Origin of the sequence: Hoeflea prorocentri, from assembly GCF_027944115.1 — a bacterium.
GTDB classification, from domain to species: domain Bacteria; phylum Pseudomonadota; class Alphaproteobacteria; order Rhizobiales; family Rhizobiaceae; genus Hoeflea_A; species Hoeflea_A prorocentri.
Genome location: NZ_JAPJZI010000001.1, coordinates 2748445 through 2804845 on the forward strand (window position 1 = coordinate 2748445; position 56401 = coordinate 2804845).

Here is a 56401-nt window from a genome sequence, read left to right on the forward strand (position 1 = left end):
TGTGATGCTGCACGAAGCGGTCGGTCACGGGCTTGAAGGCGATTTTAACCGGAAGAAGACCTCCGCTTTTGCCGGCTTGATGGGCGAACAGGTCGCGGCCAAGGGTGTGACCGTTGTCGATGACGGCACGATCGCCGAACGGCGCGGCTCGTTGACGATCGACGATGAAGGCACGCCATCTGGCTATAACGTCCTGATCGAGGACGGCAAACTCGTCGGCTACATGCAGGACCGGCAAAACGCACGCCTTATGGGCATGAAACCGACCGGCAATGGACGGCGTCAATCGCACGCTCATCAGCCGATGCCGCGCATGACCAACACCTATATGCTCGGCGGCGACAAGACGCCCGACGAAATCATCGCTTCGGTCGACAAGGGTGTTTACGCGGTCTCCTTCGGCGGCGGTCAGGTAGACATCACATCCGGCAAGTTCGTTTTCGGATGCACAGAGGCCTATCTGATCGAGGACGGCAAGGTCGGTGCGCCGATCAAGGGCGCCATGCTGATCGGCAATGGACCGGATGCGATGCACAGGGTTTCGATGGTCGGCAATGATTCAAAGCTCGATGACGGCATCGGCATGTGCGGCAAGGCCGGCCAGGGTGTTCCCGTCGGCGTCGGCCAGCCACATCTGCGCATGGATCAGATGACCGTCGGCGGCACGCAGGCCTGACTGAACACGCCGCATTTGCCGCTTAAGGATAAAGCCTTACTTTGTCCCAGCTTCCATCGGCCTGCCGATTGAATGTCATACGGTCGTGCAGACGAAACTTGCGGTCATGCCAGAATTCGATGGCTACCGGCACAAGACGGAATCCGGACCAGTATTGCGGGCGCGGAATCGCCCCGACCGGGTATTTCGCGGTGTATTCGGCAACGGACTTTTCAAGGGCAAAACGGCTTTCCAGCGGGCGAGACTGTTTCGATGCCCAGGCACCGATGCGGCTGCCGCGTGGCCGTGTTTCGAAATAGGCGTCGGCTTCTTCATCGCTCACGACGCTCACAGGGCCGCGCAATCGCACCTGCCTGCGCAAGGATTTCCAATGGAAACACATTGCCGCCTTTTTTGACGCCAAAAGTTCCTGTCCCTTCTGACTTTCGAAATTGGTGTAGATTGTGAAGCCGTTCTCGTCAAAGCCCTTGAGGAGCACCATACGCACGTTCGGCATGCCGTCCGCATCCACCGTTGCAAGCGACAGGGCTGTCGGGTCGTTCAGCTCGCTTTCTTTCGCGTCGGCCAGCCATTCGGAGAACAGCTTGAGCGGTTCATCGCGAAGGGTAAAATCATCATTCGTTAACCCCGAATTGGTACTCATCTTGTTTCAACCTGTCCGACTATGTGTGAGTGGTTCGTTCGTGTGACGCAGCATGTTTCAAACATAAATGTCAACGCCCTGTTGCGTCGCGGCACGTTGAATATCACCTGGCGTCTGGCCCTTTTTGCGTTGGTGCTCATCCCGGTTTCAGGTTGCGTGAGTTCAGGGTTCGATCTGGGACTGAGCGACGAGCCCGATACGACAATCCAGTCCGGCTCGGTCGATCCCGCACTCGGAAGCGCCACCGATGACGCCGTTATCGCAGATGCCGTCGCAACGGCGAAAATTGAGCCGGGGCTTGTGCAGGATGTGCCATGGAGCAACATTGCGACCGGAAATTTCGGATCAGTCAGCTTCATTCGCGAAAACAAATCGGTCGGCAAGGTCTGCCGCGACTTCATCGTGTCCAAGCACAGCTATGACGGCATCAGCCAGTACACCGGCGAAATCTGCCGTACGCGCCTGACCAAATCCTGGACCCTGAATTCGCTGAGCGAGCAAGGCTGACATTGACGCCCGGCCCCATTTCGCCGGGCGGAATCAAGGCTTTCTTCATAAGTTCAAAATAAAATTGCAACGTTGGCGCAAGGCGGTTTTGCCTGCGCCGTGTGCGATGCGTGTCGATTGGGTGTTCCTATGCGTAATCCCTATATGGTTCTCGGCGTTCCCAGATCCGCCACGGGGGAGGAAATCAAGGCCGCTTTCCGCCGGAAGGCCAAGGCCAGTCACCCGGACAGAAACCACGACAACCCGGATGCCGCTGCCCGGTTCAACGCGATCAACAGCGCCTATGAGATAATCGGCAACAGCGAGAAGCGCCGACTTTTCGACAATGGCCATATCGATGCACAGGGCCGCCCCCTCACCCGCAAATCCGTCTTCTCCGGCTTTACCGGTATGAATTCCTGGGCCGGGTTCAATTTCAAACGCGCCAAGCCGCAAGGCTTCGAAGAGACCGGGTCCACAACCACGGAAGAAAAGCCCGAAACGCGCGAACAGGAATCGCATGAAGAGATCATGGAGCGTATCTTCGGCGAGTCCTTTGTCCGTAGCAAAGCGGAAGATGCGCCCGGACTGGATGAACATCCCGAACCCGACAAAGCCGATCTTGACCTTCATGCTGAAATCGAGGTGTCACTGGAGGAGGTTCTGTCCGCGTCCTGCCAGGACGCGGAACTTCCGGACGGGCGGATCGTAAAGGTCAATGTGCCTGCCGCGGTTGAAGATGGCCGGGTGCTGCGCCTGCATGGAAAAGGCGTGCAGGCATCCGACGGTCAGTGCGGTGATGCCGTCATCACAATACGTTACAAGGCGCATAAGTATTTGCGCACCGATGGCGCCGATCTCATCACGGACCTTGCCGTGCCCTTGAAGGGCGGTATTCTCGGCGCGAAGCTGCCGGTCGACGGTCTGGATGGGCGTTTTCTGGTCAAAGTGCCGTCATGGTCCGGTTCCGACCGTGTGCTGCGTGTGCGCGGCAAGGGGCTGCCAAACGGCGGCAAAGGCCGCGGTGACCTTTATGTCCATGTGCGACTGATGCTTCCCGATGCCAAAGACGACGATCTGACCGCCTTTGCCAAATCTTCATTGTAGGCAGCCGATAACGGCCATTGGCCGGACCGGCTGAAATCGGCACAACGGCAGCGTGCGTGCGACGACTGAGGCCGCTTGCGTCTTGAACGCGTCTGTCGGCTGTGCCATAGCCATTTTAGCAAATAGCATGGAGTGGGATATGGTTCTGGCTGCAGGTCTGATGAAAGGCAAACGCGGGGTGATCTTGGGTGTCGCCAACAACAGGTCGATAGCCTGGGGCATCGCCAAGGCCTGCGCGGATGCAGGAGCCGAGCTTGCCTTGACCTATCAGGGCGAGGCCCTGAAAAAGCGGGTGGAACCGCTCGCCTCGGAGCTTGGCGCGTTTGTCGCCGGTCATTGCGACGTGACCGACCCGGACAGCATGGATGCCGTCTTTGCGGCGATCGAGCAAAAGTGGGGAAAAATCGATTTCCTCGTCCATGCCATCGCCTTCTCGGACAAGGAAGAGCTGACGGGCCGATTCGTCGACACGACGCGGGACAATTTCTCCAGAACCATGGAGATCTCGGTATTTTCGCTTGCCGCACTCGCAAGACGGGCCGAAGCCATTATGGTCGAAGGCGGGTCCATCCTGACACTGACCTATTACGGCGCAGAAAAGGTTATGCCCCACTACAACGTCATGGGCGTGGCAAAGGCGGCGCTGGAGGCCAGCGTGCGTTATCTCGCCGTGGACCTTGGCGGCCGCGGAATACGCGTCAACGCCATTTCGGCCGGGCCTATCAAGACCCTTGCCGCTTCCGGTATCGGGGATTTCCGCTATATTCTGAAGTGGAACGAATACAACGCCCCGTTGAAACGCACGGTGACAACCGACGAAGTCGGCGCCTCAGCGCTCTATCTGTTGTCGGACCTGTCGCTTGCCGTCACGGGTGAGGTGCACCATGTTGATTCGGGCTATCACACGGTTGGCATGAAGGCGGTGGATGCGCCGGATATTTCTGTCATCAAAGACTGATAGCGTTGCGAGAAATCGACGGGAGTTATGGCCATGGCGCCAACGGCACCGGTGGTCTACGTCGTTCGTCACGGCATCACCGACTGGAATATGGCGATGCGCTTTCAGGGCGCTCAAGACATACCCATTAACGCGCAGGGACGGGCGCAGGCCGACAGCAACGGTTTGCTGCTGAGGCAGGAGCTGGGCGCTTCGGCCAGCACTTTCGATTTTGTTGCAAGCCCCCTCAGCCGAACGCGCGAGACCATGGAACGGGTACGCGCCGCGATGGGGCTTGAAGCAAAGGAATACCGCACGGACGACCGGCTCATCGAGGTTTGTTTCGGCGACTGGGAAGGTTCGACAATTGAGGAACTAAGCCGGAGCGAACCGGACCGCTTCAGGGAACGGTCCGAGGACAAGTGGAACTTTCAGCCTCCAGGCGCCAGTTCCGAGAGCTACGAGATTTTGAGCTGGCGCGTTGCCGCCTGGTTCAAGGAAATCCAACGTCCGACAGTGTGCGTCAGCCATGGCGGCGTCATCCGCTCCCTGTTTCGCAGGATTGCGGGCATGAGCGGTGAGGATGCCGCCGAATTGATTATTCCGCAGGACCGGGTTCTCAAAATTGAAGGCCGTCATATGCACTGGCTGCCCGCGGACCAGTAAAATCAGCGCAAATCTGAGGTTCTGCCGACATTTCAATGGGCTGATCGCTTTCGTAAAGAAACTGATTCATTTGACCCGCTGGTGAAAACTGCCTAGACGAAACGGGTAATCCCGGTTGTCTTTTTATTCGTGACGACCTGAACCAACCGCAGGCACATTGCATGTCACACAATACGTTCGGTCACCTGTTTCGCGTCACGACCTGGGGCGAGAGCCACGGCCCTGCCCTCGGCTGTGTGATCGACGGCTGCCCGCCGGGGATAGAATTCACGGTTGCCGAACTGCAGCAATGGCTGGACAAGCGCAAACCGGGTCAGTCACGTTTTGTCACCCAACGGCGCGAAGCCGATGCGGTGCAGGTCCTTTCCGGCTTTATGCCACAGGAAGACGGCGAAACGCTGATCACAACCGGCACTCCGGTTTCGATGATGATCGAGAATACCGATCAACGCTCGAAGGATTACTCGGAGATCGCCCGCAGATACCGGCCGGGCCATGCCGATTTCTCCTATGACGTGAAATACGGCATTCGCGATTACCGCGGCGGTGGACGCTCCTCAGCCCGCGAGACTGCCGCGCGGGTTGCTGCCGGAGGGCTGGCACGCAAGGTCATCCCTCAGGCAACGATACGCGGCGCTCTGGTTCAGATCGGCAATATCCCCATCAATCGTGACAATTGGAACTGGGACTCCACCGACGACAATGCCTTCTTCTGCCCTGATGCCGAAACCGTGCCGAAATGGGAGGCCTATCTCGACGAGGTTAGAAAAGCCGGCTCATCCGTCGGCGCGGTCGTTGAAGTTGTCGCTGAGGGCGTGCCGGCCGGTCTTGGCGCACCGGTCTATGCCAAGCTCGATCAGGATATCGCCTCCAACCTGATGTCGATCAACGCAGTAAAGGGCGTGGAAATCGGCAATGGTTTCGGTGCGGCGGAAATCACCGGCGAAGAAAATGCCGACGAGATGCGCATCGGCAATGACGGACAGCCGATGTTCCTGTCCAACAATGCCGGCGGCGTGCTCGGCGGCATTTCCAGCGGCCAGCCCATCGTTGCGCGTTTTGCCGTCAAGCCCACCTCCTCGATCCTGACCGAGCGCCGCAGTATCGATGCGGATGGCAACGAGGTCGATGTACGCACCAAGGGCCGCCACGACCCCTGCGTTGGCATAAGGGCGGTGCCGATTGGCGAAGCCATGCTTGCCTGCACCCTTGCCGACCATTATCTGCGGCACAGGGGCCAGACCGGCCGGATCTGAAATTCATGATGACGGAACGCCCAATGTCCTATGATCAAGCTCGAGTCGTGGAAGCGCTGCGCGCATTCGAGGCGGGTGAAATCGTCGTTGTCACGGATGATGACGGCCGCGAGAACGAGGGCGACCTGATCGTCGCCGCCGTCCACTGCTCTCCTGAGAATATGGCTTTTATTGTGCGCCACACATCGGGCATTGTTTGCGCGCCGATGCCGCGCAGCGAGGCAAAGCGGCTCAATCTGACTGCTATGGTCGCAGAAAACGATGCCCCCCACGCGACGGCCTTTACGGTTTCGGTGGATTACAAACACGGCACAACAACCGGCATCTCGGCAGATGACCGCACCCTGACCGTCCGCAATCTGGCAAATCCCAATGCGGGATCCGATGATTTCGTCCGGCCTGGCCATATCTTTCCGCTGGTTGCGCGCGAAGGCGGCGTGCTGATGCGTTCCGGCCATACGGAAGCGGCGGTCGATCTGTGCAAGCTTGCCGGCCTCCCGCCGGTCGGCGTGATCTGCGAACTGGTCAATGATGACGGCACCGTGACGCGCGGCCCCGAGGTTGTGGCCTTCGCCGAAAAGCATGGTCTCAAACAGGTATCCGTTGCCGATCTTATCGCCTACCGGCAGCGCCAGGAGACGCTGATTGAAAAGGGCGACGTTTTCAACGTCGAGACACCGTTCGGTCCGGCAACCGCCCATACCTACGCCCTGCCCTGGGATCCGATGCAGCATGTGGCGGTGGTTTTCGGCGACATTCGCGACGGTGTCGATATTCCGGTGCGCCTTCACCTTGAATCCGTCGTTGACGACGTCTTCGGCAAAGTTCCGCCCATCAATCAGTATATGAACCATATTGCCGAACACGGCCGCGGCGTGATCGTCTATCTGCGTGAAGGCTCGGTCGGTGTCGGAAATTTCGGTAATGGCCGCACGGCCGCCGGCGAACGTGAAGAGCATGAAGAAGCCATGGCGCGCGAAAACGAGTGGCTGGAAATCGGACTTGGTGCGCAGATTCTGAAAGATCTGGGGATCTCGTCCATCGAACTCTTCGCGTCCCGCGAGCGCCACTATGTCGGGCTGGAAGGTTTCGGCATCGCCATCACCAGGACGACGGTCATCGATGGGTGATGCGGTAATTCCATTGCTGGCCATAACGCATTGAAACGAAACAGAAGCTGACCCTCAGGGCACCATGACAACGCGGTTTTACACCCATCCGATCTACCTGGAACATCTGATGCCCGCCGGGCATCCTGAACGGCCCGACCGGCTTCGTGCAATTGAAAAGATTCTTGAGGCATCGGACTTCGATGGTCTTGAGCGGATTGAGCCGGACGCCGCGGATGAAGCCATGGTGTTGCTTGTTCATCCCGAAGATCATCTGATCGGCGTCAAAGCAGCGATACCCGAGGAAGGCCTTGCCCCGATAGACGCGGACACCACTGTCAGCCCGAAGAGCCTTGAAGCGGCACTGACGGCGGTGGGTGGGGCGGTCTTGGCCGTCGACGATGTCTTTCATGGCGCATCGGACAATGGATTTCTTGCAGCCCGCCCGCCCGGACACCATGCCGAAAAAGACCGGGCGATGGGATTTTGCCTGTTCAACCAGGCCGCCATCGCCGCCCGGCATGCACAGCGTGCACACGGGGCCGAGCGCGTGGCAATCGTCGACTGGGATGTCCACCACGGCAACGGCACGCAGGATGTGTTCTGGGACGACCCGAGCGTCGTTTACTGCTCAACCCATCAAATGCCGCTTTTTCCCGGATCGGGCGCAAAGGATGAAGCCGGCGCCGGCAATATTTTCAATGCACCGCTTTCGCCGCAAACCGGTAGCGGACGGTTTCGGGAGGCCTTTGGAACCCGGGTCTTGCCGGCACTGGAAAACATGCGCCCGGACCTCATCATCATCTCGGCGGGATTTGACGCGCACCATCGCGATCCACTTGCAGAGATTAATCTCACCGAAGAGGATTTCGACTGGGCGACAGGCAAGCTGATGGATATGGCCGGTCGTTTTTGTGACAATCGTCTCGTCAGCATACTGGAAGGCGGCTATGATCTCGTCGGTCTGGCCGAGTCGACAGCGGCGCATGTGCGGCGTCTGATGAGAGGATAAAAATGAGCGACAATCAGAAGGGCAATGACGACATTGCGGCAATGAGCTTCGAGCAGGCGCTCGATCAACTCGAAAAGATCGTTGCCAGCCTGGAGACCGGCGATGTACCGCTCAACCGCTCCATCGAGATTTATGAGCGCGGCGAGGCTTTGAAGACCCATTGCGAGAAGCTCTTGAAGGCCGCGGAAGACCGCATTGAAAAGATCCGGCTCGACCGCAACGGAGGCGTGGCCGGTACTGAGCCCCTGGATGCCGAATAAACATAATAAGGGCGAAATTCGGTGAATTAGTCGCTCAAGCAGGGCCAATCTTTCAACGTCCGGGCTGGACCGTTCGCGAGCTTTGTGCACTTGCTGTAGCCTGACGGGTTAACAAACTGCCGGAACGCTCTAGTTAACCGACAAAACACACGGGATGACACCAGTGAACCACAAGCCTGAAACTCCCCTCCTCGATCGCGTCAGGCTTCCGGCGGATCTGAAAGACATTGAAGACCGGGACATGCCGCGGCTCGCCAGCGAGTTGCGCGACGAAATGATCGACGCGGTATCGGTGACCGGCGGTCACCTCGGGGCTGGTCTCGGCGTGGTTGAACTGACCCTTGCTATTCATAAGGTCTTCGATACACCGAAAGACAGGCTGATCTTCGATGTCGGCCATCAATGCTATCCGCACAAGATTCTCACCGGACGGCGCGACCGCATCCGTACCTTGCGCCAGGAGGACGGGCTGTCGGGCTTCACACGGCGCGCGGAAAGCGAATATGACCCGTTCGGCGCGGCCCATTCCTCCACATCGATTTCCGCCGGTCTCGGCATGGCTGTCGCCAATGCTTTGGAAGACGGCGACCGCAATGTGATCTCGGTCATCGGCGATGGCGCAATGTCCGCGGGTATGGCCTATGAGGCGCTGAACAATGCAGGGGCGCTGGATGCCCGCCTGATCGTCATCCTCAACGATAACGACATGTCCATTGCGCCGCCGACCGGTGCAATGAGCGCCTATCTGGCGCGGCTGGCCTCTGGGCGGACCTATATGGGCATGCGTGAATTCGGCAAGAAGCTGACCGCCTATCTCGGCAAAGCCGTTGACCGTGCCATTACCCGCGCAGTCGAACATGCGCGCGGCTACGTGACGGGCGGCACACTGTTCGAGGAGATGGGCTTTTATCATATCGGCCCCATCGACGGTCACAGTTTCGACCACCTGCTGCCGGTGCTGCGCAATGTGCGCGACAATGCGCAAGGCCCTGTGCTGATCCACGTGGTCACGCAAAAGGGTAAGGGTTACGCGCCGGCCGAAGCGGCTGCGGACAAGTATCACGGCGTTTCCAAGTTCGATGTCATCACCGGCGCGCAGGCCAAGGCGCCGCCGAACGCACCGAGCTACACGAAGGTCTTTGCCGACGCGCTGATTACGGAAGCCGCACATGACGACAAGATTGTCGGCATAACAGCCGCCATGCCTTCCGGAACTGGCCTCGACAAATTCCTCGAGGTTTATCCGGATCGCTGCTTCGATGTCGGCATCGCCGAGCAGCATGCCGTCACCTTTGCCGCGGGCATGGCCTCAGAGGGTTACAAACCCTTTGCCGCCATTTATTCGACCTTCCTGCAGCGTGCCTACGATCAGGTCGTCCATGATGTCGCCATTCAGGGACTGCCAGTCCGCTTCCCGATTGACCGGGCCGGCTATGTGGGTGCCGACGGTCCGACGCATGCCGGTTCATTCGATACGACCTATCTTGCCACCCTGCCCGGTTTCGTTGTCATGGCCGCAGCCGACGAGGCGGAGCTCAAACACATGGTCTGCACCGCCGCCGCCTATGGCGAAGGACCCATATCGTTCCGCTATCCGCGCGGCGAAGGCGTCGGGGTGGACCTGCCCGAGCGCGGCACCGTGCTTGAGATCGGCAAGGGCCGGATGATCAAGGAAGGCGGCAAGATTGCGATCCTGTCGTTTGGAACACGCCTTGCGGAGTGCATGCTGGCCGCTGAGGATCTCGATGCGGCCGGGCTGCCTGCCACCGTGGCGGATGCGCGGTTTGCAAAGCCGCTTGATCACGACCTCATCCGGCAGCTGGCCCGGCACCACGAGGTGCTGATCACCGTGGAGGAAGGATCTGTCGGCGGCTTCGGATCGCATGTGATGCAGTTTCTGTCGCATGAAGGTCTGCTTGACGCCGGTCTGAAGTTCAGGCCGCTGATCCTGCCCGATTATTTCATGGAGCAGGCCAAGCCCGAGGCCATGTACGCCCATGCGGGGCTCGACCGGCGCGGCATTGTCGAAACAGCCTTCAGAGCGCTTGGCGCCGAAGACCTCATCGCCACCATTCGCGCATAGGCAAGCTGCGTCGAAATTGCAGGGGCAGAATGCCCCTGTCAGTTGAAGACGGGATTTGCCCGCAGCCTTTCGGCAGCGAAATCAATGAATGTGCGCACCTTGGCAACCGCCCGGCGGCCTTCGATGTGAACCAGGTGGATCGGCAGTTCCTCAGGTTCAAATTCCGTCAAAACGGTTTTTAGTTCACCAGAGGCAAGGTCAGGACTGACCTGATAGGACAGCGCCCGCGTCAGTCCCCAGCCGTTGCGCGCAACGGCAAGAGCGGCGGCAATGCTGTTGACCGTCAGACGCGACCGGATCTTGACCGGCTTGTCCATCCGTCTGCCGAAACGCCATTCATTGACGGGCGCGTCGGCAGAAACGGAGACGAGCCGGTGGTTCTGCAGGTCCGCCGGGCTGCGCGGCATGCCGTAGGTCTCGAAATAGGCCGGTGCGCCGCACAGAACGCGGCGGACATGGCCGACCCGCACAGCCGAAAGGCCTGATGAGGGCAGCGAGCCGATCCTGACCGCCACATCAAACCCCTCCTCGACCAGATTGACGATGCGGTCGACGGTCAGGACATGCGCCGTCATGTCCGGGTAGGCGTCCAGAAACGCGGTCAACACCGGCATCACATGCATGCGGCCGAATTCATTGGGGCATGTGAGCCTGATTTCGCCAACCGGGCTTGCCGCCGCGCCCATGGCCGCATCCTCGGCCATTTTCAGATCTGCCAGGACACGCCTTGCATCCTCCAGATAGGCCTGGCCGATATCAGTCAGGCGCACACGTCGGGTCGTTCGCGTAAAGAGCCGCGCTCCGAGCCGCGCCTCAAGGGCGTTGATGCCCCTTGTCGCCGAGGGCGCGCTCAGACCGACAGCGCGTGCGCCGCCAATGAAACTCTCAGCCTCGGCGACAGCAACGAAGACTTCGAGGGTCTGCAGGCGATCCATTCTAACTCCGGATTATTATCGAAATTCAAAACAATGATTTTTGATAACAGAATATTATTTTATCATTCAAGCCCCATTAGGTTCCTCGCATAGGCAACAGCCTTTCGGCGTCCCGGAGCGGATCAACGAGCCGCTTAACAATGCCGACCCCATTGCCAATCAGGAGACTTGAACCGTGAACCCGAAATTTCCGCCCGATGCTGCGCCCATCAAACTCTTCAGAAATCCCAAATCCGGACATTGCCACCGTGTTGAACTGATGATGTCGCTCTTGGACGTACCCTATGAGCCCGTCGATCTCGACATGATGAACGGCGCGCACAAGGCGCCCGACTATCTGAAAATCAACCCTCTCGGTCAGGTCCCCGCGATTGACGATAACGGCACGACGCTTTCGGATTCCAACGGGATCGTCGCCTATCTGGTCGAAGCCTATGGGGATGATCACCCATGGACGGCGCAATCGCCGGTCGAGGCGGCCGAAATCCAGCGTTGGCTTTCCATCGCTGCGAGCGAGATCGCCTCGGGGCCCTGCGCCGCGCGGCTGGTTACGCTGTTTGGCGCGCCGATCGACCACGAGGCTGCAAAAGCCAAGTCAAACGCGCTTTTTGAAGTCATGAACGAAGCGCTGGGCAACCGGACCTATCTTGTCGGTGAACGACTGACTATCGCCGATGTGGCCGGGTACAGCTACATCGCCCACGCGCCGGAAGGCGGCGTCAGCCTTGAGCCCTACCCCGCCATCCGCGCGTGGCTCGCCCGCATCGAAGCGCATCCGCGTTTCGTCGGTATGGAAAAATCTCCGTTGCCGGAAGCCGTCTGAGGATCGATGCGATGTCACATGACGGTACAGCCTTTCACCGGGGGGAATCTGCTGTTCAGGCACGTGCAGGCGTGACGAAGGAATGGGCGGAACACGCCACCCCGTTTGTCCGTAAGGCCATGCCGGACCAGCATCGCGAATTTTTCGAAAACCTGGCGGTCCTGTTTCTTGGTCTGCTCGACGAACAAGGCAGGCCGTGGGCCATTCCCGCTTTCGGCGAACCCGGCTTTGCCCGCTCGCCCGACCCACGGCATCTGGTCCTTGATCATATACCGGCGATTGCCGGTTCCGGTTCCATCGGCCTTCAAACGGAACCGGGGTCTAAGGTCGGCCTTGTCGGTGTGGAGCTGCACACGAGGCGGCGCAACCGCATGAACGGGACGATAGCCTCGGCCGACGCGGCAGGCATGACAATCGCCGTCGATCAGAGCTACGGCAATTGCCCGCAGTGGATCCAGTCGCGCCAGCTTGATTGGGATTTGAGCAAGGCTTCCACACCAAATCCGATTTCCAATGGCGAGGCTTTCACGGACGAGGCAAAGGCGCTGATCGGGCGCGCCGATACGTTTTTTATCGCGTCCCGATCATCGCGCCTGTCGAACGATCCGCGCGACGGGGTTGATGCTTCACATAGGGGCGGGCGGCCCGGCTTTGTCCGAATCAATGCCGACGACTCCCTCTCCTTTCCTGATTTTTCGGGCAACCGGTTCTTCAACACACTCGGCAATATCGAGGACGATGGCCGGGTTGGATTGTTCTTGCCTGATTTTGCCTCAGGCGAAGCGGTCTTCCTGACCGGACGCGCCGAGTTGGACTGGTCCTCGACGCGGGTTGCGAGCTTCCGTGGGGCCGAGCGCATCATCGATGTCAGGCCTGACAGGATCGTGCATGTCGAAAATGCCATTCCCTCCGGCGCCATGCTGATCCAGCAATGGCCCGTCCTTGCGGAAACGGGAATATGGGAACAACAACAGACCCGCGAACAAAGCGACGGGTTCCGCTCCTACCGGCTCGCCGGCATAAATCGTGAAAGCCAGACCATAACCTCTTTTGAGCTGGAGCCGACGGACGGCAGGCCGATCGCGCCCCACACGGCCGGTCAGTTCCTTCCCATGCGTTATGACGATCCGGAAACGGGTAGCCTAATTTCCCGTTCCTACACGATCTCAAAGGCTCCCGGTTCAAAGACCTACCGGATCTCCGTAAAACGTGAGGAGTATGGTTTTTTCTCACGGCTCCTGCACGATGCCACGAAGCCGGGCGATACGCTTGAGGTTGGCGCGCCATCGGGCGATTTCGTTCTTGACGACAGCGAAGATGCCATCGTCATGCTGTCTGCCGGTGTCGGGATCACGCCGATGATCGCCATGCTGGACGGACAGATCCGCGCCGTTGAGGCCGGAGCGCGCCCCAGAGACATCTGGTTCATCCACAATACGCAGAATTCAGCAACGCACGCCTTCGCGGACTATCTGAGAGATGTCAGCGCAAAACACTCTTGGCTGCGCGTTATAACCTTGTACTCGCGTCCGCTGGACGTTGACCGGACAGGAAGCGCCTGTCAGGCCGAAGGTCGCTTCGACCCTGACATGCTGACTCAATGGCTGCCCTTTGGACGTTATCAGTTCTACCTGTGCGGACCGGACGGGTTCATGCGGGGGGTCCATAAGGGGCTTATAGAGTTCGGATTGAACCCGGACAGTATTCACTACGAGTTTTTCGGCTCGGGGACCTTGGATGACGCCGTCGACAATAGCGACCAAGCCCTTCCTGCGCGCTCGACGGTCACATTTGCCGCCTCGGATAAAAGCGTCACGTGGGCACCACAGGACGGGACTCTACTGGAAACGGCTGAAATGGCCGGCCTCCAGCCGAGCTATAACTGCCGATCCGGCAGATGCGGAACCTGTTCGACACGCCTTGTGTCCGGTGACGTGGTCTATACGCAGACACCGGCCGTCGAGCCAGCGGATGGTTCGGTGCTGATTTGCTGTTCCAAACCGGCTTCGGAGGAACCGGTTCTGCTGGATATGTAAGACTTAGAAAATCCGTAATAAGCTTTGCCGTAGCGGAAACGTTTCTGTATTCAGTCGATCCTCCGATTGACTGATCAAGGATGTTGTCGTGATCAACTGGGCAATATTGGGAACCGGCTTCATCTCGAACACGGTTGCCGAAGCTATCCGCCAAAGCAGCGGTTCCAACCTAGCCGCAGTTGCCGGGCGCTCGCGGGAAAGAGTCGAGGCCTTTGCCGCCGAGCAAGGCATTCCGAAGGCCTATTTCAACTATGACGACGCGCTTGCGGATAATGATATTGACGCCGTTTACATCGGCCTGCCGAACCATGCACATCTGCCGATGGTCAAACTGGCGGCAGCCGCCGGCAAGGCGATCCTGTCGGAAAAATCACTGACCACGACCTATGAGGACGCCGAGGAGCTTATCGCCTGCGTTAAGGCCCACGATACGTTCTTCGTCGAGGGTCTGATGTATCTCAGCCATCCGCTCTATCCGCAGGTCGAGCGGCTCTTGGGAGACGAGCGTCTTGGTGCAATCCGCTCCGTCAACGGCTTTTATGCGGCCAATATCAAGGATGTCGCCAACCCGGCAGGTGGTGGAACGCTCTACAATCTCGGCTGTTATCCCGCTTCCCTGCTGCAATTCGTGGTCCAGCGAGCCTTTGGAGAAGAGGCTTTTTCAAGGCGGCGGATCACCGCGGTCGGAAACCGTGACACAGACGGCAATATTTGTGATGCCGCGGTGTCGGCGCGGTTCGAGAACGGGGTTCACGCAACGCTCCAGTCAACCGACAGCTACGGTATGCATCATGGTTTCGAGGTGATCGGTGAGAACGGGACGCTCACATTCAGGACGAACCCTTGGCTGCCGGTTGCGGGCGATAATATCCTGGAGATCAAGGAACACGGTGCATCGCCCGAGCGCATTGAACTGCCCGCTGAACACGATGCTTTTTACTACCAAATCATGATGGTTGAAGACTGCCTCAAGCGCGGCGCAAAGCAGGCGGACCGCCCCTCACCCCGCTGGACGGATTCGCTGGAGATCATGCGTTTCCTGACCGATTGGGAACAGGCTGCAAAATCTACTGTATCCTGACATCCGTGCGGATGTGAAAACGCTGCGGATCGAAGATCGCGGACGATACTTCCAGCAAGTTGTCGTCGGCGTCATAAAGACCCGCGCGAATGTGGATTGCCGGATCGCCTGCCTTGAGACCCATCGCCTTGGCTGGCTCTTCCGGACAGCCGATGGCGAAGACGCGCTGGTCGACCCGGGCCACCTTGATATCGAAGGTCTCCTCAATAACGCTGAACACTGAACCGACCTCAGTACCGAGGGCCGGCTCGATCCCGGCATATTGTCCCGTCACGTAGATCTGCGACCAGTTAAACGGCAGGTCCTTTTCGTCCAGATGCCGGGTTCCGGTGATCTCCAGCCAGAAACCGGTAACACTTTCCTGGCCTTCAAGCAGCGCCACATCCCTTGTCTTCACGTTCCGGGTCCCGCTGATACGCAGCTTGGTATCGCGCCCGAGGCTGAGGACATCGTTAAGGCCACCGGTGACCATGCGGAAGCGGTTTGCGGGCTTGTCGGCGATAACGCGGGTGCCGGAACGTTTCTTGCGCTCAAGGATGCCCTTTTCATGCAGGCTGGCATAGGCAAGCCGCAAGGTCGACCGGCTTATGCCAAGCTGGCTTGCCATTTCATCCTCCTTGGGCAGTTGCGTACCGACCGGCCAGATACCCGTCTGGATGCGCTGGAGGATGTCGTGCTCGACACGCACATAAAGCGAATTGCTCATTGCATGGTTCCCGGGAGCCACAAAGCGATCTGAGGAACAAGCGCCAGAAGCAACGCAAATGCAAGAAGAATGAAGAAAAACGGTATGGCGGCGCGGGCGATTGCGCCAATGCTTTCGCCCGTCTGGGACTGGATGACAAAGAGGTTGAAGCCGATCGGCGGCGTGATCTGCGATATCTCGACCGCGACCACAACAAAAACGCCAAACCAAATGGGATCGTAACCCGCTGCCGTAACCAAAGGCAGGGTGATCGGCAGCGTCATGACGATGATCGAGGTTCCATCAAGGAACATGCCGATGATCACGTAAAAAACGAGCAGGACGGCAATAAGCGCCATGGGCGACAGGCCGAAAGCGGCGATCTGCTCCGCAATCGCCTTGGGGATTCCCAGAAAGCCAAAGGCGGCGTTGAGCAGCGCGGCGCCCATAATAATCAAGCCGATCATCGCACTGGTGCGGACCGCGCGGCGCCCCGCGCTGATCATTGCGGACAAGGAAAACCGCCGCATCAATATTGCAATGATGAGCGCGCCGAGAACACCGACGGCAGCGAGCTCCGTCGGGCTGGCAAGGCCGAGATAGAGTGAGCCCATGATTCCGGCAATCAGCCCGACCAGCGGGCCGATCTGCTTGAGCGCCATGAGCCGGTCCGACCAGGTCGGCCGATCGATCTGCGGCTGGGAACGGGTGATTGTCTGATGTGCGGCGATATAGGCCATGTAGAGCACTGCGAGGCAGAAGCCCGGAACAACCCCGGCCACAAAGAGTTCGAGAATGGATTGCTCGGCGACAACCCCGTAGATGATCATGATGATCGAGGGCGGAATAAGGAATCCGAGCGTGCCGGCGCCCGCGAGCGATCCCATCGCCAGGCGGCGATCATATCCATGCGCTGCAAGCTCGGGCAACGTCACGCGCCCGACAATGGCCGTGGTGGCGGCAGAAGACCCGGAAACGGCTGCAAAGAGCGTTGAACCGGCGACATTGACATGCAGCAGGCCACCCGGCAGACGGCCCACCCAGGGCGCGAGGCCTGAAAAGAGGGAGCGGCCGAGGCGGGCGGACACCAATATCTCGCTCATCAGGATGAAGAGAGGCAGGGACAGAAGTTCGAGCGCCGTGACCGAACCCCAGATCACCTTGCCGGCAAAGATGTCCATCGGGATGTTGGGTTTGAACACCGACAGCAGGATGTATCCGGTGGCAAACAGAGACAGGCCGATCCAGACCGACGATCCGAGAAGGCCGACAAACAGCAGTGCTGCGACAAGTCCGATCTCAAGCATCAGCTGTCTCCTGCGCAAGGGCGTCCGCGTCACGGTCCTCATAGTCGCGCCCGGTCCATCGGCGGATCAGACGCGCCAGCAGATCAAACCAGAGTTGAATAGCACCGATAAGAAGAATGACCTGCGGCACCGCCAGCGGCGTTCTGACGACGGTGGCCGAGACAAGACCGCGTGAATAGGAAGACCAGAATGCGTCAGCTAGGGAGACGCCGATGGCCGCAACGACGATCAAGGCGATCACATTGGCAAAGGCGTCAATCATGCGTGCTGCCTTTGGGGAAACGGCTTCCAGAACCAGAGAGACGCGCACATGGGTCGCGGTCCTGATCGCCCTGCCGGAGGCCAGCATGAAGACGGAGGCCATGGCAAAGGTGCTGTATTCCCACGAATAGGGAAGGCTTTGCGCAAGAAAGCCGCGGGCAAACACCTCCGCCAGCATCAAGGCGCCGAAGCCGTAAATGAGAAAGACGGCGCACCCTTCAAGCAGGCGGGAACTGGCGTCTACTGTTTTTAGGAAACGGTCCATGGCGAGCCTTCCGGGGCCGGACAGATTGCCGGCCCCGGCAGTGTCGGCTATTTGCCGAGTTTGGCGGAATAGGAGTCGATGATGGCCTGCGCATCCGGGTTCTTGGCGATGTAGTCGGCCCACATGGCCTTGCCTGCCTCGGCCATCTTGGCCTTCAACGACGCATCGGCCTCATTCACCGTCATGCCATTTTCCTCAAGGATCGCGATTTTGCCACTGTCTTCAGCGGCAGAGACAGCCCAGAACTCGGCTTCCATCTTGTCGGCCAGTCCCTCGATGATTTCCCGTTCCTGATCGCTCAACGCGTTCCAGGCGTCAAGGTTCACGGTCACCGCATCCGATGACGTGCTCCAGTTCAGCGGATTGAAGTGGCTGGTAAACTGCCAGAGCTTTCCGTCCACACCTGAAGAGGATGAGGTCGCCGCGCCGTCAATCGTGCCGGCCGCCGCAGCAGCGGCGACATCGCCCCAGGGCATTTCGAGCGGCGCAGCACCGAGTTTATCAAGGAATTCGAAGCTTGCCGCATTGAACGCACGAATGCGCTGGCCGGACATGTCATCGGCACTGACGACCGCCTGCTTGGTGTAGACGCCCGGGCTTGGCCAGGGAACGTAGTAGAGGATCTTCTGATTGTGCTTGGCGGCAATCTCGTCAAAGGTCGGGCCGGCCACCTCCAGAAACGCTTTCATCTCATCCTGTCCCTGAATGAGATAGGGTAAGGTATCCATAGACAGAAGCGGCTCGCCGCTCGCACCGGCCTGCAGGAAAAGCAGCATATCGGCCATCTGGACAATACCGTTCTCAACGGCCGACATCTTCTCGGTAATCTTGACGCCGATTTCACCGCCCACATGGACCGTAATGTCCACTGACCCGTCGGTTGCTTCACGCACCGCGTCGGCAAAGGCCATGGCATTCTTGGCATGGAAGTTCGACGCCGGCCATGCCGTCGACAGGTCCCATTTGGTTTCTGCAAAGGCCATTGATGTGCTCAGGGCCAGACCGAGGCCGGCCGCAGCAAGTTTTGTCATGGTTTTCATGGTTCAGTTCCTCCAGTTGGATTCTTGAATTGATAGAGTTTTTGGGCCATCTCCTCGCTGACCAAATCGTGGGCGAGATCGCGTTTGAGCGCCTCTCTGTCCCGGTTTTCCGGGTTGCCAAACCCGCCACCGCCGGGGGTGTGCAGGATCAGCCGCGCACCCGGCGGGATCTGATAAAGACCCTTGTCGACGACCACCGTGCCGTCGCTGATTTCAACGCGCCCCTTTGCCCCGCCGAGACCGCCCGATCGACCTGAGGGTGACGTGGTGAGACGCTCAAATGCCGCGGCAGAAAGGGTCAGAGCCTCGCGATGCCGCGCCGATATCTCCATGGTTTGCCCGAGGCCGCCGCGATATTGCCCGGCTCCGCCGCTGTCTGTGGTCAGTTCCTTGCGATGATAGACGAGCGGTGCCGACGTCTCGGCAATCTCGACGGGAACGGAGCCGACTCCGGAGGGAAATGCCGTCGTCGACAGGCCGTCGCATCCCGGCCGCGCGCCCATGCCGCCAAGTGCAACGTTGAGCGAAGAAAACGGTTGCTCATTGTTTCCCGAGATCGACATGGTCCACAGCGCACCGGAACTTTCGGCCAGAACGTTCTGCGGCAAGGCTTCTGCCAGACAGCCGAGCACAAGATCGGGCAAAGCCTGGCCAATTACGTGCCGTGCGGTTACCGGCGCCGGCCTTTCGGCGCTGACCACGAGCCCTGGCGGGGCAGTCACCGTCACCGGTTTGAGCGAGGCCGCATTGTTCGGGATATCGCCGGCAAGCAAAGCACGGATGCCAAAAGACGCATAGGCAATCGAATAGTTCAGCGGACAGTTGATGCCGCGTTCGACGGCTGGCGACGACCCGCCAAGGTCCACGGAAATCCGGTCTCCGTCGACCTGCAAGGAGGCGCGCAGCACAATCGGGCTGTCGTAGCCATCCAGCGTCAGGACATTTTCATAGTGCCCATCGGGAACCCGCGCTATGGCTTCGCGCATGCCGCGACTTGATTTGTCGAAGATGAAATCCGTGATGGTTTCCAGCGACCGGTAGCCGAACTCCTGCATCAGCTCGCACAGCCTTGCCGCGCCGGTGTCGTTGCAACTCAGGAGCGACAGGATATCGCCCCGCGCCTCCTTCGGCACACGGGAGTTCGCCGTGACGATGCCAAGGATATCTTCATTAAGCTCGGTTCCCCGGCGCAGTTTCGACACCGGGACAACGACGCCTTCTTCGAAGACCGACCGTGCTTCCGCAGACCATCCGAGGCCGCCCACATCGACCACATGGCTGGTGGAGGCCAGAAACCCGACAAGGTTTCCTTCAAAGAACGCCGGCGTGACAACGACGAAGTCAAAGACATGGCCAGCGCCCAGCCAAGGGTCGTTGGTCATCAGAACATCGCCCGGCTGCAGGGAGGCAGCAGGTATTCTGTCCAGCATGAGACGAACGGATTCGGCCATTGTGTTGACATGACCGGGTGTTCCCGTCACGGCCTGCGCCAGCATCTCGCCATCAGCGTTGAACACACCGGCAGACAAGTCCCCCGCCTCGCGCACAATCGGCCCGAAGGCGAGACGCATAAGGACACTTGCCTGCTCCTCGCAAACCGAGATCAACCGGTTCCAGACCACGTTGAGTGCGATGATCTCGCTGTCAGAAAAGCGCCTGCGGTGATGGGCTGCATTCATGCCGCATCCCTCTCGACCAGCAGATGGCCGCTTTCAAGTTTGGTTCCGGTCCAGCCCTTGCCGATGACGGTTGTCGTTTGGGCCTCGGTAACGACGGCCGGACCGCTGAATTTTTCGCCGACATGCAGCGCGTCGCGCGGCACACTCCGAAAGGCCACGAACTCCTCTGCGTCGCGATCGTAGATCATGCGCCCGGCGCAGACACCCTCGCCGACCGGTGTTTTCGGTGTTGTATCAGTCTCCTGCGGCGAGGCTTCCAGCGATGCCGTCACCGAGAAGCTTACGAGTTCCAGTTCCACCTCGGGCATGGAGAAGCCGTACAGGCGCTTGAATTCGACGTGAAAGGCCTTTTCAAGCCGCTCGATTTCTTCGCCCAACGGTGCAGATGTATCCATCGACAGGCGGATTTCCTGGCCCTGGCCGAGATAACGAAATTCAGCATAGGCACTGACCTGATAACTGCCGCCCGGTGCACAAGAGGACACCACTTCGACCGCACTTTGCCTGACATCAGCGATCGACTGCGAGAGCGCCGACACGTCAATGTCGGAGGTCAGGCGCATAACCGAGCGTGCGGATTCAAACGCCACGGGTGCATGTAGAAATCCGACGGCTGATCCGACACCGGCATTTTCGGGAACAAAGATACGCTGGATTGAGAGTTTTTCGGCCAAGCGCGTGGCATGAAGCGGGCCACCCCCGCCTGAAACGACGAGATCAAAATCCGCCACAACCAGACCAAGTTCGAGACCATGGATCCTGGCGGCGTTGGCCATGACCTCATCAGCGACCTCGACCACCCCCATTGCCGCGGCCTGCGGGGAGGATAAGCCCAGCGGGCGGGCCAGTTGGCCGTCAATCGCCGTCCTTGCCAGTTCGGGATCAATTTGGATCGTGCCGCCGGCAAACCCCTCCGGCGCAATCCTCCCCAATGTAACATTGGCATCGGTAAGCGTTGCATCCTCCCCGCCCAGCCCGTAAGCGCGAGGCCCGGGAGAAGCTCCCGCGCTTTCGGGGCCGACCGAGATGCGTTTAAGATTGTCCAGCCGTGCAATCGAGCCGCCGCCGGCACCGATCTCAACCAGTTCGATGGTCGGGACACGCACTGGCAGACCGCTGCCCTTTCGATCCCGCCAGGCACGAGCCACCTCGAACCTGCGTGTGGTCTGTGGTGCGCAATCCTTCAAAAAACAGATCTTTGCTGTGGTCCCACCAAGATCGAAGGCAAGCGTGCGCCTGGAATTGACCTGTGCGGCAATATGGGCGGCAAGGGACACGCCGCCTGCCGGTCCCGATTCAACAAGACGTATGGGCGTCCGGCAAGCCTGCTCAAGAGTGGTCAGGCCACCTCCGGACAGCATCAGCATGAAGGATCCGCCAAAACCATGATCACGCAAGGCCGCATTGAAGCGTTGCAGATAGCTCGACATCAGAGGCCGGACATAGGCGTTGGCACAAACTGTGGAAAACCTGTCATACTCGCGCGCCTCTGCGGAGACGTCAGAGCTGGTGCAGATCGTGACATCGGGCGGCAATCGCTTCGCGAGTTCTTCAGCGACCAGCTTCTCATGCGATGCATTGGCGTAGGCGTGAAGGAAACCCACGGCGACGGCCCCGACCCCGGCTTCGATCAGCTTGCCAGCCAGTTTTTTGATGTCGGAAACGTCGAGCGCCTTGAGAACCGAACCGTCCGCAAGCACCCGCTCGCCAAGCGTAAATCTGAGATCACGCGGCACCAGAGGCTCGGGCATACGCAGGTTCAGATCGTATTGGTCAAAGCGTTTTTCGTAACGCATTTCAAGGACATCACGAAAGCCCTCGGTCGTGACCAAGGCCGTTTTCGCGCCCTTGCGTTCAATCAGCGCATTGGTGGCCAGTGTTGTTCCATGAATGATCGTTCCAACCTCGGAAAGCTCCCTGCCTTCGCGTGACAAGAGGTGGAGGATGCCCTCCATAGACGCCATTTCGGGCCGCTCCGGCGTGGTCAGCAATTTATAGGTGGAAAACGCGCCATCGGTTTCAAGAACGATGTCCGTAAAGGTCCCGCCAATGTCCACCGCAAGTCTGATCATTCGAATAAAGTACGTACTTATTTTCTTATGTCAAACTTGTTGACCATAAAGGACGTCACGCTACGGCCCGTTTGTTCGAACACGGGCTGATTGTCATTGTGTAAGGCGGCAGCTTGCGGATAAGGGTGTGCGGCGCACAACGCAGCCAGCATTATCAAGAAAGCCCGAAGGAATACCCCAATGATCGTTATGGAACAGCCATCCGCATTGCGATTGTTTGTCGTCATGCAGGGATCGGTCGTGCCGCGCATCATCGGCAAGATCATTGGTGTGGCGCTGTTGTCGGCCCTGATACTGCTTATCGATCTGCATCTTGTATCCCTGCCGCATGTTTCGATTTCCGCCATGGGTGTCTTCGGCATTGCGCTTTCGTTGTTTTTGGGGTTTCGCAACAATGCCGCCTATGACCGCTGGTGGGAGGCCCGCCTGCTGTGGGGCGCGATTGTCGGGGATGTACGCAATCTCGCCAGGCACACGAAGATATTTGGCCTGCCGGATGCGGCGCGTGAAAACATCCTTTCCGAAACAGCAGCGTTTGCCCATCTGCTTCGCGGCAGCCTTCGCGGCGATGATGTCAGCCGTGACGTCAGGGATTGGGTCGGTCATGAACCGGCGGCTGAATTTGCATCAAAAAGGAACCCGCCCGATGCCGCCCTGAGGTCGATTTCGGCTCGAATTGGTGAAACCGAAAAAGACGGCGCGGCAGCCGGTTTCGGCCAGATGACAATCGCGCAGACACTGGCGGCTCTCGGCAACGCTCAGGCCGGCTGCGAGCGTATTGCGACGACGCCCCTGCCCTTTGTCTATTCGTTGCTGGTGCGACGGACGACCTATCTCTATTGCTTCCTTTTGCCCTTCGCGCTGATTGAATCGACCGGCTGGTTCACACCGGTTTTTGCTGCGGTTGTGGCCTATGTGTTCTTTGGACTTCAGGCGGTTACCAACGAACTTGAGCGACCTTTCGCCAATGTGCAAAACGGCCTTGCGCTCAATGCGCTGTGCCGAGTCATCGACATTTCCGTCGCAGAAGCGCTGGGCCGTGAACCGCCTGAACCGCTCGCGACAACCAACAGTATCCTGTCGTAATCGCCGGCCCATCTTGGCGAGATCCGGTTAACCCTATCGGCACCATTACGCCCATCCTATTGCAAAATTTGCTAAATTCCCCGCCACCCACTTTTACAGGGAGTGCGGAAGATGTGGCTAAAAACAATAAAGTGCAGCGCAATTGCGCTGGGCGTCGGCCTTTGCATGGGCAGCAATGCTTATGCCGACCAGGAATATGACTCCACCATAGAGCAGGCAGCGATCAAGATCGTGATGCGCAAGCTTGGACCGATACGCGGCACCCATGAGATCAACGAGCCCTTCAGTCTCTATCCGCCGGCCAAGGCGCGCAGCGTCCAGGACGGGACGCTGATACAGGAGCGCCGGGTGCGGGTGATCCTTCAGTAGTTCACTTCGGCCATTCCTGACGCCGAGCATTACAAATGGCTTGCCTCGCGCCGGTTCAGCCTTCATGACAGGCCATGGCCACCGCAGAAGACACCATCCCGCAAAAGGTCCGGCTCGACGTCCTCTTATGTGAGAGTGGACGGTTCGAGACGCGGGCACGCGCACGCGATGCCGTGGTGCGCGGGACAGTTGAGGTGGATGGGACAGTCTGCAAGAAACCCGGCATACGGCTCAGCCGCGACGCCGCGATCCGCATCACAGACCCGGCCGATGGTTACGTCTCGCGCGCGGCCCTAAAGCTGATCACCGGCCTTGAACATTTCGGATTTGACCCAGCCGGGCGTAACGCGCTTGATATCGGCGCATCGACCGGCGGCTTTTCGCAGGTCCTGCTTGAACGTGGCGCGGCCCATGTCACGGCCATCGATGTGGGGCACGGCCAACTTCACCCATCCCTTGCCTCCGATGAGCGCGTTTCCAACCTTGAAGGTATCAACGCACGCCACCTGACCCGCGAGACGGTGGGAGACAGACCCGCGGAGGCAGTGGTCAGCGATGTCAGCTTCATCTCGCTGAAACTGGCGCTGCCGCCAGCCCTTGCCATGGCTGAACCCGGAAGTTTCTGCGTGCTTCTGGTCAAGCCGCAATTCGAGGCGGGAAAAGGCGCGCTTGGCAAAGGCGGGATACTCAGGGACCCCGAATTGGCAAATCATATTGCAGAAGACCTGTCGGCCTGGCTTGACGCACAGCCAGGCTGGAAAAGCCTCGGCACCTGCCCTTCGCCCATTTCCGGCGGCGATGGCAACCGGGAGTTCTTGTTGGGAGGCCTGCGGGCATGACGGCGCGGACGGTGACGATCGAGAGCATCGGCGCTCAGGGCGACGGAGTTGCGACTGTTGATGGCAATCCCGTCTATGTGGGTTATGGCCTGCCGGGAGAAACCGCAAAAATCGAGCAGGATGGCTCCAAGTCGCGGCTCGTCGCCATAGACACACCATCGCCAGACCGCGCGAAACCACCCTGTCCCCATTTCGGTCCGGATGGCAACCGTTGCGGCGGCTGCGCATTGCAGCATTTGGAGATCGGAGCCTATCACAGCTGGAAGGCCGGGCTTGTCGCAAACGCTCTGGCGGCTCGTGGCATCGAGACTGCAATTGCCGACATGATACCCTGTGCGCCGGGACAGCGGAGGCGCGCCGTTTTCACGGCGCGAGCCATCAAGGACCGTACTCTCTTCGGCTTCCATGAGTCCGGAACACATCGCATTGTCGATATCGGCTCATGCACCGTGTTGAGCGACGGAATTGTCAGTGAACTGGCTAAGCTCAGAGCCATTGCCGGACTTTTCGCCCGTGGCGGCAAGCCAGTTCGCATGACCGTGCTTGAAAGCCTGACAGGTCTGGACATTTCAGTCGACGGCATCTCGAAACTGCCTGAAAAACGCCAACGGCAGGCCGTTGATCTGACGCTGAATCACGGCTTCGCGCGCCTTTGCCTTGGAAGCGAAACCCTGGTCGAGGCACGCAGGCCGGTGCTGCAGTTTGCGGGCACAAACGTCGAGCCGCCGCCCGGCAGCTTCGTTCAGGCAAGCGCCCATGCGCAGGAGCGGATGATCGCCATTGTCACTGGCTATCTGCAAGGGTCAAAATCGGCCGCGGACCTCTTTTGCGGTTGCGGCACATTCGCCTTGGCACTGGCGCGGCAATCGGCAGTCCTTGCGGTGGAAAGCAGCGCTCCGGCTCTCGCCGCGCTCGACCATGCGGCGCGTCACACCCAGGGCCTGAAACCCCTGCGGACCGAGCGCCGCGACCTTTTTCGCCGTCCGATGATGGCAAATGAGTTGAAGAAGACCGATGCTGTCGTTTTCGATCCGCCGAGGGCGGGAGCGCAGGCGCAGGCGACGGAACTCGCCGCTTCAAATGTTCAGAAAATTGCCGCTGTCTCCTGCAATCCGGCAACGCTGGCGCGCGATCTGCGCATCCTCATAGATGGCGGCTTCCGGCTGACATCGGTCACGCCGATAGACCAGTTCTTATGGTCGCCGCATGTCGAGGCGATCGCGCTGCTGGAGCGTTAGCGCCTCAAGCGCTTTTCTTGCGTGCGAGGAAGGCCTCGAAGGCCGCCTTCGCCTCCGGCGATGCCAAACGTTCGCCGAAGAGCGCCGATTCCTCTTCTATACGCGCGACGATATCCGCGCGGTCGCCCCGGCGCAGAAGATCACGGGCGATCTGCATGGCCTGTGGGGGCTTGGATGCGATTTCGGCCGCGGCGGCCAGCGTCGCGCTCTCAAGCTCCGCCTCTGGAACCACCTTGTAGATCAGGCCGGCGTCGCGGGCTTCCTCTGCGGAAAAACCGACACCGGCAGCCAGCATCGCAAAGGCGCGCTGATGACCCATGGTCATGGGGCCGAGCAGGCTTGAGCCAGCCTCCGGAAGCAGGGCGAGATCAACGAAGGGCGTGCGGAACTCGGAGCGGGGCGAAGCAAAGGTCAGGTCACAATGGAAATGCACAGTCGTGCCGATTCCGATGGCAAGGCCGTCGACACCCGAGATCATGGGCTTCTTTACCGTGGCAAGCGCCTTCAGGAACTGGCCGACATGTCCCTCTCCGATCCGGCCATTGACGGCGTAGGAGAGAAAATCCTGCATGTCGTTTCCGGCGGTGAAACAACCTTCCGTTCCAAGGAATACATGGGCGCGAACCGCATCGTCCTCATCACCGGCGCGCATGGCCTCGACCATCAGCCGGTACATATCCTGCGTGATGGCGTTCTTCTTGTCCGGGCGGTTGAAACGGATGACCTGAACTGCGGCCAGGTTCTCCGGCCGCTCGACGATAATATGTTCGCTCAAAGCACTCTCCTGTTCTCTGGCCGGCTGATGCGTCAGTCGGATTCGCTGTGTGGCTCAACCAAGGGCGCTGCGCGCCTGCTCAAGGCTATAAGCGCCTTCGGTTACGGCCTCCTTAAGCGCCGAGGTTTCGGCAAGCAGGTTTTCCGCGCAGAAACGACACAGCGCAATGCGGGCGGCATTGCCTTCCACTGTTTCAACCAGCGCGCCCTTGGCAAGATAGACAGTGCCCGAAGCAAGCCCGAAGAGGCGCAGATAGGGTGTCGCGCCTGCAAGTGCTGCCTTTACCCGCCCATCCTGCAGCGCTTGCAGCAGCCAGTTGGTGGCCGCTTCAAGGTCTTCGAGCGCGGCGTCCAGCCGATCGGCCGTCATGCCGAAATCGGGATTGTTCTTGCCGCTAACTTCCGCGGCGACTTCCTTGAGCTCGGCGATGTAGCCCTTGACGTGTTCGCCTCCGGACTGCGGCAGCTTGCGCGTGACCAGATCAATGGCCTGGATGCCGTTGGTCCCCTCATAGATCGGAGCGATGCGCGCATCGCGCAAAAGGCGCGCGGCTCCCGTCTCCTCGATGAAGCCCATGCCGCCATGAATCTGAACGCCCATCGATGCGGCCTCGACACCGATATCGGTGGAAAAGGCCTTGGCAATCGGTGTGAGGAGATTGGCGCGCTCTCGCCAGAAGACCGTTTCCTCTTCCGCGCCGCGCTGCTGTGCACTGTTGGCCATATCGATGGCATGGGCGCAGCAATAGGAGATGGCCCGGCTCGCCTGGGTCAGCGACTTCATAGTCACAAGGCTGCGCTGGATATCGGGATGCTCGATAATCGGGCTCATGCCCTTGCCCTGCCAGCCGGGAGCCTTGCCCTGTGTGCGTTCATTCGCGTAGTCCAGCGCCTTTTGATAGGCAGCATCGGCCACCGCAACGCCCTGAATGCCGACATTGAGACGCGCATTGTTCATCATCGTGAACATGCAGGCCAGACCGCGGTTTTCCTCTCCGACAAGCCAGCCGACGGCGCCCGGCGTGTCGCCAAAACGTCCGTCACCATAGATCATGGTGCAAGTGGGCGAGCCGTGAATGCCGAGCTTGTGTTCAACGCTATGGCAGAAGAGGTCGTTGCGAACCCCGGGATTGCCGTCTTCATCCGGAATGAATTTCGGCACCAGAAAGAGGGATATGCCGCGGGTTCCGGGCGGTGCATCCGGCAGGCGGGCCAGCACGAGATGGACAATATTGTCCGAAAAATCATGTTCGCCATAGGTAATATAGATCTTCTGTCCGAAGATCCGGTAGCTCCCGTCACCGGCCCGTTCGGCGCGCGTCTTGAGGACACCGAGGTCAGAGCCGGCGTGCGGCTCCGTCAGGTTCATTGTGCCGGTCCATTCTCCGGAGATCAGTTTTGCCAGATACATGTCCTTGAGGGCCTCGTCGGCATGCGCCTCAATGGCTTCAACAGCGCCCATGGTCAAAAGCGAACACAGACTGAACGCCATGCAACTGGCGTTCCACATTTCGTTGGCTGCGACCGAGAGCATGGTCGGAAGGCCCTGGCCGCCATAATCCGGCGCGCCGGTCAGGCTGTTCCAGCCGCCCGCAATCCAGTTTCGGTAAAGACCGGCCCATCCAGCAGGTGTTGTCACCACAGCGTCGGCAAGCGGCGTGCCCTTTTCACCCTCCCCGGAAAGCGGCGCGATTTCTTCTGAGGCAAACCGACCGGCCTCGGTCAGTATCGCATCCACCAGGTCGCCGGAGAGATCTCCGAGCTGTTCGGCATCGAGAGCCTCCTGAAGGCCGGCAACATGTTTAAGCGTGAATGCGATCTCGTCGACAGGTGCGCGATACATGCCGATCAATCCTCCCTTTTCGTCGAAGCTGGTCATCGAAGCTGGCGCCGCTGCTACAACAGCAGGATCAGCCTGTCATGTCCATGCGGTCGAGTGAAATCGCCTAGGTTATTTTTACGTAAACGTCAATTTAATTCGTCAAGGTTGAACAATCAGAACGCGGCATCTGACGCCGCCGTTGAGCTATTGCGCCGGGCCTGCTATCTGCGGTGCATATCCGGTGGATGAGATGACGATCCTCGACATATCACATGATGAAAATGCGGCATTGCGACGGGCCAGCGCGGTTCTTGCCACGGGCGGACTTGTCGCCCTGCCGACCGAAACGGTCTACGGGCTTGCGGCCGATGCAACGCAGGGCGAAGCCGTCGCGCGCATCTTCGAAGCCAAGGGCCGTCCCCGCTTCAATCCGCTCATCTGCCATATGGCCGATATCGACATGGCCCGACGCTATGTCTCGTTCGATGGTGAAGCCTTCCGTCTCGCCGACGCGTTCTGGCCCGGCCCCCTCACCCTGGTCCTGCCGCTGAAACCGGACGCCGGCATCCATCCGCTGACAACAGCCGGGCTCGATACACTCGCCGTGCGGGTTCCGACCGGCTTTGCAAACCGGCTGATTGCCAGCTACGGCCACCCGCTTGCGGCACCGAGCGCCAACATGTCAGGCCGGATCAGTTCTACATCGGCGGCCCATGTCGAGGCGGATCTCGGGGACAAGGTCGGGCTGATCCTTGATGCGGGTCCGGCACAGATCGGACTGGAATCGACGATCCTCAAGCCCACCAACAAGGGCATCGAGTTGCTGCGCCCCGGGGGCCTTGCCGCCAATGATATCGAAAGCGCCATCGGCGCGCCTCTGCTGCGCAAGGCCAAGGCGGATGCTGCCGTCGAGGCGCCTGGCATGCTGCGCTCGCATTATGCGCCCGGCAACAATTTGCGCATCAATGCGCAAAGTGCCCGACAAGGCGATGCGGTGATCACGTTTGCCGGTCAGACCTTAGAAGGCGCGCAATCGGCCAGCCTGGTGCTCGATCTCAGCCCGTCCGGCGACCTGAATGAAGCCGCCACTAACCTTTTCGACTATATGAAGCGCGCCGATCAGGCGACACACCGTGACATCGTGGTGGCCTCCGTGCCCCGGTCGGGCCTGGGGGAAGCCATCAACGACCGGTTGGAGCGAGCGGCGGCGCCAAAAGACCAAAGCCGATAGACCGTGGACGGGCGCGCCGTTACTATTGCCCCATGACCGAAGATATTCTTGACCAGTTCGCCGCGATCGTCGGCGCCCAGTACACCATCCGCGATGAAAATGATCTTGCTCCCTATCTCAAGGAGCCGCGCGGTCTCTACAATGAAAACTCGCCCATGGTTCTGAAACCCGGTTCTACCGAAGAGGTGTCAGAGATCCTTTCGCTGGCCACGAAGACCGGCACGCCCATTGTGCCGCAAGCCGGCAATACCGGGCATGTGGGCGGTCAGGTTCCGCTGGTCGACGGTCCGCATGGACAGATCATCCTTTCCATGTCGCGGCTCAATCGCGTTCGGGAGACAGACGCTGCGGGCAATACCATGACGGTGGAAGCCGGATGTGTGCTTGAGACAATCCACCAGGCTGCCGCTGATATCAATCGCATGTTTCCACTCACCCTCGGTTCGCAGGGCAGTTGCGAGATTGGCGGGAACCTGTCGACCAATGCCGGCGGCACGGCGGTGCTTGCCTATGGCAACACACGGCAATTGTGTCTGGGTCTTGAAGTGGTTTTGCCGACCGGCGAGATATGGAACGGGCTGCGCCGGTTAAAGAAGGACAATACGGGCTATGATCTGCGCGATCTCTTTATCGGCGCAGAAGGAACGCTTGGCGTCATCACCGCCGCCGTTATCAAGCTGCACCCGATTCCGGCCGGCAATCAGGTCGCCATTGCCGGCCTTGAAAGTGTCAACGACGCCCTTTCGGTTTTCAGAATGGCGCAGGAGGCGTGCGGCGGCGCGCTGACCGGCTTTGAGTTGATGCAGGGCATCGCCATGGAGTTTTCGACACGCAACATACCGGGAAACCGCAAGCCGCTTGCGAATGACTACGATTGGTACATCCTGATCGACATCTCCTCCAGTCAGTCGGAAGACGATGCCGACAGAATGATGCAGACCATCATGGAGGGTGCCTTCGAAAAGGGACTGATCAAGGATGCCGTCCTTGCTCAGTCCGAGGCCCAGCGCACAGCATTCTGGCAATTGCGTGAAACGATGTCCGCAGCACAGAAACCCGAAGGCGCGTCGATCAAGCAAGATGTCTCCGTACCCATTGCGGCAATTCCGGAATTCATGGCGCAAGCCGACCGCGCTGTGCTCAATGCCATGCCCGACGCCCGCATTTGTGCATTCGGACATATGGGCGACGGCAATATTCACTACAACATCTCGCAGCCGGTGGGCGGCGAGAGCGATGCCCACATGGCGCGTCGGCATGAAATCAGTGATCTGGTCTACGCCGTCGCTACACAGATGGGGGGATCGATCTCGGCAGAACACGGGATAGGCCAGATGAAACGGGACCGCCTCGCCGCCATCCGGCAACCGATCGAAATCGATCTCATGCGCCGGATCAAGACTGCGTTCGATCCTGCAAACATCATGAATCCCGGCAAGGTCATCGATCTCCAAGGTTAAGCGGCGCCCTGTTTCTTAAAAATGGATTGCGGCCTGTTTGATTTCGCTAACCATTTGCCAAAACAGGATTTTCTTAACCCTAGATATTAAGCCCGCTCGAAGGCATTTGGCGTAGTTTGCCTGTTGCAAGAGGACAAAAGTCCCGCACCGGATCATCCGGCTCTCAGAAGAGACAGAGGCAAACATGACGAATTCATTGCGCAAGCCGGCCTGGGCCGGTGACGAACTGCGACTGGACCCGGGACGATTTCCCCAGCAGGTCACCTATGCATCGCGCTCAGACAGCGACTGCATGACGTTTACGCTGGACCGGCGCGGCGCCGTCCTGCGCAAGACCCTTCCTCAAAGCGGACTGCCGCTTTCCATTGCCCTGCCTGCCCGTGCCTTCAAGGGCATCGCGGCCCGCGCCATGGAGCATGAGGACGGAACGGTAACCGTGACGCTTGAGCTGCATCACGAAGACAATGAACTATGCGTTCCGCTTCTTGTCGCCCACGATCTCCAGGACATCGCCGCGGACTGGAATGCCTGGTCCGAGATTTACAATCTGCCAATGCTGATGATCGAAGGTGACGGAGAGGCCAAACCGCTGGATGACAGGCTTGGGCCGATCGCGACCAAATCCGTCAAGCCGCGCAGGCGGCACGCTTCCCTGACCTCACGCAGACCGCGTTTCCTGGTCCGCCGTAGAACCGGAAAGCTTGGTGTGCGCATGACGATCAAGGGCGAAGAGATTATTGCCCGCCGCTAAGACAGATGTAGCCTTTCACCTGTTCGCCGGTTTTCCAGACGGAAGGCCGGCGAATTTGTTTGCTGGCGGCTAAAGCCTGTTCATCTCATACTCTTCGCAACTGTGACCGAGTTGCGAGAGACCTTCCTCAAGATAATCAGGCAGCAATGGGATACCCAGAAGGTATTGCGCCGTCCGTTCATTGCTGGCATCCGATGCCTGGGATCTGAGATCGGACCAGTCGGAGCGGTCATAATCGTCCCGGCCTAGCCAGGTGAGCGTCACGAGATCAATCTGCTCATCAACGGTCAGCGACGAAATGAACGAGGTGAGTTCTTCTTCCACCGGGTCGTTGCCGTGCCCTTCCAGCACCGCAAGCATGGCATCGTCGGACGCATTTGAAGCCGGATCAGGGTCGGTGACAGCGTCTTTGACGTCGAACTCCCGCGCCTTGACGATTACGAAGCAGACTTTCTCCAACGAAATGTCCATGGCAACCGTCTCCTTTCCGTTAGATCAAACATGCGCGCCGTCTTCCTGTAGCGGCGGATATCAGACTTGCATGGCGCGAGTGGCGGCGATTTGAGCTGAGTCAAACGATTGAGCGGAATCCCCCAGGCTTTGTCGGGCGGCGATCTTGACCCAAATCAAAGCGGCAAAGCGGGCAATTGAGCAGGATCGTTTTTGTGAGCATTGATATGCGGAGTTAAAAGAATGCAAGTTACCCCGAAAATCGTTTTCCATGGCATGGACCCTTCCCCGGCTGTTGAGGCCAAAATCATGGAGCGTATTGAAAAGCTTGAGGAATTCCACAGCAGGATTGTCTCTTGCCGGGTTACGGTTTCGGCCCCTCACAGGCACAGCCGGAAGGGCAAGATTTTTGAGGTCCGCATCGATATCAGCGTACCGGGACGCGAGATCATCGTGAACCGGGAACCGGGCCGCGATCACGCTCATGAGGATGTGTACATCGCCCTTCGCGACGCATTCAATGCGGCCATGAGACAATTGGAGGACCATTCCGACAAGCGTGGCGGCATTCGCATAAAGGAGCATGCGCCCAAGGGCCACGGGACGATCGCGCGGCTGTTTTCCGACGAAGGATACGGGTTTGTCACGACACCGGACGGTCGCGAACTGTTCTTCCAGCGGGACAATGTCACCGGTGACGGCTGGCGCGGCCTCGATGTCGGTTCCGAAGTGCGCTTTACTGAAATGGAGGGTGAAGGAGGGCCGCACGCGACAGCCGTGACAGCCGTCTAGTAAACAGCACCCTAAAGGAGGTTGGCTGCAACGCCCGCCGCAAGGCCGGCAAAGACGATCCAGCCGACCAGGTTGTTAGACCTGAACAATGCAAGACACTGATCGCCGTCGTCGATGTTGACGACGGCGATTTGCCTTGCAAGCATGATCCCGGCCGCCAACAGTCCCACGTAGACAGGCCATGCACCACCAGCCAGCCAGACAGAAACCGCCATGAGCGCAATCGCGGCTGCATAGATACCCGACAGCCAGATCTTGGTCTTTTCGCCGAACAGCCGCGCGGTTGAACGCACCCCGACAAGGGCATCGTCTTCCTTGTCCTGGTGGGCATAAATCGTGTCATAGCCGATAGTCCAAAGCACTGCGCCGACATAAAGGACCACGGGCGCAGCCGCGAGGCTTCCAAACGCACCGGCCCAACCCATCAGCGCGCCCCAGGAAAAGGCCAGCCCGAGGAAAAACTGAGGCCAGTCGGTAAACCTTTTGGCAAAGGGATAGATGGCGACAATCGCAAGCGAGCAAACGCCCAGAACAATCGAAAAGAGGTTGAACTGCAGGAGAACCAGAAGACCGATCAGCGATTGGATGATCATGAAAAACTTCGCCTGGCTGCGGCTGACGCGTCCGGAGGGCAATGGGCGCGACCGGGTCCGTTCGACCTGCATGTCGATCTCATGATCGACCAGATCGTTATAGGTGCATCCGGCCCCGCGCATGGCGATGGCACCGATTGTAAAGAGCAGGAGATGGGCCACAAGCTGACCGGGCCGCAGTGCCCCGTCGATCGTCTGTGCATTGGCCGCCAGCATTGCCGACCACCAGCACGGCCACATCAAAAGCTGCCAGCCGATGGGCCGGTCCCACCGGGCGAGCTGCGCATAGGGCCACAGCCGCCTCGGCAATGCCCGGTAGACCCAGTTGCCGGAGGGCGCATCGACCACGCGGCCGGTATCTGTATGCGTTTGTTGCATGGTGCCTTGGTGACAGTTCCAAACGGCGTGAGTCAAGCGCACATTGGATAAGTCGGCTGTTTACGATCACAGTCCGCGCAAAACCTTGACGTCAGGCAAAACCATGCTACCCCCAAAAGACGGCGGGCAGGCCAGCGGAAAGGGATTGCGGCAATGAATGTTCTATTGATCGGGTCCGGCGGGCGGGAACATGCACTCGCCTGGAAAATCTCGGCCTCGCCGGTGCTGGACAGACTTTACTGCGCGCCGGGCAATCCGGGCATCGCGAAGGAAGCCGAATGTGTTGACCTAAACGTGTCGGATCACGGAGCCGTCGTTGATTTTTGCGCTCAAAGGGAAATCGGCCTTGTTGTCGTCGGCCCGGAAGCACCGCTTGTGGCGGGTATCGCCGATGCGCTGCAGGAAGCCGGGATCCCGGTTTTCGGCCCAACGGCGGCGGCGGCGCAGCTTGAAGGCTCCAAGGGTTTCACCAAGGACCTTTGTGCCCACTACAATATCCCAACCGGGGCCTATATGCGGTTCAACAATGCACCGAAGGCCAAGGCATACGCCCGCGAGATGGGCGCGCCGATCGTCATCAAGGCCGACGGCCTCGCGGCCGGCAAGGGTGTGACGGTTGCTCAAACCATGCCGGAGGCGTTTGCCGCGATCGATGACTGTTTCGAAGGTGCATTCGGTGACGCCGGCGCGGAAGTCATTGTTGAAGAGTTTCTGAAGGGCGAAGAGGCGAGTTTCTTTTGTATTTGCGACGGCGCCAATGCCCTGCCGCTGACAACGGCGCAGGACCATAAGCCCGTCGGCGATGGCGACACCGGCCCGAATACCGGTGGGATGGGTGCCTACTCGCCCGCCCCTGTCATGACGGATGCGCTTGTCGAAGAGACGATGGAACGCATCATCAAGCCAACCCTCGACGGCATGGCGGATCGCGGCACACCCTTTACGGGCGTACTTTATGCCGGGCTCATGATCACCGAAAGCGGGCCGCAGCTTATTGAATACAATGTCCGCTTCGGCGACCCGGAATGCCAGGTTCTGATGATGCGCCTCAAGGACGATATCCTGATGCTGATGAAAGCGGCTGCCGACGAACTTCTGTGGACCATGAGCGCGCGCTGGGTCGATGAGGCCGCGCTTTGTGTCGTCATGGCAACCAACGGATATCCCGGCCCTTACAAGAAAGGGTCGAAAATCAGCAATCTGGAAGCAGCCTCCGCCCTGCACGACGTCGAGATTTTCCATGCCGGAACGGCGCTTGACGGTGAGGATCTTGTCGCCAATGGCGGACGTGTTCTCGGTGTGACCGCGCTCGGCTCAACTGTCAAAGCCGCGCACGACCAGGCCTATATGGCCGTTGACCTCATTGGATGGGATGACGGATTTTGCCGACGAGACATTGGCTGGCGGGCCATTGAACGCGAAAAATAGGCGCTTTTACACTGCTTTCATTGGCAAAACGTTAACCATTCCTGAAAACTGCTTGAAAAGGCTTGTGTGCTAATTTCCGGTCAACAAACCTGGAGAGCGACATGCAGCGCCTTATCGTATTGACTTCTTTTTTTGCACTGACAGCAGGCCCGGCGCTTGCCGGCGACGCGGTGCTTGACATCAAGACCAAGAGTGTCGGAGCCGGCAATGTCATCACGGTGGATTGCTCGCACTGTCCGCCGCTGAAGGAAAAAGACACCGGCCCCGATGTCCATGGCGTCGAACTCGTCGAAACCGAAATCGGCGGTACACGAAAGGTCGTGCAGACCGACAACATGATGGGCGGCAGCGCCGTGCGCTATGTCCGGGCAGCTACCCCCGAGGGCAGTTATTCCGGTGAAGCGGTCACGCAGACTGCCGGAGGCACATCCGTTACCGGCGGCAACAGCCACGGCACGATCCATATTGAGCGCGGTGTGACGCCTATTGTTGCCGATGGCGGAACCACTTTCAGTGGCGGCGGTGAATTCAACGTTGAAGAAGTCGGCAATGCCAATGAGCGCCGCGACGGCGTGGACGGCGCATCGCAGACCTCTTCGGTCAACATGAACGACGCCCAGCACGACAATGCTGGTGCGGAAACGGTGGAAGGCGGTGAAGAGCCGCATAATCCGGGCCCCGAAATCATCGATCTTCGTCCGACCCACTAGCTTCCACAGCACTTGCAGACAATCAAAAAGGGGTGACGTTCAGTCACCTCTTTTTCTTTTGATACAGATGGTTATCCGGATATCTTCGAGAAATCCGCGACTTTTTCGGTGGCTGTGCGGATGCGGCGCAACAACGCCAGGCGGTTGGCGCGTACGGCACCGTCCTGCGCGTTGACGAGCACTTCGTCGAAAAAGGCATCCACCGGCTTGCGCAGGTCGCCCAGCGCCCGCATTGCGGCGGCAAAATCCTCACCCGCAACCGCAGAAGCAGCACCGCCCTCGGCCGTGTCGACGGCTGCGGACAACTCCTTTTCAGCCGTTTCGGTCAAAAGATCAGGATCGACGGCATCGGCAATCGGCGTGTTCTTCTTTTCCTCCGCCGAAAGAATGTTGGCGGCCCGCTTGGTGCCGGCGAGCAGATTTTGCCCGTCGTCTGTCTCCAGTAACTGTCCGAGCGCCTCTACCCGCTTGCACACCATCAACAGGTCATCGGTCTGCGGCGAAATCACAGCGTCAATGAGATCGTGACGGGCTCCATTGTCACGCAGATAGACCTTCAGGCGATCATGGAAAAAGGAAAGAAGGTCATCGCTGACGCCGATTTTCGCCAATGGCAGGCGGATATCGTTTTCCAGAATCAGTCGAATGACACCCAGGGCCGCGCGGCGCAGCGCATAGGGATCCTTGGAGCCTGTCGGCTTTTCGTCGATTGACCAGAAACCGGTCAGCGTATCCAGTTTGTCAGCCAGGGCGACCGTTACGGCAACCGGGTCCGTCGGCACATCGTCGGATGGTCCCTGCGGCTTATAATGATCCTCTATCGCAGCGGCGATATCCTCTGCTTCACCCTGCAGCAGCGCATATTTACGGCCCATCGTGCCCTGCAACTCGGGGAATTCGAACACCGCTTCGGTTGTCAGATCCGCCTTTGCCAGCAGTACGGCACGATCGATCTTTTCTGCCTGTGCCGCATCGCCGCCGAGGAAGGTGCCGAGCCTTTCCGCCAGCTTGCGGATACGCGCAACGCGCTGGCCCTGTGTTCCGAGCTTGGCGTGGAATGTCACATCAAGCGCGTCGAGCTTCGCCATGCGCTGATCGAGGGGCTTGGACAGGTCGAGAGCAAAATGCTCCGCCGAACGGGCGAGCGTCTCGAGATCCGGCAGGTCCACCTGATCGGTTTTCCAGAAATGCAGCGCATCGGCGAGCCGCGCCCGCACCACCTTGCCGTTTCCGTGAGCGATCTCCCTGCCGCCGTCACTTGCTTCGATATTGGCGGTGATGATGAACCTGTTGCTCAGCGTATCCTTCTGAGCCTGGGGACGCAGAACGAAGCATTTCTGGTTTTCCCGGATGGTCAGGCGTATGACCTCGGGCGGAATCGAAAGGAATTCCTCTTCAAACTCTCCCATCAGGATCACCGGCCACTCCACCAGTCCCGAGACTTCGTCGAGAAGCGCATCGTCTTCGACCAGCTCGAAACCTTGCGCAAAGGCCAGATTGCGGGCGTCCGACAGAATGATTTCGCGCCGGCGGCCGGCATCAAGCACGACCTTCGCCTTTTCGAGCTGGTCGACATAGTCGGAGAAGCGCCGCACGGTGATGGGTTCGGGCGCGTGAAAGCGATGACCATAGGTGACATTGCCGGCCTTCAGGCCATCGATCTCGAAATCAACCACGACCGGTTCTTCCGTTTCCGGTCCAAAGGTGCACAGGATCGATTGCAACGGCCTGACCCAGCGCAGCGCACCCGGCTGAGCCGATGCTTTCCCCCAGCGCATGGATTTCGGCCACGGGAAATTGCGGATGATCCCCGGCATCAGTTCAGCAATGATGGTTTCCGCGTCGCGACCTGGTTTCTCAATGATTGCGACGTAGAAATCTCCCTTCTTGGGGTCGGATTTGACCGTCGCCTCATCGGCAGAGGCCAGTCCGACACCACGAAGAAAGCCGGCTATTGCCTTTTCAGGCGCATCGGTTCGCGGCCCTTTGCGTTCCTCACGTATGTCCGCAGAGCGAGCGGTGACGCCGCGCACATCGAGGGTCAACCGGCGCGGCGTCCAGTATTCGCGGGCCGCTTCATAGGTCAATCCGGCATCGACAAGCCCGTCGGTCACCAGTTTTTTCAGATCACCCGCAGCCTTGCGCTGCATGCGGGCGGGAATTTCTTCGGATCGAAGTTCTAAGAGTAGATCGGGCATCGTCTTTACGTCGTTTTCAGGAACCGATTGGCATCTTTGTCATTCTAAGCCGGCACCAAGACCGCCGGCCTCGGTTTTGAGGAACGCCTCCCCGCACATTTTTGAGAGATCGCGCACCCGCAAGATGTAACTCTGGCGTTCCGTTACCGAGATGACACCACGTGCATCCAAGAGGTTGAAGACATGGGACGCCTTGATGCACTGATCATAGGCCGGGAGCACGCAGTCATGCCGCTCCGGATTGGTTGCGCCGCGTTCAAGAAGCGCGCGGCACTCGGCCTCCGCATCGTCGAAATGCCGCAGCAAAATCGCCGTATCGGCAAACTCGAAATTATAGCGCGAATACTCTTGTTCGGCCTGCAGGAACACTTCGCCGTAGGTAACCTTGTCCTCGCCGCTTCCACCATTGAAGTTCAGGTCATAGACATTGTCGACGCTCTGCACATACATGGCGAGCCGCTCAAGGCCGTAGGTCAGTTCACCGGCAACCGGAGAGCATTCTATACCGCAGACCTGCTGGAAATATGTGAACTGCGAAACCTCCATGCCATCGCACCAGCATTCCCAGCCAAGACCCCAGGCGCCCAGCGTCGGGCTTTCCCAGTCATCCTCGACGAAGCGCAGATCATGCAGCTTCGGATCAATGCCGATCGCCTCAAGCGAACCCAGATAAAGCTCCTGCAGATTAGGCGGCGATGGCTTGAGCAGCACCTGATACTGGTAATAGTGCTGAAGCCGGTTCGGGTTTTCACCATAGCGGCCGTCCGTCGGCCGTCTTGACGGCTGAACATAGGCGGCATTCCAGGGACGCGGCCCCAGGGAGCGCAACGTCGTTGCCGGATGAAAGGTGCCGGCCCCCACCTCCATATCGTAGGGCTGCAGGATCACGCAGCCATATTCGGCCCAGTAATTATGCAGCGCCAGGATGAGACCCTGGAACGAGTTGGTTGGATCAAGGTTTGTTGATTGCGCGCGCGCGGACGTGGTCATCGGTTCGGTCCGGTTCGAATTGAAGTGCGCGACAGGTGCCACGCACGCCCAGCGCGGTCAAGGGTTTAGCGCAAGATGCGCGATCTTACTGCTCGTCCTCGTCGCGTTCGAGCCGGTACTCGCCGGTCTTTGGGTCCTTTACGAGCGTGCCTTGCGCACCGGTTTCCGATTCCTTTTCCTGCCTGCGCACCGATTTGCTGACGCGCTCGGCTTCCTTCAGGAAGCGCTTGTAACCCATCCAGCCGACAATCAGCACGGCTATAAAGAGTAGTATCTGGACCATTATTCGCCTCCCCGCGACGATTGCCGATTATCGTCAGCGAACCTTGGTCGCGCAAGCGCATCGCAACGTCAAAGCCCGTAGCGCGACCATAGGGCGCGATCCTCCACGGCTTCGACCAGTCCCGACGCCGCTGCACCCGCAATACGCGTCGAAAGCTCTCCGGTTCCGGCACCGGTCACCCGGCGCCCGAACAGGCCGCGCGGCATGGTTATCAGTCTGAACCTTGTCTTCTCGCCGTAACGGTCCTTCAGCACGGACCGCATGTCGCCAAGCGAATCGACGAGACCAAGCTCCTTGCCCTTGAGCCCGGACCAGAACAGTCCGCTGAACAGATCGTCATTGTCGGCGAGTCTTTCGCCGCGGCGTTCCTTGACCATGTCGATAAAGACCTGATGGACTTCGAGCTGCAGCGATTTAAGGTGATCGATATCGGCTTTTTTCTCCGGCTGGAACGGGTCGAGCGTGACCTTGTTCTTGCCGGCGGTGTAAACACGGCGGTCGACGCCGATCTTCTTGATCATCTCATCGAAACCGAAACCTGACGAAACGACACCGATGGATCCGACAATGGATGACGGATCGGCGACAATTTCATCTCCGGCAAGCGCAATCATATACCCGCCGGATGCGGCCAGATCCTCGACAAAGACGTAGACTTTCTTTTCCTTTTCCTGTGCCAGGTCGCGGATGCGCCTGAAAATAAGCCGCGACTGGACAGGCGAGCCTCCGGGCGAATTGACCAGTATAGCGACCGCCGGCGCTTTCTTGTCGGCAAAGGCTTTTTCCAGCAAAGGAGCAGCGGTGGCGATGTTGAGCGCCGGCCGAAACTGCGATCCGCCCGCCATGATCACGCCCTGAAGCCGTACCACGGGGATCGTTGTGTCACTGGACCTGAGGAAACGCGGTAGAAGAGATTTATAGAAAGCCATCAATAGAGCCCGTATCCGATATCGAATGACCCCTGATGTATGTATTTTCCGTCAAAACACAATGCCGCCTATGCGCCGGCTATCGGCGTGCCAGGAACGCCCGGCCATTGATCAGGTCATCAACAAACGGTGAATAGCCGCCCGCCTTGTCATCGTGAACGAAAAGCGGCGGCCGGATCGACAGGCGGGCGCGGCTCCCGGCAATGGCGCTCGCCAGTATCCGGATCGCCTCCTCGCCCGGCCTTGGATGGACCGGGACGATATGCAAACCGCCGAAGCGGCCGGTACAGGCGGCTAGGATCTGTTCCAGCGATTGCGGTCTGGCAATCAGGGACAACTGCCCGCCCGGCTTGCACACCGCACCTGCCGTGCGTATCCACTGCGCCCACATATCCTTCGGCATGGCGTGAGCTTCGGCCTTGAGGCGATCAGGCGTGACACGGTCGGCCGCATCGTTGAAGGGCGGGTTCATGATAATATGATCAAAACCCGCATCGGCCAGCCCGGCTGCGATACGTTCGCGCCCACTCAGTGTGACATCGGCTTCTACAATACTGATTTTTTTTGCAAATTCAGCATTTTGCGGCAATTGTGCCGACTGCCGGGCAAACTGGGCCATTTCCCGCGACCGTTCGACAAGAATGACCTCAAGATCCGGCGTCCTGCTTGCAACGGCGATGCCTGCGGCACCGCAGCCGGCGCCGAAATCGGCCAGCCGGCCTTTGGCTTCCGGCGGCACAAGCGATGCCAGGAGCATAGCGTCGATACCGGCCCGATGGCCCTTGCCCCTGGGTTGCGCCAAAAAGAAACGGCCACGGTGGAACGCATCGACAGTTGCCTCGGGCAACCGGTTTTCACCGGGCCCGCTGCTCATCTCTCGCGCAGCTCATCGCCAAGACCCGCCCCTTCGACGAGTTGGCGCGCTTCGTTCACCCGGTCGGCATCCACCAGGAGGCGGCGCGACAGGGCGTTGATTGATCCGTCAAGCACGCTCATATTCTCGTCGGCGATGAAGTACTGAATTCCGGCCTCCTTAAGAAGCGTACCGACGAAGGAAAGCGTGACAACGTTGTTCGTTCGGATCAGTTCCTCCATAAACTCAAACACCTTTCAGACTTGCAATCACCATTTCGGTGACAATTTACAGTTTGGTCGAGCGCTGTTTGCCATATATGCGAACTGGAAGTGGTTTTGTCATCACAGTCACGGGACTGCACGATAAATTGAGGTGTTGTCACTCAACAATGGGGTTAAGTGCGTCGATTCTTCACTTGTCCCGCAACCGGCCAGTTTCTATTGTCTTTTGCAGTGTATCAAGGAGTCTGCATTTTGGGCGTTGTCATTCCGCTTGAGGATAAAAACAGAAACACCGCGTCTATCAAACCGCTGGTGGATCTTACAAAACCCGACATGGGACGGGTCAACCAGTTGATCCTTGAAAAGGCAGGCTCCGATGTCGAAATGATCCCGGAGGTTGCAAACCACCTGATATCGTCGGGCGGCAAGCGACTTCGTCCCATGCTGACCCTCGCCGCGGCATCCATGTTCGGTTATGAGGGCGACGGCCATGTAAAGCTGGCGACCAGTGTGGAGTTCATGCATACGGCCACGCTGCTTCATGACGATGTCGTCGATGAGAGCGATCTGCGCCGGGGCAAATCGACCGCGCGGATGATCTGGGGCAATCAGGCCAGTGTGCTGGTCGGGGATTTCCTGCTCGGACAGGCCTTCAAGATGATGGTCGATGTCGGCTCCCTTGATGCGCTGGACGTCCTGTCCACCGCCGCCTCGATCATTGCCGAAGGCGAGGTGCTGCAGCTTTCGGTCGCCGGGAATATGGAAACGACAGAGGACGATTATCTGGCCGTGATCCGCGCGAAGACCGCCGCGCTGTTTTCCGCAGCGGCGGAAGTCGGGCCGATCATCGCGGGCGCCAGCAAGGCCGACCGGGACGCGCTGCGATCCTACGGAACCAATCTGGGCCTCGCATTCCAGCTCGTGGACGATGTCCTCGATTACGGCGGAAAGGCGCAGGACCTTGGAAAGAATGTCGGCGACGATTTCCGCGAAGGAAAAATAACGCTGCCCGTGGTGCTTTCTTATCGCCGCGGCGACGATAATGACCGGGCCTTCTGGCGCTCGGCAATCGAAGAGGGAAACAACGACGAGGCCGCGCTTGAAACGGCACTTGCGCTGATCGCAAAGTCCAATGCTTTGAACGATACGATCACGCGTGCCGAGCATTACGGCGCGATTGCGCGCGATGCACTTGCGCCTCTGGCAGACACGCCGGCCAAGGCGGCGATGCTGGAAGTCATCGACTTCTGCATCGACCGAATCAATTGACGCGCGTTGCCCAGCTTCCCTCTTGCTTGCCGTGCTGGCTGAAAAAGGCCATGCTTTGGGAGAATAGTGTGGATTCGCTATCGATGAGAATAGACATGGGAGCGGGCAAGATGCGGCCTAAACTCTTTACCCTGGCGGCGAGCATCGTCATGGCGGGCATGCTGGCGACACAGCCTGTATCGGCGAACGATGACGCAAGCGTTGACACGTTCGATTCAGGCAGGGTTGCCAGTTTCGCCGGAGCGCTGCTCGCCGGACGCACCGCCGAAGCGGATCGCGATGCCGAAACCGCCATTGACCTTTATCGCACAGCCCTGCGGTTCGACGCGGACAACACGGATCTTCAGCAGCGGTTGATGGTGCTGCTTTTCAACAACGGAAATTTCGACGAGGGCGTTGCGCTTGCGGAAAAGCTCAAGGGCGATCCCACGATTGAAAGCACCGCGAGGCTTGCCCTGGGCATCAATGCCGTGCGCCAGCGTGAGTTCAAGAATGCACAAAACCTTCTGGATTACGCAGGGGTCAACGATCTGGAACGCCTGTTGCACGGCCTGCTGCAATCATGGGCCTATTTCGGCGACAGGAAGGGCGACCAGGCCCAGGAAACGATCGATGCTCTTGAAGGGCCGGAATGGTACGGCATCTTCAAGACCTTCCACAGCGCCGCCCTGCAGGAAGCACTCGGCAACACGGACGGAGCACGCCGCCTCTACACGGCGGTGATCACCGACCAAAACAGCGCCGGCATGGCGCCCGATACCTATATTGCCGCTTCCATGTCGCTCGCCGGCATGGAAAAGCGGCTTGGCAACGAACAGCGGGCCAAGGATGCGCTGGCAACGGGGACCGCCTTTGCGCCCGGTTATGCGCCGCTGCGCGCCCTGCAAGAGCGCATCGAGGCAGGCGAAACGCCAAAGGCTTCGATCCGCAATTCCGCGCAAGGCGCATCGGCCGTCCTTTATACAATCGGAAGCGCGCTTAACCGCAGCGGCGCGGAGGATTTTGTCGCAATCTATCTGAATTTTGCCCGGGCGCTCGATCCCAAGAATGCCGGAACGCTGATCATGCTGGGCGCCCTTCTGGAGAATCAGGGAAAACCCGAAGCCGCAATTGCGCTTTACGAGGCTGTGCCGGAGGGTTCGATCTTCCACCGTGTCTCGGAGCTTCAGCTCGGCCTCAACCTTTCCGATCTCGACCGGCTTGATGAGGCCAAGCAGCACCTTCGGGACCTGATTGAAATCGATCCAACAGACATGCGCGCTTATCTGGCTTACGGCAGTGTCCTGTCACAGGCAAAATCGTACCGGGAGATGGCTGACAATTACGACCGCGCGGTCCAGGCCATTGGCGTCCTCCCCGATCAGTCGCACTGGAATATCTTCTATCAGCGTGGCATCGCCTATGAACGCCTGAAGGAATGGGAAAAGGCTGAACCCAATTTCGAGCGAGCTCTCGAACTCAATCCGAACCAGCCGCAGGTCATGAACTATCTGGGCTATTCCTGGATCGACATGAACATCCATCTGGATGAGGGCATGGAACTGATCCGCGAGGCGGTGCGGCTGAGACCGAATGACGGCTATATCGTCGATTCACTGGGATGGGCCTATTACCGTCTCGGCGATTACGAAAACGCTGTGGAGGAGCTTGAGCGGGCCGTTGAAATCCGCCCCGGCGATCCAACCATCAACGATCATCTCGGTGACGCCTATTGGCGGGCCGGTCGCAAAACCGAGGCCCGCTATCAGTGGGAACGGTCGCTGACCATGGAGCCGGAGCTTACCGAGATCCCGAAAATCAAATCCAAGATCGCAAAGGGTTTGCCAGATTTGCCTGCGAAAGCCCCTTCGGCGTCCAATTCGGATGGCCAGAAAAACGACATAGACGGCTCGCTGAAACTGGATGAGTCGAAGAAGAACGGCATGATTGAGGATGTTCCGGCGACCCAGACAACCGAATACGAGGTCAAGCCGGGGCAAACGCTTTGGACGATCGCCGACGAAGTTCTGGGAGACGGGGAGCGCTACCGCGAGATCATTCTGCTCAACCCGTCCTTGCGGAACGGCAAGGAGACGATCCACCCCGGGCAGATTATTCTCATTCCGTAATCGCGTGACATCATGGGCGAGATTACTGAAACCGCCTGGGCCAAGATCAATCTTGCTTTGCACATCACCGGACAACGGGATGATGGCTATCACCTGATCGACAGCCTGGTCGCATTTGCCGACATGGGCGACCGCCTGACATTTACACCGGGCGCGCGTGATGTCCTCACGCTTGCCGGTCCGTTCTCCGGCAGCCTGAATGCCGATGACGACAATCTGGTCGCTCGGGCACGGGCGCTGGTTCGGGACTTTACCGTCAGTCATGGCCGGGATGCACCGCCGGTCGCAATTCACCTGGAAAAGAACCTCCCCGTCGCCTCCGGTATCGGCGGCGGATCGGCAGATGCAGCGGCAACGTTAAGGGGCCTTGCCCGGTTCTGGTCGATAGACATTGGCGAACCGGATCTTTCGGCGATGGCGCTCAGCCTGGGGGCGGATGTTCCCATGTGCCTTGTGTCAAAACCGTTGCTGGCGCGCGGAATCGGCGATCAGCTGGACCTGCTGGATTCTCTTGCGACCTTGCCGATGCTTCTTGTCAATCCGCTGGAGGCGGTTTCGACCCCGGCCGCATTCGACGCCCTTGAATCAAAAAACAACGCCGCTCTGCAGCTTTCGGAACCGCTTGAGGACATTGAGACGGTGGCAGCGGCGTTAAAAAAGACGCGCAACGATCTTGAGGCTCCGGCCAGGCGGTTTGTTCCAGCAGTGGACGAGATCTGCGCTGCGCTTTGCACATCCGATGCGCTGTTCTGGCGCATGTCGGGATCCGGCGCGACCTGCTACGGCATATTCCGTGATCCGGTCGCCGCCAGGCTTGCTGGCGACAGGCTTCGCGATCAGTATCCTCATTGGTGGGTGCAAACTGCGATGACGAGCGGTGCACCGTGAGGTTAGATGCAGGAGTTTTTCATGTCCCGAATTGATGAATCGCGTCCATTCGTGCCGGTGAAGATCGCTGTTCTGACGGTTTCCGATACGCGCAGCCTGGAGGATGACAAATCGGGTTCTACGCTTGCTGGACGGATCGAAGAATCAGGTCATGTTCTGGCCGCCCGCGATATCGTTACGGACGATGTTGAGAAGATTGCCGGACGTGTCAAATCATGGGCCGAAGACCCTGACATCGACGTTGTGATCACAACAGGCGGCACGGGGTTTACCGGCCGGGACGTCACGCCGGAAGCCGTCATGCCGCTGTTCGACAAACAGATGGATGGGTTTTCCGAGGTGTTTCACCGCATTTCCTACGACAAGATCGGTACATCCACCATCCAGTCGCGGGCGACCGGCGGCGTTATCGATGCGACCTATGTTTTTGTGCTTCCCGGCTCACCCGGAGCCTGCAAGGATGCCTGGGACGGGATTCTGAAATATCAGCTCGACTACCGCCACATGCCGTGCAATTTCATCGAGATCATGCCGCGGCTCGACGAGCATCTGAAGCGCGGCAAGTAATTCGAAAGCGCCTCCTTCAGATTGCATCAAACCGGCCCGAGCGCCCGAGGCCGGATGCAAAACGTGACGCGCCCTTTTCGGCCTCCTCGCGTATGGGCACCTGCCCCTCGACCCCCTCCAGCTTGAGCGCTTCGGCAACATCCAGACCCCATTGCTGATAAGCTGTCATGCGGTCGGTCCGCAGGCATGTCTGCGGGAAACGTGCCATGTCCGTGGCGATGGAGACAGCTTCCTCAAGCGCCTTGCCCTGCGGAACCAGCCGGTTGGCGAGCCCGAAACTCAGCGCCTCGCCAGCAGCGACAGGGCGGCCTGTCAGGATCATGTCCATTGCCCGGCTGTGCCCGATCAGGCGCGGCAGGCGCACATTGCCGCCATCGATCAAGGGAACGCCCCAACGGCGGCAGAACACCCCAAAGACCGCGTTTTCAGAGGCCACCCGCATGTCGCACCACAGGGCAAGTTCAAGCCCGCCGGCCACCGCGTGTCCTTCTACAGCCGCAATCACCGGCTTGGTCAGCAACCTGCGCGTCGGCCCCATGGGCCCCTCGCCCAAAGGCTCATACTCAAATGATCCTTCCGAGACCGTTTTCAGATCGAAACCGGCACAGAATGTCCCGCCGCGTCCATAAAGCACGGCCGCCAGTTGGCTGTCGTCCTTCTCGAAGGCGTCGAAAGCCGTCAGAAGCAGGCCGGCCGTCTCCGGATCCACGGCATTGCGGCTGTCAGGACGATTGATGGACACAATCGTCACCGCGTCCCGTCGCTCCACCAGAACCTTGTCCTGCGATTCGTCCATGATCCGTCTCCTGCCCTTTTCAGATCGCTGAACTGAGATGCTGACATCACCGGCCGGCCCGGTCAATGTCGCTTGCACCGTGCAACCTCCCGGATATTCAGAGGATTTTCCCAGCACCGTCTCAGATCCGGTTCTCGTGATTTTGTTCTTGATATGTTCTAATCCATTTGCTAGGAATAAATTCATAAAAACAAACGCAGACGTAAGGGTGCTTCAATGAGCGAGCTGGATCATTTCAGGCAAAACAGCCTCAACCCGGCAAACAAGCCGGACATTGCTGAAGCGCTTGCCGCACGCTCAGGCATGCGCGTTGACAAGAACCGGCGCCGCGGGCGCGGCGCGGGCATCAATCCGAGCGGCCGTTTCGAACAGCACTCCCGCCACGTCTTTGATGATGGTTGGGAAAGCCTGGAAGATCTTCCGGCTTTCAAAACGGATGTACAGGTGGAAAAGCCCCGCACCATCATTACCCGCAATCAGTCGCCGGATATTTCCTTCGACCGGTCGATCAACCCTTATCGCGGCTGCGAACACGGCTGTATCTACTGCTTCGCGCGGCCGACCCACGCCTTTATGGGGCTTTCACCGGGTCTGGATTTTGAATCACGCCTTTTTGCCAAGCCCGATGCTCCGAAACTGCTCGAAAGGGAACTGGCAAAGCCCGGCTACAAGCCGCGTGTGATTGCCATTGGCACCAATACGGACCCCTATCAGCCGATCGAGAGGAAATGGCGGATCGTGCGGCAGATACTCGAGGTGTTGAACGCCTGCAATCATCCGGTCGGCATTGTGACAAAATCGGCAAACGTTCTGCGCGATGCCGATATTCTGTCCCAGATGGCCGAAAAGGGCCTTGCCAAAGTGGCTCTCTCGGTCACGACACTGGACGGCAAGCTTGCCCGCGCCATGGAGCCACGGGCTTCGACGCCGGTGCGGCGGCTGGAGGCGATCCGGGGCCTGTCGGAAGCCGGCATACCGGTCGCGGTCATGGCTTCGCCGGTCATACCGGGCCTGAACGACCATGAAATCGAACGCATTCTGGATTCGGCCAAGGCAGCCGGCGCGTGCACGGCAAGCTATATTCTGTTACGCCTGCCGCTCGAAGTCAGCCCGCTTTTCCGCGACTGGCTGCTGCGCCACTATCCGGACCGGTATCGCCATGTCATGTCGCTGGTGCGCTCGATGCGCGGCGGCAAGGATTATGACGCCGAGTTCAACAAACGCATGAAGGGCAGCGGCCCCTATGCCTGGCAGTTGGCCCGGCGTTTCGAAATCACGGCAAAGAGACTGGGGCTCGACAACAGATGGCGCTCCTTGCGCACGGACCTGTTTACGCCTCCCCATGGAACGGGGGTACAGCTCAACCTGCTTTGATGAAGCTTCGCCATGATCGCCTACCCCGACTGCGATCATGGCGGTGGATCCCTCCACCAAGCCGCAGCCGGTTTCCTGCCACCTGTGCCTCACACTGGAACCGGCATTCCCCGAGCAATGACCTCCGGCCTCTGCCGTCCGGAGACACGCTCTGAATGGAGGGACTTGCAGGGGATTGGGTGGGCGTGCGAGTTTGCCGCACAATGTCTCGCACCCCACCTGATTCTCGCTCAGAAACGCCCCGTTCGCGCCGGGCAAAGCCCGGACAGACCGAGCTGTTCGGATCGGTGGGAGACGGTCCGGATTTCAGTTTTGAGACGGCCGCGGGCTCACCCGAACAGCTGGTGGCGGGGGCGGATGAGGCCGGGCGCGGCCCGCTGGCCGGGCCGGTCGTTGCCGCTGCCGTTATCCTTGATCCTCAGAATATTCCGCCGGGCCTTAATGACTCCAAGAAACTGACATCCTGCAAGCGCGATGCGCTCTTTGAGTTGATCCTGGCGAACGCCGACGTTTCCATCGCCTCGTCCGGGCCCGCCCGGATCGACCGCACCAACATTTTGCGGGCAAGTCTCGACGCGATGCGCAGGGCGATCAACACATTGCCCAGCCGGCCGCACAGCGCCCTGATCGACGGACGGGACGTCCCGCCCGGTCTGTGCTGCCGAGCGCAAGCTGTCATCAAGGGTGATGCCCGTTCGCTATCGATCGCCGCAGCGTCGATCGTCGCCAAGGTCATGCGCGACCGGATGATGCGCCAATCTGCAAAACTCTTCCCGGTCTTCGGCTTCGAACGGCATGCAGGCTACGGAACCGCCGAGCACCGCAAGGCTCTTGCCGAACACGGCCCCTGCCCGCTTCACCGCATGAGTTTCAAACCCTTGCGCGAAGACGTCTGACTTTCAGGACAGAGTAAGGGCTGTTTATGCCCTTTCGATTCGGAGCGCTGAACGTGTGGCGCCGAGCCGTTTGTGCATGGTGATCCAGTACCAGGGAAGCGCTGCAAGCTCGCGCAGCCACGACAACAGAACCCGGCGTCTGCGCGTCGGAACCAGGCCCTCCGGCGGTGAACTGGCCGTCGTCTCAAAGCCCAGATAGCGAAAACACATCCTGATACGGGGCAGATGATAGGCATCCGAGACGACGATGATCTTTTTAAGCCCGCGCTCACTCAACAATTTGGCGCTATGAGCAACATTTTCGAATGTCGATGTGGAGCGGTCTTCCAATATCAGATCCGATGGCTTGAGACCCGCATCGATACACAAGGACGCCATGACCTGCGCCTCGCTTGGCGGGTGTTTTCCCAGACCGCCGGAAAGCACAATCAATGGCGCGGCCTCATCCTTATGAAGAGCAATGGCGTGCAGCGTGCGCCGCCTCAAGGTCGGGCTCGGCTTGCCCTTTGCCCAGACCGCGGCACCGAAGACGACGATTGCATCGGCGGCGCTCAACCGGCCCGGCTCACATCACAGGCCCAGTCGGGCCCGATCTGCCTTTTTGGTGTGTAGGTGTAGACGTAGAAGTCCTTTTTCCGAGCCGGGATGATCCGCCTCAAGTCAGAATTGCCGCTTCGCGCCTCGACCAGAATATCCAGAAGCTTTTGGGCCTGCCCCCAATCATAGGTGAACTGCAAAAGCCCGTTGGGTGCACGCAGGCCCAGCTGCAAACCATAGGCAATGGAGCCATTGGTCCGCACGGTGCGCGGCGGGCGGATCTTGCCGACAAGCTGTAATTGCGTCGTTTCAGCGTTTTCCCTGATATCAGGTTTGCCAACGAGACCGACAACACCGCCCAGATCCTGCGCGGAGATCGACAGATTGGCGGCCTCAAAGTCGGCCCTGATGCTGTTCAGCCGGTCGAGCGCCGCCTCTTGCGCGCCCGGTTCATCTGGATGGAACAGGCTCGACAACAGGAAAATTCCGGATTCCTTTTGGCCTGCAGGCTGGCGATACCGGCCCCACCATTTGATCGGCCCCACACCTGTTTGCATGGTACGTTCTGCCGGATGGCGCAAAGGCGCGTAAAGCCGCGTCAATTCCACGGCATCACCGGTTGGTTCGCCCTGTTGATAGAAGACCAAACGCGCATCCAGCTCTTCACAGCCGTCACGCCTGTCGGCAAGCTGAAGGTTCTGAAGACCAAAACGAAGAAGCAAGCCGTCTCCCGGGTCAATCGGGATCTGATTTGAAGCCGGCGGGACCGAGTTCAGCCAGATCGGCACGCCATTGCTCGAAACCTCCAGAACCACAGCATCGGCTTCAACGCCGAGTGGCGTGTCTGTTTCAATGGTGAAATCCGTAAAGCCGGTATTGGCCTGGCGCTCATCGTCAGATTGTTGGTAGAGCATTTCGAGAGGCGGAACGGACCAGTGCAGTTCCGTCTGCTCGGCTGCAAAGGCTGTGGACGTAAACTCCTGTCGCAGACGGTCGAGAAAACCGCCCTGCTGTTCGCATTGGGTGATCGCCCACCCCTCCGGCGCGACGACATTCGTATTACAGTCGCCATCGATGGGACAGTGATAGCCGACCTGCGCGGAGTCGCGGTCATGTTCCGTGAGATCACGGCGCTGCAGGCAAAATCTCGCTGACATTGCCACGTCGGTCTGCACTGAATCATAGCGGATCGGCCTCAGTGTGCCGCGGACCTCGTCGCCCGGTCCGAGGTAGAGGGTCTGCTTGATCAACCCGTCATCGCTCGCGGCAACACGGCCCGGTGATTGACCGTCAAGCGCCAGCACCGCCATGCGCGGGGAATAGGTGCGCCTCGCAGCTGCATCCATCAGGCGCTCGATGTGCAGATCGGTCGGGTCGCCAAAATCCCAGCGTGAGCGGATACCCTCGGAAATCGAGCGCATACGGCCCACATTGCTGCGAACTGCCCGCTTCAAGACAGAGCCAAGCTTATCGGCGAAGCGATCGCCGAGCGCGGGGACGCCGACTTCCAAAGCGCCCTGATATTCGAGCAGTTCATGGTTGCCGTCGTTGAAGCGCATCTCGATATAGGGCGATTCTTCGTAAGCGCTGCCCTCAACACTGAGAAGAAGAACGTTCTCCACCGGCTGATCCGCAAGAACCCAGACCCTGCCGAGTTTCTTTATGACGTAGGCGGACAATTCCGGATGTAGCTTACCCCGCAACACTTCACGCCCGCCGGGAAAATCATCAATCAGATCATACGCATCGAAGGATATTTTTATGTTGATCGGAAGCTTTTCCGCCGATGACGGCGCGGCTGCAGCCATCCAGAGAAACGCAGATGCGATCATAAGGCTTAAGGGGTGGTTCATTGTGGCGACCTCACCTGCGCGACCACTTCCATCGGGAACGGCTCATCGCCATTGATCGTGATGGTCCCTTCACTCACGGCATCACCGTTGCCGGCCACGATCCTAAAATGCAGCTCATCACTTGGCAACAGACGCACTGGCCGCTCCGCTATGTCGGCGCAGGCCAGGCGGCGGCTGATCCCGCTTGTCAGAAGCGACAGGCCGCGTTCGGTTCCGCGCAGCGAGGCGAGCGCATGTTCGTTACGCCAGAGCGTCGCCAGCCGTGAAGGAACCGCCAGCGTGTCCTCGCCTCCCCCGATCCAGATGGGTGATCCGAACCAGGGCTCGCTTTCCTCGCATACAAGTGCATCCTCGCCGGCGCGCCGCAGTTCAAGCGTCAGGCGCGGCAGACGCACGTTAAGCTGTGCCATCAGGTCGGCGTCGGGACGCAGAATGATGACAGGTTCGCGCCATGCCGCCGACGGCAGTGTGATTGTCGGCCAGCTCAGGCCACTGACCTGACGCCTGAAGCGCGGCAAGCCGGATGCCTTGACATCAAGAGCAGCCGGGCCGCCAAACACGGGCCGCAGAAGCGGCATCGGCTTGGTCTGACGCGGCTGCAGATAAACAGAAGCCCATTCACCACCCTCACCATTCGACGACACCGAACGGTAGCTGACCTCAATCGGCCGATCGAGTGAGGCGTTGTAAAACCGTGCCGGCTGCAGCATGACGAAACCGACAAAGACGATGACCAGCAGACAGGCAACGTAGATTTTGGCGGTCAGGTGCGATTGAAACAGCATCTGGTCAAAATAGCTTGCGTAGGCCTCCTGGCGTTCCTTCGCCATCAGCCCTTTCATGGCGGGTACGACCACCAGAACGCCGCCCAGCCCGACGATGCTGCCGAAGACCGGAAAGAACTCGGTGTAGAGATAAATCCACAAGGACAGGCCGATAAGAATTGCCAGCAAGAGCGGCACATGGCTTGAGAGCGTGTTTTCGCGAGCCGCCACTGGTTCGGGTTCCGCGGCCGGTTTACCAGCCGCCGAGCGGCCTTCCCCGCCCGGCATCCCGCCCTTTTGCGGCTGTTCCAAATCCTTGTTCATCGCTATCCCCCCACGACGTTACAAGCATGGTCACGATGCAAAGACGCCAGCCTGCTGGCCGTAATTATCAGGCTGTTCCGGCTTCCTTGCAAATGCCGCTTCAACATGAGGTAAATGGCGACCGGCCCCATATGATTATGGGACCGACCGGTTTTCAGGCCCTGGCGAGGGACGCCTGGCGCGTTTCACGATGTGCAATGAAGATCGACGCCGAGACAATCAGCAGCGACCCCAACCAGAGATTTCCGCCCGGCACAAAGCCGAAGACGATCCAGCCCGCCATGATATTGAGCGGCAGCTTCACATGATCGAAAGGCTGGACATAGGCCGCATCGGCGCTTGCATAGGCACGAACGATCAGCCATTGGGCCGCCATCGTCATGGCTCCGGCAAGAACCACGAGAGCGGCAGCGGAAAGGTCAGGCACCGCAAATCCGCCAGAGCCCGCCGCAAGGCCGGCATTGATGGGGGTCAGCAACACCAGCATGTAGAGCGTAATGGTTCGTGTCGATTCGAACTTTGTCAGGCGTTTGGTCATGAGCGACGTCGCGGCCCAGAAAACGGCTGCGGCGACGGGAAGCATGGTAGCCGCAGTAAAGGCGTCCGACCAGGGCGCGAGGATAATCATGCCGCCGGCAAAACCCAAAGCGGTTGCCGTCCAGCGCGCGATCCCGACCCGCTCACCAAGGAAAAGTCCCGCGCCGAGCGTGACAAAAAAGGGCGATGTCATGATCAGCGCGATTGCCTGCCAAATGGGCACATGCGCAAGACCGGCAACCCAGAACTGGACGCCGATCGCCGCCATAACGACCCGCAATATGTGGGCTCCGGCGTTTTCGGTTTTCAGAACACCGAAGCCGGTGCGCATCACCCATGGCAAACAGCACAACATGGCGACGAGATATTGCCAGAAGGCCGCGGCCGTCGGCGCCATACCCATGCTCATTGTCACCGCCTGGAGCGATGTGTTGACGACTGCGAAGGCAGCGCCGGCCGCAATCATGAATGCAGCCCCGGCAAGGGCGCCGCCATTCGAGACCGCAAAGAGGTTTGAATGAAGTCTTGTCTGATTCATCATGTGGTCCTTTCAGAACCTTTGAGGAATCAGGGCAACAGGCATGAACGCAGGCATTCCACGCGTGGAATGACCAGCGCCTCCACCCGTTCTCTTCCATCCGGACTATAACCGTCGGCTTCGGATTCACACCGAATCTGCTGACCCCGGTCCATAAGACCGGGCGCTCGCGGGCTTCGAAAGCGGCACTTGCGCACCGGGTTTCGTTACCGCCGGTGGGGAGTTTCACCCCGCCCTGAGAACGAATGCATCGGTGCCGTCAGACACCGGCTGCACGGCTATGGATAAACCAGTTGCGGAAAAAACAAAAGGCCGGGAAATACCCGGCCTTTGAAATCTCTGTCTGCTTTTTCGGCTTAGTTCAGCCGTTCCTTCAGCTCCGCAACGGAGGATTTGAACAACTCGCCGGTCGTCTTCTCGTCTGCCTTGTCGGCAATGATGGTCTGTGCGGCCGAAACAGCGATATCGATCGCCGACTGCCTGACCTCGTTGACAGCCTCAGCTTCGGCGAGCGCTATCTTCTGCTCGGCCATCGCCGTGCGGCGCTTGACGTAATCATCCGTCTTCTGCCGTGCTTCAGCCACAAGGCCGGCCGCTTCATGTTCAGCCGCTGCGATGACTTCGCTGGCTTCCTTCTCGGCGTCCTTGCGCTTGCGCTGGTACTCGGCGAGCAATTGCTGCGCCTCTTCGCGCAGGCGCCTGGCTTCGTCGAGCTCGTTGCGGATCTTGTCGGCCCGGTCGTCAAGCGACTTGGTCAACATGCCCGGAACCTTCAGATAGGCAAGCAGGGCCAGAAACAGGATGAGGGAGACGAGAGCCCAGAATGAAGCGTCCATTATTCCCTCCCCTCGGCTGCGGCCTTGACCGCGGCACTCAGCTTGGCCTTGGCCACGGTTCCGCCGATGAGCTGATTGACGATGGCGGCTGTCGTGTCGGCGGCAATCGCGTCGACCTCGGCAAGCGCCTTGTCTTTCACGCCGGCGATCTCGGCTTCAGCCTTCTCCAGCTTCTTGGTCACCTCGGCTTCGACCTTTGCGCGTTCGGCATCGGCATCGGCCTTGGCCGCATCACGGGCCGCCTGAGCAATCTCATGAGCCTTCGACTTGGCGTCCGCCAGTTCCTGCTCATAGGCTGCAAATGCCTGATCCGCCTCTTCCTTCAGCCGGTTTGCCTCATTGAGATCCTGAGCAATCCGGTCGCGGCGCGTTTCCAGGATGCTGCCGATCCTCGGCAGCACGACACGCGACATGAAAAGGTAGAAAAGGCCGAACGTAATGACGAGCCACAGAAGCTGGGATGCGAATGTGGAGCTGTCAAAGGGCGGAAAAGAACCCTCCGCCGCATGTTCTGCGGTTTCAGCAGTGGCTGCATAGGCCGCTGTGACGAACATTGTTGCCTCCAAGATAGGTCCGCGTCAGCCCCGACCGTCGGACGGTCCGGGCACCGCGGCTCAACTGCCGGAACGTGTTTGCCCGCCACCAGAGGACGGGCCGTTCCATGGCCGCGCCAGAAGCGCGGCCGGTGTGCCGGTCTTTAAATCAGACGGCAAACAGGAGGAGCAGTGCCACGAGCAGCGAGAAGATGCCCAGGGCTTCCGTCACGGCGAAGCCGAAGATCAGGCGGCCGAACTGGCCGTCGGCAGCCGACGGATTGCGCAGAGCGCCCGACAGATAGTTACCGAAGATCGTGCCGAGGCCGATACCGGCGCCACCCATGCCGAGACATGCAATGCCTGCACCGATGTATTTTGCTGCTTCCGCTTCCATAATGAACTCCTTCGAATGGGATAATTGCGGCTGATAATTGGCGGCAGAACCGCCTGATTCTTCTCCTAGTGTCCGGGATGCAGGGCGTCATTGAGGTACATGCACGTCAGTACCGCAAAGACATAGGCCTGCAGGAAGGCCACCAGAAATTCCAGACCAGTCAAAGCAATGGTCATGATCAGTGGGAGGATCGCGCCGCCGATACCGAGTGCGCCAAGCGCACTCAGGGAGGTGACGAACCCGGCGAAAACCTTGAGCGTGATGTGTCCGGCCAGCATGTTCGCAAAGAGACGAACCGACAGGCTGATCGGGCGCGAAAGAAACGAGATGACCTCAATGGCGACCACCAGCGGCAGCAACAGACCGG

56 protein-coding genes and 1 riboswitch (2 of these 57 running past the window's edge) are annotated in these 56401 nt (G+C 59.4%); of the genes, 29 read left to right on the top strand and 27 right to left on the bottom strand.

From position 1 onward, the window contains the following. A protein-coding gene (gene tldD / locus OQ273_RS12870; protein WP_267990903.1) for a metalloprotease TldD crosses the window boundary here: on the top strand, positions 1-676 show its 3' portion. 740 nt of this gene lie to the left of the window's left edge; 676 of the gene's 1416 nt are visible here — the last part of the coding sequence; the start codon falls outside the window, past its left edge; the stop codon is at positions 674-676. 22 nt (positions 677-698) lie between these two features. On the opposite strand, the gene pdxH is transcribed toward tldD, so the two are convergent. Next, positions 699-1319, bottom strand: coding sequence for a pyridoxamine 5'-phosphate oxidase (gene pdxH, locus OQ273_RS12875; protein WP_267990904.1), 621 nt, complete (start codon positions 1317-1319; stop codon positions 699-701). 42 nt (positions 1320-1361) lie between these two features. Here pdxH and OQ273_RS12880 point away from each other — a divergent pair, with 42 nt between their 5' ends. From OQ273_RS12880 to dxs, 9 genes are all read left to right on the top strand, one after another. Next, entirely contained in the window at positions 1362-1826 is a 465-nt protein-coding gene (locus tag OQ273_RS12880; RefSeq protein ID WP_267990905.1) for an RT0821/Lpp0805 family surface protein, read from the top strand. A gap of 129 nt (positions 1827-1955) precedes the next feature. Then, positions 1956-2912 (top strand): DnaJ C-terminal domain-containing protein, encoded by a 957-nt coding sequence (locus OQ273_RS12885; RefSeq protein ID WP_267990906.1) that lies wholly within the window; start codon positions 1956-1958, stop codon positions 2910-2912. Positions 2913-3051: 139 nt separating this feature from the next. Next, entirely contained in the window at positions 3052-3870 is an 819-nt protein-coding gene (fabI, locus tag OQ273_RS12890; protein WP_267990907.1) for an enoyl-ACP reductase FabI, read from the top strand. Positions 3871-3903: 33 nt separating this feature from the next. Further along, on the top strand, positions 3904-4515 hold the full coding sequence (locus OQ273_RS12895) for a histidine phosphatase family protein (protein ID WP_267990908.1): 612 nt from the start codon (positions 3904-3906) through the stop codon (positions 4513-4515). Positions 4516-4676: 161 nt separating this feature from the next. Further along, positions 4677-5771, top strand: coding sequence for a chorismate synthase (aroC, locus tag OQ273_RS12900; protein ID WP_267990909.1), 1095 nt, complete (start codon positions 4677-4679; stop codon positions 5769-5771). A gap of 23 nt (positions 5772-5794) precedes the next feature. Further along, the gene (ribB, locus tag OQ273_RS12905; protein ID WP_267990910.1) at positions 5795-6901 is read left to right on the top strand and encodes a 3,4-dihydroxy-2-butanone-4-phosphate synthase; all 1107 of its coding nucleotides are present in this window, start codon (positions 5795-5797) and stop codon (positions 6899-6901) included. Between the two features lie 64 nt (positions 6902-6965). Continuing rightward, positions 6966-7892, top strand: coding sequence for a histone deacetylase family protein (locus tag OQ273_RS12910; RefSeq protein WP_267990911.1), 927 nt, complete (start codon positions 6966-6968; stop codon positions 7890-7892). 2 nt (positions 7893-7894) lie between these two features. After that, entirely contained in the window at positions 7895-8152 is a 258-nt protein-coding gene (locus tag OQ273_RS12915; protein WP_267990912.1) for an exodeoxyribonuclease VII small subunit, read from the top strand. Between the two features lie 163 nt (positions 8153-8315). Further along, a complete protein-coding gene (gene dxs, locus OQ273_RS12920; protein ID WP_267990913.1) occupies positions 8316-10235 on the top strand; it encodes a 1-deoxy-D-xylulose-5-phosphate synthase in 1920 nt (639 codons plus the stop codon). A gap of 38 nt (positions 10236-10273) precedes the next feature. Here dxs and OQ273_RS12925 read toward each other — a convergent pair whose 3' ends face one another. Then, positions 10274-11170 carry a LysR substrate-binding domain-containing protein gene (locus tag OQ273_RS12925; RefSeq protein WP_267990914.1) on the bottom strand — a complete coding sequence of 299 codons (897 nt, stop codon included), beginning with the start codon at positions 11168-11170 and terminating at the stop codon, positions 10274-10276. 208 nt (positions 11171-11378) lie between these two features. Here OQ273_RS12925 and OQ273_RS12930 point away from each other — a divergent pair, with 208 nt between their 5' ends. The 3 genes from OQ273_RS12930 to OQ273_RS12940 all read left to right on the top strand — a co-directional run bounded on the left by OQ273_RS12930 (position 11379) and on the right by OQ273_RS12940 (position 15110). Then, complete coding sequence (locus OQ273_RS12930; protein WP_267993093.1) at positions 11379-11993, top strand: glutathione S-transferase family protein; 615 nt, start codon at positions 11379-11381, stop codon at positions 11991-11993. Between the two features lie 11 nt (positions 11994-12004). Next, on the top strand, positions 12005-14029 hold the full coding sequence (locus tag OQ273_RS12935; RefSeq protein WP_267990915.1) for a 2Fe-2S iron-sulfur cluster-binding protein: 2025 nt from the start codon (positions 12005-12007) through the stop codon (positions 14027-14029). A gap of 88 nt (positions 14030-14117) precedes the next feature. Further along, positions 14118-15110 (top strand): Gfo/Idh/MocA family protein, encoded by a 993-nt coding sequence (locus OQ273_RS12940; RefSeq protein WP_267990916.1) that lies wholly within the window; start codon positions 14118-14120, stop codon positions 15108-15110. Here OQ273_RS12940 and OQ273_RS12945 read toward each other — a convergent pair. Genes OQ273_RS12945 through OQ273_RS12970 form a run of 6 tightly spaced genes read right to left on the bottom strand, consistent with a single transcriptional unit; the run spans position 15097 to position 22419 of the window. Beyond that, on the bottom strand, positions 15097-15816 hold the full coding sequence (locus tag OQ273_RS12945) for a GntR family transcriptional regulator (protein ID WP_267990917.1): 720 nt from the start codon (positions 15814-15816) through the stop codon (positions 15097-15099). The two genes, OQ273_RS12940 and OQ273_RS12945, sit on opposite strands and share 14 nt — an antisense overlap. Next, entirely contained in the window at positions 15813-17105 is a 1293-nt protein-coding gene (locus tag OQ273_RS12950; RefSeq protein ID WP_267993094.1) for a TRAP transporter large permease, read from the bottom strand. The genes OQ273_RS12945 and OQ273_RS12950 overlap by 4 nt, the downstream gene beginning before the upstream one ends. Then, positions 17095-17628: a TRAP transporter small permease subunit gene (locus OQ273_RS12955; protein WP_267990918.1), complete on the bottom strand. Its 534-nt coding sequence runs from the start codon at positions 17626-17628 to the stop codon at positions 17095-17097. The genes OQ273_RS12950 and OQ273_RS12955 overlap by 11 nt, the downstream gene beginning before the upstream one ends. A gap of 47 nt (positions 17629-17675) precedes the next feature. Then, a complete protein-coding gene (locus OQ273_RS12960) occupies positions 17676-18668 on the bottom strand; it encodes a TRAP transporter substrate-binding protein (RefSeq protein ID WP_267990919.1) in 993 nt (330 codons plus the stop codon). Next, positions 18665-20347, bottom strand: coding sequence for a hydantoinase B/oxoprolinase family protein (locus tag OQ273_RS12965; RefSeq protein ID WP_267990920.1), 1683 nt, complete (start codon positions 20345-20347; stop codon positions 18665-18667). Before OQ273_RS12965 ends, OQ273_RS12960 begins: the two co-directional genes overlap by 4 nt. Next, positions 20344-22419, bottom strand: coding sequence for a hydantoinase/oxoprolinase family protein (locus tag OQ273_RS12970; protein ID WP_267990921.1), 2076 nt, complete (start codon positions 22417-22419; stop codon positions 20344-20346). The genes OQ273_RS12965 and OQ273_RS12970 overlap by 4 nt, the downstream gene beginning before the upstream one ends. 180 nt (positions 22420-22599) lie before the next feature. On the opposite strand from OQ273_RS12970, the gene OQ273_RS12975 reads away from it, so the two are divergent. From OQ273_RS12975 to OQ273_RS12990, 4 genes are all read left to right on the top strand, one after another. Then, positions 22600-23505 (top strand): bestrophin family protein, encoded by a 906-nt coding sequence (locus OQ273_RS12975; RefSeq protein ID WP_267990922.1) that lies wholly within the window; start codon positions 22600-22602, stop codon positions 23503-23505. Positions 23506-23616: 111 nt separating this feature from the next. Then, on the top strand, positions 23617-23874 hold the full coding sequence (locus tag OQ273_RS12980) for a hypothetical protein (RefSeq protein WP_267990923.1): 258 nt from the start codon (positions 23617-23619) through the stop codon (positions 23872-23874). A 74-nt stretch (positions 23875-23948) separates the two neighbouring features. Next, entirely contained in the window at positions 23949-24713 is a 765-nt protein-coding gene (locus OQ273_RS12985) for a TlyA family RNA methyltransferase (protein ID WP_267990924.1), read from the top strand. Next, positions 24710-25951, top strand: a complete 1242-nt coding sequence (locus tag OQ273_RS12990) for a class I SAM-dependent RNA methyltransferase (RefSeq protein ID WP_267990925.1) — start codon at positions 24710-24712, stop codon at positions 25949-25951. Before OQ273_RS12985 ends, OQ273_RS12990 begins: the two co-directional genes overlap by 4 nt. 4 nt (positions 25952-25955) lie before the next feature. On the opposite strand, the gene OQ273_RS12995 is transcribed toward OQ273_RS12990, so the two are convergent. Continuing rightward, on the bottom strand, positions 25956-26726 hold the full coding sequence (locus OQ273_RS12995) for a crotonase/enoyl-CoA hydratase family protein (RefSeq protein WP_267990926.1): 771 nt from the start codon (positions 26724-26726) through the stop codon (positions 25956-25958). 54 nt (positions 26727-26780) lie between these two features. Continuing rightward, entirely contained in the window at positions 26781-28568 is a 1788-nt protein-coding gene (locus OQ273_RS13000) for an acyl-CoA dehydrogenase family protein (protein WP_267993095.1), read from the bottom strand. 229 nt (positions 28569-28797) lie between these two features. On the opposite strand from OQ273_RS13000, the gene OQ273_RS13005 reads away from it, so the two are divergent. The 3 genes from OQ273_RS13005 (at position 28798) to OQ273_RS13015 (ending at position 31989) form a co-directional block, all read left to right on the top strand. Beyond that, positions 28798-29778 carry an L-threonylcarbamoyladenylate synthase gene (locus tag OQ273_RS13005; protein WP_267993096.1) on the top strand — a complete coding sequence of 327 codons (981 nt, stop codon included), beginning with the start codon at positions 28798-28800 and terminating at the stop codon, positions 29776-29778. 32 nt (positions 29779-29810) lie between these two features. Next, positions 29811-31238 carry an FAD-binding oxidoreductase gene (locus OQ273_RS13010; RefSeq protein ID WP_267990927.1) on the top strand — a complete coding sequence of 476 codons (1428 nt, stop codon included), beginning with the start codon at positions 29811-29813 and terminating at the stop codon, positions 31236-31238. A gap of 184 nt (positions 31239-31422) precedes the next feature. Beyond that, the gene (locus OQ273_RS13015; RefSeq protein ID WP_267990928.1) at positions 31423-31989 is read left to right on the top strand and encodes a DUF6101 family protein; all 567 of its coding nucleotides are present in this window, start codon (positions 31423-31425) and stop codon (positions 31987-31989) included. Positions 31990-32058: 69 nt separating this feature from the next. On the opposite strand, the gene OQ273_RS13020 is transcribed toward OQ273_RS13015, so the two are convergent. Next, a complete protein-coding gene (locus OQ273_RS13020) occupies positions 32059-32460 on the bottom strand; it encodes a DUF3775 domain-containing protein (RefSeq protein WP_267990929.1) in 402 nt (133 codons plus the stop codon). Between the two features lie 222 nt (positions 32461-32682). Between OQ273_RS13020 and OQ273_RS13025 the strand changes: the two genes are divergently transcribed. Continuing rightward, positions 32683-33231: an HPF/RaiA family ribosome-associated protein gene (locus tag OQ273_RS13025; protein WP_267990930.1), complete on the top strand. Its 549-nt coding sequence runs from the start codon at positions 32683-32685 to the stop codon at positions 33229-33231. A gap of 11 nt (positions 33232-33242) precedes the next feature. Here the strand turns inward: OQ273_RS13025 and ubiA are convergent, their stop codons facing one another. Beyond that, a complete protein-coding gene (ubiA, locus tag OQ273_RS13030) occupies positions 33243-34202 on the bottom strand; it encodes a 4-hydroxybenzoate octaprenyltransferase (protein ID WP_267990931.1) in 960 nt (319 codons plus the stop codon). Positions 34203-34355: 153 nt separating this feature from the next. Here ubiA and purD point away from each other — a divergent pair, with 153 nt between their 5' ends. Further along, a complete protein-coding gene (gene purD, locus OQ273_RS13035; protein WP_267990932.1) occupies positions 34356-35630 on the top strand; it encodes a phosphoribosylamine--glycine ligase in 1275 nt (424 codons plus the stop codon). A 101-nt stretch (positions 35631-35731) separates the two neighbouring features. Continuing rightward, positions 35732-36340 (top strand): plant virulence effector HPE1-like domain-containing protein, encoded by a 609-nt coding sequence (locus OQ273_RS13040; protein WP_267990933.1) that lies wholly within the window; start codon positions 35732-35734, stop codon positions 36338-36340. A 71-nt stretch (positions 36341-36411) separates the two neighbouring features. On the opposite strand, the gene glyS is transcribed toward OQ273_RS13040, so the two are convergent. The 6 genes from glyS to OQ273_RS13070 form a co-directional block, all read right to left on the bottom strand. Then, the gene (gene glyS, locus OQ273_RS13045; protein ID WP_267990934.1) at positions 36412-38538 is read right to left on the bottom strand and encodes a glycine--tRNA ligase subunit beta; all 2127 of its coding nucleotides are present in this window, start codon (positions 38536-38538) and stop codon (positions 36412-36414) included. 39 nt (positions 38539-38577) lie between these two features. Further along, complete coding sequence (locus tag OQ273_RS13050; protein ID WP_267990935.1) at positions 38578-39528, bottom strand: glycine--tRNA ligase subunit alpha; 951 nt, start codon at positions 39526-39528, stop codon at positions 38578-38580. Positions 39529-39613: 85 nt separating this feature from the next. Further along, on the bottom strand, positions 39614-39811 hold the full coding sequence (locus OQ273_RS13055) for a hypothetical protein (RefSeq protein ID WP_267990936.1): 198 nt from the start codon (positions 39809-39811) through the stop codon (positions 39614-39616). A 68-nt stretch (positions 39812-39879) separates the two neighbouring features. Next, a complete protein-coding gene (locus OQ273_RS13060; RefSeq protein ID WP_267990937.1) occupies positions 39880-40740 on the bottom strand; it encodes a S49 family peptidase in 861 nt (286 codons plus the stop codon). Between the two features lie 79 nt (positions 40741-40819). Beyond that, on the bottom strand, positions 40820-41614 hold the full coding sequence (locus OQ273_RS13065) for a tRNA1(Val) (adenine(37)-N6)-methyltransferase (RefSeq protein ID WP_267990938.1): 795 nt from the start codon (positions 41612-41614) through the stop codon (positions 40820-40822). Continuing rightward, positions 41611-41835, bottom strand: a complete 225-nt coding sequence (locus OQ273_RS13070; protein ID WP_267990939.1) for a putative signal transducing protein — start codon at positions 41833-41835, stop codon at positions 41611-41613. The genes OQ273_RS13065 and OQ273_RS13070 overlap by 4 nt, the downstream gene beginning before the upstream one ends. 234 nt (positions 41836-42069) lie before the next feature. Here OQ273_RS13070 and OQ273_RS13075 point away from each other — a divergent pair, with 234 nt between their 5' ends. The 4 genes from OQ273_RS13075 to moaB all read left to right on the top strand — a co-directional run bounded on the left by OQ273_RS13075 (position 42070) and on the right by moaB (position 46649). After that, on the top strand, positions 42070-43086 hold the full coding sequence (locus OQ273_RS13075; RefSeq protein WP_267990940.1) for a polyprenyl synthetase family protein: 1017 nt from the start codon (positions 42070-42072) through the stop codon (positions 43084-43086). 110 nt (positions 43087-43196) lie between these two features. Next, a complete protein-coding gene (locus tag OQ273_RS13080) occupies positions 43197-45194 on the top strand; it encodes a tetratricopeptide repeat protein (RefSeq protein ID WP_425493416.1) in 1998 nt (665 codons plus the stop codon). 12 nt (positions 45195-45206) lie between these two features. Continuing rightward, on the top strand, positions 45207-46082 hold the full coding sequence (locus OQ273_RS13085) for a 4-(cytidine 5'-diphospho)-2-C-methyl-D-erythritol kinase (RefSeq protein WP_267990942.1): 876 nt from the start codon (positions 45207-45209) through the stop codon (positions 46080-46082). A 21-nt stretch (positions 46083-46103) separates the two neighbouring features. Beyond that, positions 46104-46649, top strand: coding sequence for a molybdenum cofactor biosynthesis protein B (moaB, locus tag OQ273_RS13090; protein ID WP_267990943.1), 546 nt, complete (start codon positions 46104-46106; stop codon positions 46647-46649). A gap of 16 nt (positions 46650-46665) precedes the next feature. On the opposite strand, the gene OQ273_RS13095 is transcribed toward moaB, so the two are convergent. Further along, positions 46666-47445, bottom strand: coding sequence for a crotonase/enoyl-CoA hydratase family protein (locus OQ273_RS13095; protein ID WP_267990944.1), 780 nt, complete (start codon positions 47443-47445; stop codon positions 46666-46668). 216 nt (positions 47446-47661) lie between these two features. Between OQ273_RS13095 and OQ273_RS13100 the strand changes: the two genes are divergently transcribed. Both OQ273_RS13100 and OQ273_RS13105 read left to right on the top strand, forming a co-directional pair. Then, a complete protein-coding gene (locus OQ273_RS13100; RefSeq protein ID WP_267990945.1) occupies positions 47662-48819 on the top strand; it encodes a PA0069 family radical SAM protein in 1158 nt (385 codons plus the stop codon). Positions 48820-49022: 203 nt separating this feature from the next. Continuing rightward, the gene (locus OQ273_RS13105; protein WP_267990946.1) at positions 49023-49715 is read left to right on the top strand and encodes a ribonuclease HII; all 693 of its coding nucleotides are present in this window, start codon (positions 49023-49025) and stop codon (positions 49713-49715) included. A 24-nt stretch (positions 49716-49739) separates the two neighbouring features. On the opposite strand, the gene OQ273_RS13110 is transcribed toward OQ273_RS13105, so the two are convergent. The 8 genes from OQ273_RS13110 to OQ273_RS13145 form a co-directional block, all read right to left on the bottom strand. After that, positions 49740-50270, bottom strand: coding sequence for a YdcF family protein (locus OQ273_RS13110; protein WP_267990947.1), 531 nt, complete (start codon positions 50268-50270; stop codon positions 49740-49742). Continuing rightward, entirely contained in the window at positions 50267-52105 is a 1839-nt protein-coding gene (locus OQ273_RS13115; protein ID WP_267990948.1) for a hypothetical protein, read from the bottom strand. Before OQ273_RS13115 ends, OQ273_RS13110 begins: the two co-directional genes overlap by 4 nt. Continuing rightward, positions 52102-53193, bottom strand: a complete 1092-nt coding sequence (locus OQ273_RS13120) for a hypothetical protein (RefSeq protein WP_267990949.1) — start codon at positions 53191-53193, stop codon at positions 52102-52104. Before OQ273_RS13120 ends, OQ273_RS13115 begins: the two co-directional genes overlap by 4 nt. A 154-nt stretch (positions 53194-53347) precedes the next feature. Then, positions 53348-54268 (bottom strand): DMT family transporter, encoded by a 921-nt coding sequence (locus OQ273_RS13125; RefSeq protein WP_267990950.1) that lies wholly within the window; start codon positions 54266-54268, stop codon positions 53348-53350. 84 nt (positions 54269-54352) lie between these two features. Continuing rightward, positions 54353-54515, bottom strand: a riboswitch (FMN riboswitch). A 109-nt stretch (positions 54516-54624) separates the two neighbouring features. Further along, a complete protein-coding gene (locus OQ273_RS13130) occupies positions 54625-55104 on the bottom strand; it encodes a F0F1 ATP synthase subunit B (RefSeq protein ID WP_267990951.1) in 480 nt (159 codons plus the stop codon). Beyond that, complete coding sequence (locus OQ273_RS13135) at positions 55104-55658, bottom strand: F0F1 ATP synthase subunit B (protein ID WP_267990952.1); 555 nt, start codon at positions 55656-55658, stop codon at positions 55104-55106. The genes OQ273_RS13130 and OQ273_RS13135 overlap by 1 nt, the downstream gene beginning before the upstream one ends. 148 nt (positions 55659-55806) lie before the next feature. Further along, a complete protein-coding gene (locus tag OQ273_RS13140; protein WP_131569648.1) occupies positions 55807-56034 on the bottom strand; it encodes a F0F1 ATP synthase subunit C in 228 nt (75 codons plus the stop codon). 65 nt (positions 56035-56099) lie between these two features. Beyond that, positions 56100-56401, bottom strand: the end of a protein-coding gene (locus tag OQ273_RS13145) for a F0F1 ATP synthase subunit A (RefSeq protein WP_267990953.1). It continues 448 nt past the right edge of the window; 302 of the gene's 750 nt are visible here — the last part of the coding sequence; its start codon lies off the right edge, out of view; the stop codon is at positions 56100-56102.

Coding starts and splice junctions, on each gene's coding strand:
- OQ273_RS13105 (WP_267990946.1), top strand. CDS start 49,023: ATGTCTCGCACCCCACCTGATTCTCGCTCAGAAACGCCCCGTTCGCGC.
- OQ273_RS13095 (WP_267990944.1), bottom strand. CDS start 47,445: ATGGACGAATCGCAGGACAAGGTTCTGGTGGAGCGACGGGACGCGGTG.
- OQ273_RS12975 (WP_267990922.1), top strand. CDS start 22,600: ATGATCGTTATGGAACAGCCATCCGCATTGCGATTGTTTGTCGTCATG.
- ubiA (WP_267990931.1), bottom strand. CDS start 34,202: ATGCAACAAACGCATACAGATACCGGCCGCGTGGTCGATGCGCCCTCC.
- OQ273_RS13005 (WP_267993096.1), top strand. CDS start 28,798: ATGACGATCCTCGACATATCACATGATGAAAATGCGGCATTGCGACGG.
- OQ273_RS13085 (WP_267990942.1), top strand. CDS start 45,207: ATGGGCGAGATTACTGAAACCGCCTGGGCCAAGATCAATCTTGCTTTG.
- OQ273_RS13050 (WP_267990935.1), bottom strand. CDS start 39,528: ATGACCACGTCCGCGCGCGCGCAATCAACAAACCTTGATCCAACCAAC.
- OQ273_RS13125 (WP_267990950.1), bottom strand. CDS start 54,268: ATGAATCAGACAAGACTTCATTCAAACCTCTTTGCGGTCTCGAATGGC.
- OQ273_RS13020 (WP_267990929.1), bottom strand. CDS start 32,460: ATGGACATTTCGTTGGAGAAAGTCTGCTTCGTAATCGTCAAGGCGCGG.
- OQ273_RS13120 (WP_267990949.1), bottom strand. CDS start 53,193: ATGAACAAGGATTTGGAACAGCCGCAAAAGGGCGGGATGCCGGGCGGG.
- OQ273_RS12965 (WP_267990920.1), bottom strand. CDS start 20,347: ATGAATGCAGCCCATCACCGCAGGCGCTTTTCTGACAGCGAGATCATC.
- OQ273_RS12895 (WP_267990908.1), top strand. CDS start 3,904: ATGGCGCCAACGGCACCGGTGGTCTACGTCGTTCGTCACGGCATCACC.
- OQ273_RS12910 (WP_267990911.1), top strand. CDS start 6,966: ATGACAACGCGGTTTTACACCCATCCGATCTACCTGGAACATCTGATG.
- OQ273_RS12960 (WP_267990919.1), bottom strand. CDS start 18,668: ATGAAAACCATGACAAAACTTGCTGCGGCCGGCCTCGGTCTGGCCCTG.
- OQ273_RS13060 (WP_267990937.1), bottom strand. CDS start 40,740: ATGGCTTTCTATAAATCTCTTCTACCGCGTTTCCTCAGGTCCAGTGAC.
- OQ273_RS12990 (WP_267990925.1), top strand. CDS start 24,710: ATGACGGCGCGGACGGTGACGATCGAGAGCATCGGCGCTCAGGGCGAC.
- OQ273_RS12935 (WP_267990915.1), top strand. CDS start 12,005: ATGTCACATGACGGTACAGCCTTTCACCGGGGGGAATCTGCTGTTCAG.
- OQ273_RS13010 (WP_267990927.1), top strand. CDS start 29,811: ATGACCGAAGATATTCTTGACCAGTTCGCCGCGATCGTCGGCGCCCAG.
- OQ273_RS12945 (WP_267990917.1), bottom strand. CDS start 15,816: ATGAGCAATTCGCTTTATGTGCGTGTCGAGCACGACATCCTCCAGCGC.
- OQ273_RS13100 (WP_267990945.1), top strand. CDS start 47,662: ATGAGCGAGCTGGATCATTTCAGGCAAAACAGCCTCAACCCGGCAAAC.
- OQ273_RS13055 (WP_267990936.1), bottom strand. CDS start 39,811: ATGGTCCAGATACTACTCTTTATAGCCGTGCTGATTGTCGGCTGGATG.
- OQ273_RS13000 (WP_267993095.1), bottom strand. CDS start 28,568: ATGTATCGCGCACCTGTCGACGAGATCGCATTCACGCTTAAACATGTT.
- OQ273_RS13070 (WP_267990939.1), bottom strand. CDS start 41,835: ATGGAGGAACTGATCCGAACGAACAACGTTGTCACGCTTTCCTTCGTC.
- OQ273_RS12985 (WP_267990924.1), top strand. CDS start 23,949: ATGGCCACCGCAGAAGACACCATCCCGCAAAAGGTCCGGCTCGACGTC.
- aroC (WP_267990909.1), top strand. CDS start 4,677: ATGTCACACAATACGTTCGGTCACCTGTTTCGCGTCACGACCTGGGGC.
- moaB (WP_267990943.1), top strand. CDS start 46,104: ATGTCCCGAATTGATGAATCGCGTCCATTCGTGCCGGTGAAGATCGCT.
- OQ273_RS12955 (WP_267990918.1), bottom strand. CDS start 17,628: ATGGACCGTTTCCTAAAAACAGTAGACGCCAGTTCCCGCCTGCTTGAA.
- OQ273_RS13065 (WP_267990938.1), bottom strand. CDS start 41,614: ATGAGCAGCGGGCCCGGTGAAAACCGGTTGCCCGAGGCAACTGTCGAT.
- OQ273_RS13115 (WP_267990948.1), bottom strand. CDS start 52,105: ATGAACCACCCCTTAAGCCTTATGATCGCATCTGCGTTTCTCTGGATG.
- OQ273_RS12915 (WP_267990912.1), top strand. CDS start 7,895: ATGAGCGACAATCAGAAGGGCAATGACGACATTGCGGCAATGAGCTTC.
- OQ273_RS13015 (WP_267990928.1), top strand. CDS start 31,423: ATGACGAATTCATTGCGCAAGCCGGCCTGGGCCGGTGACGAACTGCGA.
- OQ273_RS12925 (WP_267990914.1), bottom strand. CDS start 11,170: ATGGATCGCCTGCAGACCCTCGAAGTCTTCGTTGCTGTCGCCGAGGCT.
- OQ273_RS13040 (WP_267990933.1), top strand. CDS start 35,732: ATGCAGCGCCTTATCGTATTGACTTCTTTTTTTGCACTGACAGCAGGC.
- pdxH (WP_267990904.1), bottom strand. CDS start 1,319: ATGAGTACCAATTCGGGGTTAACGAATGATGATTTTACCCTTCGCGAT.
- purD (WP_267990932.1), top strand. CDS start 34,356: ATGAATGTTCTATTGATCGGGTCCGGCGGGCGGGAACATGCACTCGCC.
- fabI (WP_267990907.1), top strand. CDS start 3,052: ATGGTTCTGGCTGCAGGTCTGATGAAAGGCAAACGCGGGGTGATCTTG.
- OQ273_RS12980 (WP_267990923.1), top strand. CDS start 23,617: ATGTGGCTAAAAACAATAAAGTGCAGCGCAATTGCGCTGGGCGTCGGC.
- OQ273_RS13135 (WP_267990952.1), bottom strand. CDS start 55,658: ATGTTCGTCACAGCGGCCTATGCAGCCACTGCTGAAACCGCAGAACAT.
- OQ273_RS13080 (WP_425493416.1), top strand. CDS start 43,197: ATGCGGCCTAAACTCTTTACCCTGGCGGCGAGCATCGTCATGGCGGGC.
- OQ273_RS13025 (WP_267990930.1), top strand. CDS start 32,683: ATGCAAGTTACCCCGAAAATCGTTTTCCATGGCATGGACCCTTCCCCG.
- OQ273_RS13140 (WP_131569648.1), bottom strand. CDS start 56,034: ATGGAAGCGGAAGCAGCAAAATACATCGGTGCAGGCATTGCATGTCTC.
- OQ273_RS12970 (WP_267990921.1), bottom strand. CDS start 22,419: ATGATCAGACTTGCGGTGGACATTGGCGGGACCTTTACGGACATCGTT.
- OQ273_RS13130 (WP_267990951.1), bottom strand. CDS start 55,104: ATGGACGCTTCATTCTGGGCTCTCGTCTCCCTCATCCTGTTTCTGGCC.
- glyS (WP_267990934.1), bottom strand. CDS start 38,538: ATGCCCGATCTACTCTTAGAACTTCGATCCGAAGAAATTCCCGCCCGC.
- ribB (WP_267990910.1), top strand. CDS start 5,795: ATGTCCTATGATCAAGCTCGAGTCGTGGAAGCGCTGCGCGCATTCGAG.
- OQ273_RS12885 (WP_267990906.1), top strand. CDS start 1,956: ATGCGTAATCCCTATATGGTTCTCGGCGTTCCCAGATCCGCCACGGGG.